The organism is Lactococcus garvieae subsp. garvieae, from assembly GCF_029024465.1.
In the GTDB taxonomy this organism is placed as follows: domain Bacteria; phylum Bacillota; class Bacilli; order Lactobacillales; family Streptococcaceae; genus Lactococcus; species Lactococcus garvieae.
Window position 1 is genome coordinate 1,265,104 of sequence record NZ_CP118950.1, and the last position, 57,671, is coordinate 1,322,774.

Genomic DNA, 57,671 nt, shown 5'->3' on the forward strand with positions numbered 1-57,671 from the left:
GTAATACCTGCCACTGCACCAATTTTAAAGCTGTCTCCATCCATGTAAGCAGCATCCATTTCTAAAATTCCTGCTTCATTTGGTAGTCCGCCATATCCGACAGACTTATAATAAGGATAATCTTCAACCTCTTTTATCGCTTCTTCTAATGCTTCTCCGGCCTCTCCTCCTTTGCTCAAAAGCTCTTGCGCTTTGCAGACCCCATCATGAGCCATTCGCCACGTTGCAATAATTCCCCACATAAATGCTCCTTTTTGTTTTATATACTATCTAGTATATACTATTTGTATACATTGTAAATTAAACGCTTACATTTGTCAAGATATAAATAAAAAAATAGAGAAAGACCAATGCTTCTCTATTTTTATATTATCCTTGATTATAGATATTTAATGCCTCTAGGAACACTTGACCATACTTTTTCAACTTCACTTGACCTACACCGGAAACTTCTAAAAAAGTCTCTTCGTCTAAAGGCATAATCCTTGTCATGTCTTTCAATGAAGCATCGGAAAATATCATAAAGGGAGGAACGCCTTCTGATTTGGCAATGTCAAGACGTAATGCACGTAATTCTTCAAATAGTTCCACATTAAATGTACCACTGGTTGCAGCTTGTTGCTTATTAATACTTAATGCCGCACGTCGCCAGACTTGTTCTCTCCCTTGTAGAACAGCTATCCCACGCTCTGAAACCCCCAGTAAGGGAAACTTGCCTGCGGAGACAGATAAGTATCCTTCTCCCGCTAAAAAGTCAATCAGCTCTCCAACTGCTTTTTGCGAATACCCCATCATTATGCCAAAAGTTGAGAGTTTTTCAAAATTCCACCGCGCCAAGTTTTTATTTTTAGAGCCCACTAAAACTTGTGCGACTGCTGTTTTTCCAAAACGTTGCTCCATTCGAATAATACAGGACATAACTTTTTGAGCATCAAGCGTAACATCGGTACGCTCCCGGTCATCTAAACAATTTGAGCATTTATGACAGTCCTCTCCCGCATCTCCAAAGTACTGCAAAATATAGCCTTGCAGGCAGGTTTCGGAACTGGTGTAGGCCTGCATCTGTCTGAGCTTTTCGTATTCTTGCTCCTTATGCTGCTCACTCCCTTCCCCTTGCTCAATCAAGAAGTTTCTGAGCCGAACATCGTTGGGCGAAAATAATAAGATAGCATCCGAATCAAGCCCATCTCGTCCTGCACGACCTGCCTCTTGATAGTAGGCTTCAATAGTGGCAGGCATCCCATAATGGATCACAAAACGAACATTGCTCTTATTGATTCCCATTCCAAAAGCATTCGTTGCCACCATAATGGGAACTTCATCATAAAGAAAATCTTCCTGATTTTTTTGACGTTCTAACTCTGATAGACCAGCATGATAACGTTTAGCAGGAAAATTATTTCGGTTTAACCATTCCGTAACTTCTTCTACTTCCTTACGTGTGTTGGCGTAGATAATGCCAGATTCGTCTGCATGTTCTTTTAGGTAGGACTTTAAAAAATCGCGTTTATCTTTTCCTTTAACAACTTCAAAGCGTAGGTTTTCGCGTAAAAAACCTGTTTTAACAGTATTCTCTTCAGAGATTTGTAATAAATCTTGAATATCTGCAGATACCCGAGGTGTGGCTGTAGCTGTTAGTGCTAAAAGTGTGGGCGAAGTAGGCAAATCAGCCAAACGTTTCGCAAAAGTAACATAAGAAGGCCTAAAATCGTGTCCCCATTGGGAGATACAGTGCGCTTCATCAATTGCAACCAAGTCAATAGGAAGGTGCTGCAAAAAATAGTTAAAAGATTCTAATTCAAACCGTTCAGGCGCAACAAACAAGATTTTAACCTTGCCATTTTCAATCTGTTGCATTCGGAAATAAGTTTCTTGCTCATCGACTGTCGAATTAATAAAAGTTGCTGGTATATTTGCAATATTTAACTGATCCACCTGATCCTTCATCAGAGAAATTAAAGGCGAGACCACGAGTGTAACGCCTTCTTGTAAAAGGGCAGGTAATTGATAGCAAATGGATTTCCCTGCTCCTGTCGGCAATATCCCCAGCGTATCTTTTCCCTGTAGAACTTGCTCTATTATTTGTTTTTGACCTTGACGGAAACTTTCATAGCCAAATATTTCCTTGAGTTTTGCTTCTAAATTCATCTTTTCCTATTATACGTTTAATACGAAAAAAATTCACGAACAAAAGTGAATTTTTTTCTTTTATTTTTAGCATACCTTAAATTTTTGTCTTCGTCAAAAGTAAGGAATTCAAAATTACAGAAACACTTGATAAACTCATCGCTGCTGCTGCAATCATTGGGTTGAGTAATCCAAAAGCTGCCAATGGAATACCAATAATATTATAGATAAAGGCCCAAAAATAATTTTGTTTGATTTTTCTTAAGGTTTTTTGAGAGATTTTAAATAGATCGAGTAATTTATGGATTTTCCCACCCATAATGGTCACATCCCCTGCTTCCATCGCAATGTCTGAACCTGTTGCCATGGCAACTCCTACAGTACTACTTGCTAATGCAATAGCATCGTTGATTCCATCACCTACCATGATAGAATGTGGTGTTTCTTGGACAATTTTAGCCTTATCTTCAGGTGATAGGTTGCTTTTCACTTCATCCAAATTGACAATTTCTTGGATTTTTTTAGCAGAATCTTCATTGTCTCCTGTCAACATCACCGTTTTAATACCAGCTTTTTTCAGTGCTGCTACAGTTTGCACGCTTTCTTGTTTAATAGAAGATTTAAAGGTTGCAGTAGCTCTATGGCTTACATCATCTGCAAGATAAATAACAGTATCTGTGCTTGATGTGACATCGTACCCCTGCTCTTGCATCAGTTTTGCATTCCCTGCATAATATTGACGCCCATTTATTTCTCCCGAAAGTCCACGACCCGCAATTTCTTTAAGGTTTTCTACCTCATCGATTTCCTCAGCTTTTACGGCTTGAGCTAGCGGATGATGCGAATGACTTTCTAAACTTGCTAAAATTTTAAATGCTTCATCGTTACCCTCAAACTGAGACAACTCAAATTCACCTGTCGTGATCGTACCTGTCTTATCAAAGAAAACTGTTGTAACGCTATTCGTCAGTTCCAAAGCGTTGGCATTTTTCAGCAGCAAACCATTCTTAGCCGCAAGTCCTGTTCCTGAAATAATGGCGGTTGGTGTTGCTAAACCAAGTGCACATGGGCAAGCAATAACTAAAGTTGCCACAGCATGCATAATGGCAGTCAATAATGTTCCAGTAAAGGCCCATGTTGCTACAAAAGTCACAAGTGAAATCACCAAAACGATTGGAACAAAGACATTTGAGATTTTATCCGCAAATTTTTGGATATCTGGTTTTGAAGCTTGCGCTTCTTCCATCATTTCAACCATTCGAGAAATGGTTGAATCGTTAACATCTCGAACTACAACAGCCTTAATGGATCCGTCTAAATTCACGGCCCCTTCAAATAACGTATCATCATCCCCCTTGACGACAGGTAAAGATTCGCCAGTCAAGTGACTTTCGTCAAAAGACGCTTTACCTTTAAGGATCATCGCATCCAAAGGTACTTTTTCTCCTGGATAAATTTGAATGACATCACCGATTTGGACCTCTTCAAGTGGGCGCTCTCCATCTGCTGTGTGAACCTTTTTGACCCTACTGCTCATCAAACTCGTGATTGCCTGACTTGTTTTTTCCTTGGCATTGTGCTCAAGGACTTTTCCTAAAACAACTAAGGTGATAATTACCATAGCTGATTCAAAATTCAAAGCATTCTCTTGTCCCAAAAATACCGCTAAAATTAAACTCGAAAAATAAGCAACGCTGGTTCCAAGTGCTACAAGAACATCCATATTGGCATTCCCATTTTTTAATGCATGATAGGCCCCCACATAAAAGCGCCAACCAATAACAAACTGAACCGGTGTGGCAAGAATGAGTTGTAAAACAGGATGGTGTAAAAACATTAAATAATGTGTGCCCAACATCCCTTCAAACATAGCAAGTACTAAAGGCAGAGTCAAAATTACGGACACGAGCAATGACAATCGTAAATTACGATTCCTTCGACGTGCTTGAGCTGCAATTTTTTCTTGATGCGCTTTATCGTTTACAATAGCACCATAGCCTACCTTTTCAACTATATTGATCACATCTTGATCACTAATGCTATCATCAAAAATAACTTTTGCTTTTTCCGTTGCTAAGTTGACCGTCGCTTCTTGGATTTTATTCGAGTTATTCAATGCTTTGGATACGGTATTCACACAATTTGCGCAGGTCATACCCGTGATGACAAAGTTTTGACTTCTCATTTTCTACTCCTTTATTAAATTTACAAACGTAAACAATACATTCCAGAGAAAACTGCCCCTAAGGACAGCTTTTTTATTTTACTAATTCGTAGCCGGCTTCTTTAACAGCTGCTGCTAAATCTTCTACTGGTGTTGTCGCAGCATCAAATTTCACAAGTGCTTCATTCTTTTTTAAAGAAACTTTTGCGGATTTTACACCAGCAAGTCCTTCGAGTGCTGAAGTCACATGCATGGCACAGTGGTCACAAGTCATACCTTTAATTACGAATTTTTCTTTTTCCATTCTCTCTCCTCCATATTAGCTGACGTGTTGGCAGCTGCAAGAATTAAAATTTTCTAAACAAGTACAAGTTGTTCCTTGAACTGTTTCTTTATTTTTTAACGCTTCTTGTAAACTTGCTACATCTTCTGAAGTTAAGTTTGACAAGGCGATCATATCGGCTAAGAGCTTCACTTGTTTTGTTTCACAAACTTTTTCAAGTAAAGACTGTCCCATCATTTGAATAGCTGTACATTCTGCCATTAAAGGACGATAAACAAACTTACGCCCTTCTTTTTCAGTACTTAGCATTCCCTTTTTCACGAGGCGCCCCAGCAAGGTTTTAACTGTTGCCAGAGACCAATCCAAATCGGGCGAAATTTGACAAGAAATCTCATCAACTCGTGCTTCGCCGAGCGACCATATAACACGCATAACAATCAATTCTGCATTTGATATATTAAATTCTGTTTCGTTCATTGGCGCTCCTTACTTTATTTTTACTACAACTATAGTTTACAACTGTAAACTATAAATGTCAAGTCACAACTCTGTATTATAAATAAAAAAACCCTTTAAGGCAAGTATTGACTTTCAAAAAGGGTCTTTTATCTTCAATATTATTATTTTCCGTCACCAAAGATGCGTTCCATAATTTCGCGGCCTGTTGGTGTTGCAGCAAGGCCCCCTTCACCCGTTTCACGATGCGCAGAGGGTAATGAGCGTCCTACATTGTACATACATGTAATCACTTCATCCACTGGTATAACTGTTTTAACACCAGCTAAAGCCATATCTGCGGAAATCATGGCCTGAGAAGCCCCCATAGCGTTGCGGTGGACACAAGGAATTTCTACTAAGCCTGCAACAGGGTCACAAATCAAGCCCAACATGTTTTGGAGTGTCAAGGCTAAAGCTATTCCGGCTTGCTCGCCCGTACCTCCAGCCATGATGACCAAAGCAGCTGCAGACATGGCCGATGCCGATCCAACTTCTGCTTGACAGCCTCCTTCAGCACCAGCAATTGTTGCATTGTTTGCGATTGCTAAACCAAAAGCACCTGCGGTAAAGATAAACTCTACCTGTTGGTCATGTGTAAGCCCTAACTTCTTCGTTGCTGCGGAGAGTACACCAGGGAGACATCCAGCTGAACCAGCCGTTGGTGTCGCACAAATAAGTCCCATTTGCGCATTGACTTCATTTACAGCTACACCATCACGCGCTGCCCCTAAAATGACATCGCCCGATATCGCTTTTCCTGCTTTAATGTATTCATCCATTTTCTTGGCATCGCCACCTGTAAGTCCTGTTGTTGACTTATTTCCAAGTAGTCCTTCCTCAATTGATGCCATCATTGTCGCTAAGTTATGTTCCATCATCTCAATGATTTGTTCACGACTCGCGCCTGTTTGTTCTATTTCTTCTGCAATCATCAATTCAGCAATTGATGGATATGCTTTTGCATCTTCAAGCAGTTCTTGTACATTTGAAAACATAATTCCCCCTTATTTAAAGAAATTTACAGCAGAAAGTTTCGGAATGTGTTTCATTTCCTCAAAAGCTTCTTCGACATCGAAACTGTCTACTTCCATAATCATGATTGCTTTTTCACCTTTAGCTTCACGTGTCAAATTCATTTGAGCCACGTTAATATCATGCTTTTCAAAAATAGCTCCGAGACGCGCCAAGATACCTGGTGCATCTTGATGGACAATAACAAAGGTTGGCATCCCTGCTGAAATAGAAATGTCGAAACCATTGAGTTCGGTCACTTGAATCAAGCCCCCGCCAATAGAAATCCCTGTGACACTCATGTCACGGTCTCCTTTTTTCAAAATCAGACGCGCTGTATTAGGATGATCTGCCTTGTCTTCTGGATGCGGCACGTATGTCACTTCCATCCCTTCTTCGTGGGCAATGCGTGGTGCATCACGTAAACGAGGATCATCAGGATCCATCCCTAATACACCGGCAACCAAAGCGACATCTGTTCCATGTCCACGATAAGTTTTGGCAAAACTCTCATACAAATGAATCTCAACCTTCTCGGGTAATTCGCCAAAAATTGAACGAATAATCTTTCCTATACGGGCAGCACCGGCAGTGTGGGAACTACTGGGACCAACCATTACAGGGCCAATAATGTCAAATACACTTTTGTAACGTAAATTTTCCATATTTCCTCCGCAACTTTGCTCAGCAAAGCTTTCCGCTGGAACTTTTTTATATTCCACCGAAACAATTTATTCTTAAAATCATTATAACACTAATACGCTTTCATATCTATATAAAACTGGACCTTTAGCAAAAAGATAAGTTTGCTAATTTTCCCATTTTACATGGACTTTTCAGACTATTCTCTAATGATTAAAAAACAAAAAAAGACATTTTTTCCTCAATTCTCACCAAGAGTTTGTGATATAATAAACTTTAGAAAAATAGAAAGAGAGATTTCAATGAAATTCAATCACAAACCTCTGAATCTTTATGTAAATTTCAAAGAATCTGCTGAAAAGTTTCCCAAAAGTCGTTTTATTTTCGATAAAAAGTTAAACGTTTTCCCAGAATTAGAGCTTGAGACAAGTTATCAAAGCGTCCACGAAGCAGTCTTGCAAAAAGCTTATAATTTGGCAGCCTTGGGAATTAAAAAAGAAGACAAAGTCATCATTTTTAAATCAAGTGCTTTTGACACTTACCTTCTTGCTGTTGCTGTGTCTTATCTGGGGGCTGTGCCTGCAATGATTTCCCATCACTTTTCTTCACCCGTAATGGATACTCTTGCTGCACGTCTTGAAACCCCTTGGCTCATTTTTGATGAGGATACAGCTTCTGTCGTTCAGGAATTGAACAATGTAAAGGAAGACCACAAACTCTTCGTTTCTGACTTTGCTTCACTGACTAATAGTCCTGAGGTAAGTAATCAACAATTAGCGACGGATGAGATTGCTTATCTCACACATACCTCAGGTACCACTGGGATTCCGAAACTGATTGCGCACTCTGCTCAATCTATGGGCTGGCGTTGGGTCTTGCAACGTACAGTGATGGACTGGATGCCAGACAAGTCTTCACTGTTAGCCTTCCATATTTCACCTGTTCATTCCCGCTTTAACATTGGTATATCATCAGCCATGACATTTGGCTTTGATCTTATGCCACTTTCTAATTTAGAAAAAAATACTGTGCTGAGCATGTTTGAAAAATATCGTCCTACGGCTTTTGAAACACACCCAAACCATTTTGTTCGTTTGGCAAATGTTGTGAAAGAAACTCCCGAGGCCTTTGCATCTATTCGTTATCTCCACTCAACTTTTGATGCAATCAATAAAGATACGATGCATACTTTCCTCGCTGCTTCTCAAGAGGAAAATCCTGTGTTCCTGCAAATCTATGGTCAGTCTGAGTGCGGCCCAATGATTTGGAAAAAACATCGCCTTAGTACTTTACCCACTACAAACGCACGTGAAATGGGCATCGGTATGCCTGGACTTTCCCAAGCGCGTGTCACAGATGCTGACGGAAATGTGCTGCCTGCTGGTACACCTGGTCATATTCATTTTCTCTCTAAAGGGCGTGCCCTCACTTATTATAAAGAGGACAGTCGTTTCGCTGAAGAAGTTTATGGCGACTGGTGGGATACAGGTGACTGGGGGATTATGGATGAAGATGGTGTGCTCTTCCTTTATGATCGTCAAGTCGACCTCATTGACAAGGTGGAGTCAAACTTAGCCATTGAAGATCTCCTCCTCGATCAACATGACTTCCTTGACGAAGTAATCATTATCCGTGATGCTGCTGGACATCCACAACCTATTTTAGCGCTTGCCGAAGGTAAAGAGATGGACTGGAAAGCGTGGTGGTCTTCCATCATTGACATGCCCTTCCTAAATGAACCGCTTCTTATGGACTATGATGCAATACCTCGTACAGCAACAATGAAAGTTCAAAGATTGGCTCTTGAACGTGAACTTGCGGCATCTAAAAAATAAATATCATATAAAAAAGGTAGTCCCAAAGAGGGAACTACCTTTTTTAAGTTATTTTGTAACTGCTTGCCACAGCAAGGACAAAAGGAGAGAAACAGCATAAGAACTGTTAAATAAAACCATATTTTTTAAAGAATAAACAAAGCTATGAGGCGCAGGAACTTCTGCGGCATGTTGTTTCAAGTTCTTCTGAATTATCGGAAAGGAAAGAAAAGTCAACAGTGTTGGCCATTCAAAAATTCCAATGAAAAACCCTAAAATAATGAAGAAATATGCACTGTACATAAGCAATTGAAAAAGCTGAATACCTTGCTTACGTCCAATATAATAAACTAAAGTATAACGATGGTTTTTAATATCTGTATCCAAATCACGCAAGTTATTAGCCAGCATAATATTTGCAATCGTAAAGACTAAGGGTAAACTCGCAACAACCATTGCTATAGCACCCATTATATCTCCAGAAAGCGCAAATGAGTTTGCCGCAAAGTTGAGATCAAGTTTAAAGATAGGTTTTTCTGCACTATTGATGAGGACCACCATTGCAAAGATTCCAAATCCCATTGTGCCACCGGAAAATATTTCACCCAATGGCATACGAGAAAGAGGAATCGGACCATAAGTATAAAAAACGCCGATAAAGAAGACGATGCCCCCCAACACCAAAAAGAGCCAGCCCGTAAAATAAGCCAACAGGAAACCCAGGCACAGGCTTACAACGACCATGAAAATTATCAAATTTCTGACAAAATGTGGCGACAGATTCGCTTTACCAATAATATTTTCTTGTTTTTGATAAATTTCATCTTTGGCTTTTTTAAAATCTTGATAATTGTTAATCGCTGTTACCGTCATATCAAAAATAAGCATGGCCAGTAAAAAAAGAAACGATAGGCCAAGATTAAATGTTTTAAAATAACTCAGACTGAACAGTAAGCCAATAATATAGGGAAATATACTGGCAATTTTGGTTTTAATTTCGACAAGTTCTAAAAATGTTTTAAATGTCATAAAGCGTTTGGGATTTCCTTCACTATGATTTCTTTGGTTTCCAAGCAATTAAACTTCCTAAATGTTTAATTCTTCTTATACTGCCTATCTTTTCCAGACAGCATGAACACTCTATATTATAGCTGATAAATGTTCAAGAATCAATTTCAGAAGGAATTTAACAGAAATAAAAAATAGCTCTCACGAGCTATTTTTTTATTAACGTCCTTTATAAATTGAACGAGATTTACCATACCATACTTGGGTAAGTATTTTTTGAATCCAAGGTTGAACCCATTTATCTAAACCAAATGCGCGTCCTGAACCGTTCATTAAAGCAATTGCTACTGGAATAAACCAGATGTTTACCCAGAAGAACATACCTGAAAGGGCGAACATCACTGTCAATGCAGCAGTTACAGCTGATGCAATCCAAGTAAAGAGACCAAAGATAATAGCAAGAGCAAGTAAAACTTCAACGATAGACATGAATTTTTGCATGAACAATGCAACGTCACGATTTGGAATCATGAACTTAAAGATAGGTTCCATCCAGTGTGGTACTTTTTCAAGTACTGGCATTGGCTCTGTACCGTAAGCATATGAGAGACCCCATTCTGTCGCTTTGTGAGCCGCATCTGCACCACCACTGGCAGCAGCGCCAGTTGCACCAGCAGCAGCATCTGCTGCTTTAGTTGCAGCTTCACCTGTTGCGCCAGCAGCAGCATCGGCATGTTTAGGCACTTCTTGCAACCAAGCAAACGGGAATTTAAGATCGTCTGTGAACCAAGACCCTTTACCAAACCAAGTTGTAGGGTTAAAGAGTTGACCTTCTCCAACAATTTTCTTCATTGCTTCAGTCAACCAAACAAGACCGTAGAAGATACGAAGTGGCACAGCCCAGAGTACGTTACCTAAGCGTGAAGTATGACCACGCATGAAGTTACGGTCATCTTTTGTACGGAAAACTTCATCCAAAGCATAGCGCCAGAAATAATGAGCAGAACGAATTTGCAATGTGTAGATAAAGTAAACGATGTTTTTCATCAACATTGCCCAGAAGCCTGTCAAACGCATGCTTCCGACTTTAGCAACACCCCAAGTTGATCCGATAGAAACCATTGTTCCTTGGTATTTGCTTTCGTGTTTATGTTTGCTTCCACCGTTAATATCTGCGATGATATTTGAAGCTGCTGTGTGAGCTGTTTGCTCTGCTGCTTCAACGATTTGTGGTGTTGGGCGGCCTGTATCAGGTTCGATATAACCTGAGACGTCTCCAGCTACATAGATACCTTTATCTTCAAAACCAACTGCTTCCATAAATTCGTTGGCTTGGAGGCGGTGTCCACGTTCAGTTTCATTAAGATTAGTCTGCGCTGCTGTATTCCCTTGAACACCTGTTGTCCAGATCAATGTGTGTGTTGGAATTTCTTTTGAAACTTTTTCTTCGTCTCGTCCACCAACATTTACTTTGATGTGGTCTTCTGCAACTTCAACGATACCGTGGTTTGTCAACACATTAACATTTTTCTTTTCAAGATATGCGTGTGCACGGTCTGCTTGTTTGCGGTCCAATGTGTTCAAGATTGTTGGCATCATTTCAACAACGTTGATTGTGATTTCTTCCTCAGGAATTTTCCAATCTGTTGAAACTTTCTTACGCCAGTCAATCAATTCACCAGCCATTTCAATCCCTGTGAAACCTGATCCTGCAACAGAGATTGTCAAAAGTGCACGGCGTTTTTCATCGTCAACTTCTGTTGAACCATATTGAACAACAGTTTCAAGTTGACGTTTGATACGCATAGCATCTTCGAGTGACCAAAGAGTGAAACCGTGTTCTTTAACACCAGGTACTCCAAAGTCATTAGGTTCACCACCAAGAGCAACTACAACATAGTCATAGTCATAGCTTCCTTGTTCAGTGATAACCTTCTTGTTATCTTTATCAAGACTGACAACAGCATCAGTTACAAGGCTCACATTTTTACGTTTTCCCAATAGTTTTTGGAAGTCATATTGAACTGTTGTGAATGGCACACGTCCAGCTGCAACTTCATGAAGTTGCGTCATAGATGTATGATAACTATGTTTGTCAATCAAAGTGATGTCAGCATTCGCTTTAAGCTTTTTCGAAAGCTCACGTGTTGCATGAACCCCAGCAACACCACCACCGATGACTACGATTTTTTTCTTAGTCATTTAAAATCGGTCTCCTACTAGTAATATAATAATGAAAAAAATTTCCATCTAACATTATATCGCTTTCATGCTGCTTTGTAAAGTCCGACCTTACGCTTCTTCTAAGTAAGCGGACAAATAAAAGTGAGTTGACGAATTTCTACATGTCCTTTCCTATTTTTAAAGTCAAAATTAAAAATTTTATGGGAGACATAATTTCTTTTTCAAGCTGAATTGCTGCATATCCCTATAGCTATGTAGTACAATAATTTTATGAAGCTTACATTTGATGATACTATTACTCAGCGCCTACTGGCACTTATCGAAGATGAACCTGCTGACTTTGTCTTAGACTTTGATCATACTTTAAGTGATGAGATACTCTCAAGCAGTTGCTGTGGCATTACACGTTATCGTATTGTTGCCGTTAATAAAGGAGAAGTTCCTAAAGTTTTTGATGGTAAAATCAGCTCACCTTTAGGTGATTTCTACTGCAAAGCTTGGGGGATGATGTATTTCGATGAAAACATGCGTGTCCGTGTTACAGCAAATCATTTGATTGAGATTATGGGCGATGGCGAAAAGATTGCCCCACACATTGAAATTGTTGACTATCGTCACCAATAAATAGTGATCCTATTTTAAGAAAAAAACACAGAATTACTGTGTTTTTTTCTTAAAATAATTGACATCGTTTTCTAATGATATTACAATAAAAGGAACTACTTTATATCAATTTACCCGAAAGGACAACTCGCCCATGGGAAAAATAAAAATCAACTGGAACCTTTGGCTTAACGGACTACTTTTTTTCGTTGTGCTTTTCTTACTTTTTAATGTCATTTCAAACATTAACCCCATTACAAAAAGCATTGGGAATTTTTTACAAATTCTCTCTCCTCTTTTTCTTGGAGCAATTTTTGCATACTTTTTAGATAAACCTATTCAAAAGCTTAGCTTGCTTTTTAAACCTTTAAATGTAAAATTTATCCAACATCATGCGAGAAAAATTAGTATTTTTATCACTTATATGATTTTCTTACTTCTCCTCTTTTTTGTTGTTTATTATCTATTTCCAATTGTTGTTCGTAACTTGCTAGAATTTCTCCGTTTATTACCGACCATTTACCAAAATGTTTATCAATGGCTCAGCAGTAACCAATTTCAAGAGTTAGATAATTTTTTACAAATCGAAGACTCTATTCGCTCTTTTGTGAATGCGTTTAGTGCACAAGATGCTGCGCGTTATATTACTAGCGGCATTGAGTCTCTGAGCACCTTTACTTTCACACTTGCTTCGCAAATTTTCCGGATTGTCGTTGGCATTATTATTTCAATCTATCTTTTGCTCTATAAAGAAAGTATCTTGCAGATTGTCTCTCGATTCGGAAAAATTTCTACTAAACAAGAGCATCTGAAGGCAGTGAAATATTATCTTCGTCAGACAGATGTTATCTTCTATAAATTCATTTCCACACAATTCATTGATACATGTATCATGTGGATTTTATCCACGTTCCTACTCTTTATCCTCCACGTGACGGGCGTCGCTCATAATCCTTTCTCAGTAGCTTTAGGATTGCTTATTGGTGTTTGCAACATGATTCCTTATTTTGGTTCAATTTTTGCCTCGATTGTCGCAATGATTATTGCTTTCTTTACTGGCGGTTGGGAAGCCGGGCTTGTTACAATTATTATGCTCATCATTCTTCAGCAAATTGACGGAAATATTATCGGACCAAAACTCATGAGCGGTGCTTTGAATGTTAACCCAATTATTGTTATTATCTCTATCTCAATTGGCGGCGCTTATTTTGGTATATTAGGCATGTTCGTCGCTGTACCTGTTGCAGCCTTACTTAAAATTATTTTTATGGAATATTTAGAAGCTAAGGAAAATAAACTTTCTCTCGCTCCTCACGAAAAATAAAAAAAGAGTTATTTCTAACTCTTTTTTTATTGGACTTTTTGAATGAAATTAAGGAGTTTTTGGTTAAAAGCCTCAATATTTTCTACATGAAGAATGTGTCCACAATCTGCAAAAATACTCACCTCTGATTGCGCATTATGTTGCAAGTTACGTGCTGCCTGAGCATGCTCTGGCGGAAAAATAGGCGAACACCCACCGGCAAAGAATAAATGTGGAACCGTTTCACGCGTAAGATTCTGACGCCAATCTTGCGTAATCACATTTTGAAGCAGGGCTTGATGCTTTTGAAAATTAAAGGGTAACATCCCTTTACCCAACACACGTTTCACTTGATCTGTCAATTGTCGATGGGTTAATTTTGTGCGTGGAAAATCTTTAATAAAATCAGATAATTCACCAAGTGTTTTACCTGTTTGCCCATCTAACCAATCGGGCGATTTCATAAATGTAGGTGCTTGATCCTCTGTTACGATGGCCGCTAACTTTCCGTCCGTAAAAAGCTCTTCATATGCCATAATAGTCGCTGCTCCCATCGAGTGTCCAACCAATACTGGTCGATAAAGTTTCAGGGCATTCATCAACTCTTCCAAATCCGTCGCCAGACGATGTAAGGTCATCCCATAATCGACTTCTTGGCTTTGTCCATGACTCCGGTGATCATAAGTGACGACGCGATAACCTGCAGCAACAAAATAATCGACTTGAAAAGCCCAAGTAACTTCACTCGCCGAATAGCCGTTAATAAAAACTATTGCTTGATTTTCTGCTGCTCCATAGCTATGGTAATTTATCTGAACTCCATCGTTTGTTGTATAAAAAGGCATTGTTTCTTCTTTCTATTGCTCAATCTTTCACTGTACATTTATGACAGCAAAAACTATTCATATTGTAGCAAAAAACGCGATGAAATCCTGACTTTTTGCTTTGACGCTTGGGATGAACAGAAAAAGAGCGAAATTTTCTCGCTCTTTTAGATTATTTCACAACAATGTTTACCAATTTATTCGGAATTGCGATAACTTTAACGATATTACCTTCTACTTCGACTGCTTCTAAAGCTACTTTTTCAAGTTGATCTTTTGGCAAATCTTTTTCAATCATGACTTTAGCTTTTAACTTACCGTTGATTTGAACAACAATTTCTATTTCATCTTCAACGAGTTTGCTTTCATCAAATGATGGCCAGGCAACATAAGAAATACCTGCTTCGTTACCAAGTTCAACCCAAAGTTCTTCTGCAAGGTGAGGAGCAAACGGAGCTAAAAGTTGAACAAAGCCTTTCGCGTATTCAAGCGGTAATGTTTTGGCTTTATTTGCTGCGTTTACAAAGATCATCAATTGAGAAATCGCTGTGTTGAACAACATATGATCCAAACGCTCGGTAACGTTTTTAACTGTTTCATTATAAACTTTATCTAGGCTACCATCATTTTCTTCAGTGATTGTGCTGTTGCTGAGCAAACGGACCACACGATCCAAGAATTTACGTGCTCCTTCCAGCCCTTCTTCTGACCAAGGAATACTTGCATCTAAAGGTCCCATGAACATTTCATAAACACGTAAAGTGTCGGCGCCGTAACGTTTAACAACATCATCTGGATTAACAACATTTTTCAATGATTTAGACATTTTAGCTGGTGCTTGCTCAAGCTCTTCACCAGTCTCAATATTGTAATAAGAACCCTCACGTTTTTCAACCTTATCTGTAGCAACTAAAGCACCACGACTGTCACGATAAGAAGTACCCAAGATCATTCCTTGGTTGAAAAGTTTTTGGAAAGGTTCATTTGTTGGAACAACACCTAAGTCAAAGAGAACTTTATGCCAGAATCGTGCATAGAGAAGGTGAAGAACTGCATGTTCGGCTCCACCGACATAGATGTCGACAGGAAGCCATTCTTTAATAAGCTCTGGATCAGCAATAGCTTGACTGTTTTTAGGATCAATGTAGCGCAAATAATACCATGACGAACCTGCCCATTGTGGCATTGTGTTTGTTTCACGACGTCCTTTTACACCATCTTCGCGTGTCACAGTCAACCAGTCTGTTAAGTTCGCCAGAGGCGACTCACCAGTACCTGATGGTTTAATATTTGAAGTCTTTGGCAATACTAAGGGCAGCTCTTCTTCTGGAACAGCAGTCGTTGTACCGTCTTCCCAATGAATAATTGGAATTGGTTCACCCCAATAGCGTTGACGACTAAAGAGCCAGTCACGTAGACGATAAGTCACTTTACGAGAGCCAATACCTTTTTCTTCCAGATAAGCAACCATTTTTTCAATCGCTGCTTCTTTTTCCATACCATTCAAGAAATCAGAATTTATAATTTTTCCGCCTTCTACATGGCAGGCTTCTTGAACATTTCCACCATCAAAAACAGGAACGATTTCTAAGTCATAAACCTTAGCAAATTCCCAATCTCGTTCATCATGTCCAGGCACAGCCATAACTGCACCATGTCCGTAGCTTGCAAGAACGTAATCAGCGATCCAGATAGGCATTTTCTTGCCACTTACTGGATTAATTGCGTATGCACCTGTCCAAACACCTGTTTTATCCTTTGCCAAGTCTGTACGAGCCAAATCTGACTTAAGGCTGGCTTGATGTTTATAGTCTTCTACAGCATCAGCTTGTTCAGCAGTAGTAATTTTTTCTACTAATGGATGCTCTGGTGCAAGAACAGCAAATGTTGAGCCAAAAAGTGTTTCAGGACGCGTTGTGAAAACTGTAAATTCTTCATCGCTACCCTCAACTTTAAAGTTGATGTCCGCACCGACAGATTTACCAATCCAGTTACGTTGCATTTCTTTGATTGATTCTGGCCAGTCCAGGTCTTCCAAATCATTAAGCAAACGCTCCGCATAGGCTGTAATCTTCAGCATCCATTGACGCATCGGTTTACGTACAACTGGATAGCCGCCACGCTCTGAAGTCCCATCAGGGAGGACTTCTTCATTGGCGATAGCTGTTCCTAATTCTTCAACCCAGTTAACAGCTACTTCAGCTTCATAGGCCAAACCTTTTTCATACAGCTTCGTAAAAATCCACTGTGTCCATTTATAAAATTCTGGATCAGTTGTATTTACTTCACGTTCCCAGTCATAGCTGAAACCGAGGCTGTTGATTTGACGTTTAAAAGTAGCAATATTTTTCGCTGTAAATTCGACAGGATCATTACCTGTATCGATTGCATACTGCTCGGCAGGTAAGCCAAAAGCATCCCAACCCATTGGATGAAGGACATTATAGCCTTGCGCACGTTTATAGCGGCTCAGAATATCTGTTGCTGTATAACCCTCAGGGTGCCCCACGTGAAGACCTGCTCCTGATGGATAAGGAAACATATCGAGTGCATAAAATTTCGGTTTGTTTTTGTCTGTTCCTGTACGGAAAGTGTTATTGTCGGCCCAGTATTTTTGCCACTTGGCTTCAATGTCAATGTGTTTGTATTCCATATTTCATTCCTTAAAGTTTTTTATAAATTATATTTACAAATCTCAAATTCTATTATATCAAAAAAATCAAAAAAGCAGATTGCTGCTTTTTATCTGGAGCAGAAATTTATTCATGACCAATTAGACCAAATGCTAAAACTAAGTCACTGCCTACAAGTTGTAAGCCATATTTCTGCTCATATTTTTTTACTTTATTGAGTAAGGTGTTCCGATGAACATAGAGCAGCTTTGCTGCAGCTGCTTGGTTGCCGTATGTCGTGTAAAGGGCACGTACTAACGCCTTGTCTTCAGGACTTTGCAGAAGTTCTTGTCTGACGTTATTCAATAATAAACTCTCGACATGATGGAGACCCTGAGCCAGAATAGATTCACTAAAGCTTGCTTTTTGCTGAAAAAACTGTTTTTCTTCTTGATAGACTTGCTCGAGCTCTTCTTTGGAAGAAAAGCTTCCAATGTAATAGTGCAGTTTCTCACCCATATCTTGAGACAAGACTTTTAGACTATCTGCAAGCTCTGATTTACTCAGATTATTGCCGGTATATTCTTCAATAACGAACTGTTTTTCAGTATTTTCTTGTATGACATCAGGCAAGATAAATTTTATATTTTCTACAAGTTCTGAAAAATCCGCCACAGCAAATTGCAAGATACGAAAACGTCCTAGGGGTAAAGACGAAAAGTCAGTATTCTGCTCTGAAAGTAAGGCTATTAAAGTGCGCTCCCGTTGATTAAGCTCTGCTTCTTCCACGTTGCGGTAAAGTTCTTTTATCTTTTCTATTTCCATTTTTCAAAAAAGTGACCTAAAGGTCACTCTGCTCTTAATTTTCAGTAGGAATATGTAATTCGAAAAGTGGTGACAATGGACGTTTCTCATGAATACGGATGATAGCATCAGCAAGTAATGGTGCGATTGAAATCTCAACAATCTTATCACTGCGACGTTCATCTGGTATTTCAATAGTATCCAAAACTACCAACTTATTAATTCCTGAACTTTCGATACGTTCAATAGCTGGACCTGATAAAACAGCATGTGTACATGAAGCATAAACTTCAGTTGCGCCAAGTTCTTTCAAAGCATTTGCAGCCAAAGTAATTGTACCAGCTGTATCAATCATGTCATCAATCAAGATACATTTCTTCCCTTTAACATCACCGATAATATTCATGATTTCAGCAACGTTGGCACGTGGACGACGTTTATCAATGATTGCGATTGGTGCTTTCAAGAAAGCAGCTAACTTACGCGCACGACCTACACCACCGTGGTCAGGAGAAACAATGACTAAATCATCGCCATTAGCAAAGCCGTGACGACGGAAGTAATCAGCAATCAATGGTGAGCCCATAAGGTGATCCACAGGAATATTGAAGAAGCCTTGAATCTGAGCAGCATGTAAATCAAAAGTAATCAAGCGGTCTGCACCAGCAATTTGAAGCATGTTAGCGACCAATTTTGATGTAATTGGTTCGCGTGCACGTGCTTTACGGTCTTGACGGGCATAACCATAGTAAGGCATTACCACATTGATTGAGGCAGCACTGGCACGTTTGAGGGCATCCATCATGATCAACAGTTCCATTAAGTTTTCATTAACAGGAGCACTTGTTGATTGGAGGATAAAGACGTGTTCTCCACGAATACTTTCATCGATTTTAACTTCGACTTCACCATCATTATAAGTGAGCACGCGTGATTTTCCAACTTGGATACCAATTTCTTTTGCGACTTTATGAGCCAACTTTTGGTTAGATGAAAGTGCAAATAACTTCAAATTTGAATACGACATGATAGCCTTTCTATATAAAACAGTTCTCTAATTAGACCTTTCCATTTTATCGTGAATTGTGTTTTTTTTCAAGTCCCGATAAACTACCCTAGCGCGAAGCTTCCCCACTTTATCCTAAAATGGAAAAATGCCTATCTTTTCCAGATAGACATTTTTTACTAGATGAGCTCTTTAAATAAACCACGTACAAAGAATTCTTCATCAAAGTCTGTTAGGTCATTAATCCCTTCGCCCAATCCGACAAGTTTTACCGGAATTTTCAAGCTCTGAACGATAGATAAGACAATCCCCCCTTTTGCGGAACCATCTAACTTGGTCAAAGCAATCCCCGTAATCGGTGTTACTGCGCTAAATTCTTTAGCTTGTTGAATAGCATTTTGACCTGTTGTGGCATCCAAAGCAAGAATCACTTCATGTGGTGCAGCAGGCAGCTCACGCTTGATGATTTTTCCTATCTTTTCTAGTTCTTTCATCAAGTTGTCTTTGTTTTGCAGACGACCCGCTGTATCAATCAAAAGAATATCATAGTTTTCTTCTTTTGCTTTTACGACAGCATCAAACACCACACTGGCTGGATCTGAACCTGCTGGTTTCGTTACGACAGGAACATCCGAGCGTTTGCCCCATTCCACAAGTTGATCAATCGCACCAGCACGGAAAGTATCTGCCGCCGCAAGAAGAACTTTTTTTCCTTCGTTTTTATAACGATGCGCAAGTTTACCAATTGTTGTTGTCTTACCTACACCATTTACACCAACAAAAAGGAAAACTGTAAGATCGTCGTGAAGATTTAACTCAGAAGGTACTTTTTCATCCTCAAACTTATCTACGATTTTTTCAACAATTAATTGACGTAATGCTTCTTGTGATTTTGCATTTGCCAATTTAGCTTCGTTTCGCAACTCTTCTGTAACTTCTAAAGCTAAGTCGACACCCACATCTGACATGATAAGTGTTTCTTCAAGCTCTTCAAAGAACTCTTCATCCACAGAACGGAAGTTAGCCAAAAAAGCATTAAAGCGTTGACCAAAAGTCTTACGAGTTTTTTCTAAAGACTTGTCATATTTTTCTTCAATATTGGTTGTTTCTTGCTCTTGAACGGATGAATCTACTGAAACTTCAGGCTCTTCTAGAACTTCTTCTTTTGGAGCAATTGCTTCAACTTCATCTGCTTCAATCTCTTCAATTTCATCTTCCAAGATTTCAGATTCTTCTTGGAATTCTTCTTTTTCTTCCGTTTCTGCTGCTGAAGGTTCTTTTGCAAATTCAGCTACAACTTCAGGCATCGTTTCTGTTAAAACTTCTTCACCTGGCTCATTTTGAACCTGTTCATCAGTTTCTGCTCCATCATCGACGATTTCCTCTGCTTCAACTTCTGGCTGTTCTTTTACTTCAACAACTTCTTCAGAAACCTCTTCAGTTTCTTTTTTCTTACCAAATAAACGATCAAATAATCCCATATTTCCTCCTACAAAACATACTCTTGAATGACTTCTGCAACTGCGTGTTGATCATTCGTAAAGCTTGAAATGATATTGGCTTCCTTCTTCACTGTCGGTACAGCATTCCCCATTGCAACACCATAACCAGCCCATGAAATCATGCTTAAATCATTTTCTTCATCACCCATGGCCATTACATTTTCCGGTGTGATATCCAATTGCTCAATAAGTTTTGATAAACCAAAGGCCTTATTTATACCTTTAGGCATGAATTCTAACAAAATATCACGTGTTTTAAAAATTTCAAACTGGTCAAATAATGTTTTGGGAAACTTAGGAATCTGTGCATCCAGAAAAGCTGCATCTGTACAAGAAACAATTTTATTATAAATTGCATCTGGAGCAAGCTCTTCAAATTTTACAGGATGAAATTCCAAAAGGCTGTTGATAAAACCGTATTGGGATTGTCTTGCACTCTCAGTGACATAGACAATGTCATCACTCAAAACATCGCAAGGGATTTCCAGAGCCTGTGTTTCCTGCTTGATGAGGCGAACATCATCATAGCTCAACACTTTCTTTGAAAGGATTTCCCCTGTATTACGTTGCACTAAGCCGCCATTAAAAGTAATGCTAAAGTCATCGAAATCCAACATCTTCAGTGTTTTCAAAAAAGGTTGAATTGCTGCTAAAGGGCGTCCTGTCGTCAAAACTACTTCTACACCTTTCTGACGTGCTTCTTGGATTGCTTCAATATTTGGAGCAGAAATCTCCTTTGCACTGTTCAGCAGTGTTCCATCAAGATCTAAAGCGATCAATTTTACATCATTTGTCATGTTTATATTATAACATACTCTGCCCTACGATAATTGCTCCCTAAGATGCATTTTTAAGAACAAAAATTAAAAGAATGAAAGGATTAATTTTGAAGTATAAGAAAAGAGGCCGTCTTTAACAGAAAATTTTTTGAAGTCTTTTACCTGAGAAGTTCTCTCTCAAATCACTTTAGGAGAGAGGAGAAAAAGAGTACCGCAAGAGAAAAGTAATATAAAAATAAGCCCTATTCACTTATGAATATGGCTGTATACTGTCGTGTTAAAATTAAAAATGATAATTTCAGACCCTTGGTCAGTCTTGATGATTGATTTACTCAGAAAAATATATTGATAAATGTGTATTAAAAAGCAAACAACTGCCAAAGCCATTGTCTTTTAATTCATGGAAATGACGAGTAGAGCAGCAAGAAGCAAGACTAATAATAAAAGCAACTCCCAAACCATTAGTGAAAGTAACGGATTCAGACCTTTAATATGTAAACGATCTGCAATCCCATCTAATATATTTTTATTCATACATATAATATATCAAAAAGTTTAATAGTTTGCAATACCATTTCTTTATTTTCTTTAAGGTTACAAAAAGATTAACTAAAAACTTACTTCCCTTCCCCCAAAAAATAAAACAATAACTTAAAAGTTATCGTTTTATTTCACTTTCCATTTTTTTCAAATGCTTTTTCAACAAAATATCCCGAGAGCCAAATAGCAAATAGAATTCCTAGCATTCCTAAAAGCATGGATGCCATATCCGCCATGAGCAATTTTGAGTTTATTATCTCAGCCAAGCTATAATGAAGCCGAACAAACCAAAGAATAAGGCTTAATGATGAGCCTAATAAACCAAAAAAGAGGGTATTCACAGCAGTTCCTAGAATTTGCTGTGAAATTATAAAGCGTTGTTCCTTAAACTGCAGCAATGTCATCTGTTCATCTTGTTCTACAACTTCAGATAAACTGGCAACTAAAGCCATGGCTGCTTCTGCCACTGCACCCAACATTGAAATAACCATGACCACAATTGCAACTTTAGAAAAGTTCAATCCTATTGCAAGGGATAATTCCTCTAACTCCTCTGTATCTTCGATTGCAAAACCTTGTAGGTTACCGATATGCTGTACAAGAATGGCCAAAACGAGAAGTGAAAAGACAACAATGAGACTTGTTTTAAAGGAAATGTTTGTTACCATATTATCATCGGAAGACATATATATGGCGATTGCCAGGATGAGCACTGAAACAACACTTAAGAGAATAAATGTGTTCATTCCCCAAGAAAGCAAGGTTATCATTGCAAAAATCAAAATGAAATTAAGCGCAAGGCCGACGAGATTTCTTATCCCTTCAAGTCCTGAAACTAAAATCAGTAAGACAGTCAAAATAATAAAGAGAACAATTAAACTATTCATTTATTGCTTCCTTTCTTAGTCCAAAACTTGTCACTACAGCCGTAATCGGCACTGCAAGTACGATCCCAATCGCAGAGATAATGGTTTGTAAAAGTCCAAGGTTAAGGGCAGTTCCTGCAATATAATTCCATGTATTCCCATTTCTTAATAAAAGCAAAGTCATAGGAATCGTTTCTGCCATGAAGATCATAAAGAGCACATTTGTCAAGGTCCCAATAATTTCTTTTCCAATTTCCATGCCGGACTTAATATAGTCTTTTTGAGACATATTTATTTCATTAAGCTGGTTTTGACGATAAAGCCCAAATAAACCAGCAACAATGTCCCCTGTACCGTCCATGATTGCACCTAAAACACTGATGATTGCACCTACGAAAAAGAATAAAATCGGATTTTGAGTCACATAACTCATCATTTCAAAATGAATACCTGAATTTCCTGTAAGTCTCAAAACAGAAAAGGTCAGCAGAAATGTCAAAAGACTAGTGAGAACTGTGGTCAGTAGAGTAAATAACATTTGCCGCGTAAAGCCTAAAACAAAACCTAAAGAACTGATTGCAAAGACGAATGCTAAGCAAGAGAAAGTGATAAGCGCATTTACAGAGGTAAAATGAATATCAAAAGCCAGTGCTAGGACAAAGTAAAAGAGGTTAAGCAGCAAGGATAATGTAAGGAAGAGTGTTGCACGCCATCGAATAAAGCTCAAGGTTAGCCCGATAAAAAGAACAGCTAAACTCACAATCAATGCATCTCGCTTCTGCCCCACAATCTGCATCGTACCCGCACTTTCACGCAATAAAATCTTTTGATTTTTACGATAAAGCTGACCCGTAAGTTGCGACTGATTGGAGACATTTTTTAGATTTAAAATCTGATTTTTTTGCGAAGTATTGAGCAGTCTAACTTTAAGAGATTGTTGTACTTCTGTATCCTTATTATTGAAGTTATCACTTAAAGCTGTCTTTTCCACAGTTTTTACTTCTTCAATAATCCCTAAAGGTTCATGATAAAATCGTGCATTGTGATCGACGATAACAAAAGCTGCCACTGCAACCAAGCAGGGCAGAATAATTTTTTTCAGAAAGAATTTAATCATTATTTTTTACCACAGTCAAAATGACAAAATATCCTAAGATATAAATAACGGCAAAGGTGAGAATCAGTCCCAAAGAGAATTTTGTTTTTGGCTCATTTTGTGAAATAGAGAAACCAAAAGAAGCGTACTCACTGTTTGGCAACTCAATCAGATGCGGATAGTCTAGATTTTCCGTATTGGTCATCAAGGCCATCGTCACAGGAACTTTTTGAATATTTTCCACTCGCAGACGATAATGCCCCACTGGCATCTCTGTCTTCAAAACAGTCATCGCATCTTCTGCCAATATTGGGGCTTCACCAACTTTTTTCCATTGCTCTGCTTCTTTTTTCTCAAGAAGCAATTTCATTTCCATATTGGCATAAGAGTTGAAATCAATACGATTGGCTGATGTGGTTAAATCAAAAGGCTGAGAAATACTTTCCCCTGCGCCTAAGTCAATACTGCCCTTGCTATAACCAAAGTGATTGACCGAATGTTGCTGCGCGTTCACCACAATTTCTTGTTTGGGTTGTTTTTGCATTACTGTCAACATCAACCCTAAAGACAACAAAGCCATAACGGGATAAGTTTTTTTCAAGAACTTACTTCGCCCTTTTTCAGGTTTAAAGACAGTTTTTTCCGAAAAGATTTTATCAAAACTGAGTGCAGCCGCAAGAATGATTAAAGCAAAAGTCATGAATTGGTAACGTGGTTTAACTTCCCAAAGCAAAGTATGGAAGAGTGTAATGCCCATCGTTGTTAAAATTGCCAGAGAAAAGACTGATATCTCCTCTTTTTTTGTCTTCCACAGGCGATAAACAATGGCAAAGAGGAATACGGTCATGAGTGCTTTAGCATAGGTGGAGATAAAGATATTAATGGCACCAATATTATCGATGACCCAACCTGGAGCTTTCGTCCAGTTGTAATACCCAGAAAAAAGCTGATAATCTGTAGCCGTTGCAAAAGTCCCGCAAGACCAAAGTTGGCCAAACTTTGCCAATAAGAGTATTGGAATCATCCAGGGATTTTTTCCTAAATGTGCTAAACGCTCTTTAATGCCAGCAATATTTGCTTCTTTAGCCGTTTCAAAGCCAAAGTGGTTGAGTGTATAGTCACGATCAACAGGTGTCCATTCGCCCATTGATTCTGTATTTAGGCCCTCATAAATCCAGTTTACCGTTGGAAAAACATCTGGTCCTTTTAAGTCATATTGCATGGCACTTGCCAAACCACGAGTGACTCCCATCGCTAAAATAATACCCACAAAAGAAGCTAAAATGAGTTTCAGGATTGAAAGCCATAATTTTTTATATTTTTTTCGCTGACTGAAAGCCACTAAGCCTAAAATTGCTAAAGCAATCAGAATGATAATCACATTAGGACGTGCAAGGAAACCAAGAGTAAACAAGAGCGCCGTACTGACAAATTGCCAAATACCAAATGAGCCTGTACTTTGAATCTTGTCAAAACGTAATGCAATAATCAATAAAACTAAAATTGCAAACCCATCTGAATACCCTACCCTCAATAAGAAGTCATAATTCATTGGAAGCATAAGCATCAGAAGGGCCACAAAGGCTGCCAACTCCGCTCTTTTTTTCCACAGGAAGCGAATCAACAAAGCCCAAATACTAGTATTGATAAGGATATTGAACGTATAAAAAACGAAATAATAAGAGATATGAAGTACTTCTGCAAGCTTCATAAAACCAACATTTAAAGCGACCAGAGGGACAAGGTTAGGATATTGCCTAATCCAAACATCCCAGACCATATCCCCTTGCATAATTCGTGTGGCCTGTGCTTGGATATGCCAGGGGTCTCCGAAAACCATGGTATGAATTTGCGTCACAGATAAAATCTGTAAGAGAAGAAAAACTGCAAAAAAGCTGAAAATAAATATTTTCAAGCCTTTTTTATTCATATTATGAAATTTTCTATAGGCAAAACGGAGGACGAAAAAGAGCAAACCAGCAAACAACACAACCGAAATGGGTTCAACAAAACCAGCATCCGTAAAAGGTTGCACAGCCATAATAGCTAAGGCTGCAATAAAGAGCCAAAGCAGAATACGATACATGCTTTTATTCAGAAATTCCATTTTTCCTCCTACTGCGTTGAATAAAGTCTACCAAGCCCATGGTTGCTAAAATAAGCATTATTGGTGCAAAGTTATAAAGGTAACGTGAATTAGCTTCCCAAAGCAATAAGAATCCTGTCAAACCTGCCATTGACAGTCCGACAATAAACCATTCTGTTTTATGCTTCTTGAAAATACCTAGGAAGATTTCGTACCACATCAATGGGACGATGGCTAACCAATAGAGCGTTTGTGCTGCTTTAATCAACAACCAGCCCGTAATATTCCCTTCTTCTGGCGCAAAGCTGGTCCAGTCAAAATAACGGAATATAAAGGGATTAGAATGACGGTATGTATAGAAGAAATTACTCAAATCACCGTTAAACCACGTGTACATGATTTTACGCCACAATTGAACCAGAACACCTGGAACACCCATTTCTTTGAGATTTTCTATAAAACGATGCTTTATTCCTTCTTTCTTTGAGGCTACATCTGTAAAGGATTGCGAATATGCCAAGACATCAGGGTTGAAGCCCCCATACTTATTGATAGGATCAAATGACATCGTCACCCAGTGAATCATTGGCAGATTGTAACGGTCATTAGCTTGTTCTGAGAAAGCTGGTTCATTGGCAATAACTGCTTTAACCCCTTGATGTACACCTACAAAAAGCAGTGCCGCGATAGGGAGCATAATGAGCAATTTTTTCCATTTACGGTTAAGTATAAGGAAACAAAAGACAGCAATCATTGGAATGAAAACAGTAGGTTTAATACTATAGCCAAAGAAGACAACAAGGCATGCTGCTATCCACCAAATAATCATCTTGCTGGTCTTCTCTGATTGAAGGGCATAAATCATAAAGAGTAAGCCAAAAATGACAAAAGGTAAGGTCGCTGTATCTGTGTAGAGCTGCGCTCCATAAAGATAAAAGGGTATAAATCCAAAAGCAACCAAATTGTAAATCAAGGCCATTTTAAGATTAGAAATCTTTTTAATGATCAATGACCCACCAAGAACAGAAAGGCTTGTCAGAATTGCTGCCACTACAGTTGTCGCAATAATTCTCGATAAGTTGGTTGTGAAAGGAGCAAAAAGCGTATTATAGACAATACCGAAAAACTGATTATTGGGATAACGTAAAAAATAGAGAAGTTCATCTTCAGTCATAGGAAGATGTGTAAATGAGCGACCACCAAGCTGCATGGTATCTCTAAAGATTACAAAGAAATCCCAGTCATGTGCTGTGTCGGGCACGTGAATGATAAAGAAAAAAGGCACAAGCAATACTGCAAGCCCTAAAATCCACATTGACATTTTATAGTAATGCTGGATTTTACTTTCTGTAAGTGTGTCGATTTTCTTAACTGAGCGATAAACGAAAACCATGTAAGCTGCTGCGATAAACATGCAGATATTCCCGAGGATAAAAGCTGTGATATACTTTTCATTCCAAACAGGCGTTTCCATGATTACATAGATATTTGTTCCAAGCCAGATGAGGCCAAAGATAAGTGACCAAAAGATCTTACACTTTCGCGGATCTTTTAAGTGTTGATGTAGTGTATTCAACATTATTTTCCTTTAAAACGTTTTGTAGTAGTTGATTGGATTTTCCCAATACAACAAAATGATATTCTTTTCCAATATAGATAAAACGAAGCGTTCTTGGCGTAAGTTTTACTGAGCTCATGTAGTTGAAGTCAATTTCAAGCATTCCCAAGCGAAAGTCACGAGAGAAATGCAGTGCATTTTCTGCTGCAAAAAAGCGACGTTGTCTCACTAAGAAATAGAAAGCGAGAACCAGAAAGACAAGAATGGTTATTTGAAACCAATTCATTCGAAGATTGTTTTCATAGAAAAGTACTTGTTGGAAAGAAAGGAGAATAACCCACCACATCCAGGCGATTTTATAAATATTACTTAAAGGCTGAAAATATCCCGATTTCATCAAATATTACTTTCCTTTCTCATCTTTTTTGCTGGCAGAAGGTGCATTTTTTGCATCTTCTTTTTCTTTGTCTTTTGCTTTTGCCGCTGCTTCAGCTTCTTCTTGAGCTTTTTTAGCTGCCAAGACCGGATCGTTAAAGAGATCGACTGTAGATACTCCTTGGTTTTCGGAAAGAAGTGATGTTGAACGTGCTTTCAAGACATCTTGTTCTTCTTTCAAACGATTCCTTGTTGAAGTGACATTGTAACTATAGTTACCCGGTTGTACCGGCTTAAACCCAGGTGGGGTGTAGAAACGCAGGAGATCTTCCGTATTGAAAGTATCTGACATGTCTAACATTTTATTCACTTTTTCTTGGATGCTGTCCACATACTTCTGTTGACTCTCCGTTAACTTCAGAACTTCTCCGGTTTTTGTGTCATGGTAAACTGAACTTGTCGCACTTGATTTTGTGATTGTTGGTGTAACGAAACCACGATTTCGAAGTGCAACAAATTGTTCACGGTTGGGTGCGAAAACATCTTGTCCAAACTGAATATAATCTTTTGTTGAAATACCAAGCAAGTGCTCCAAGGTTGGCATAACATCGATTTCACCGATAAATTCATCGCTGATGTGTCCGGATGTTTGACCAGGAATATCAATCATGAACGGGGTGCGCTGCATCATTGTATTGTCATACTCTGTCCAGTTGTCTGCACTCTTACCAATGAATGGGGCATAGTATTTTGTATCTGAACCAGAAATTCCGTAGTGATCGCCGTAAAGAACAATAACGGATTTTTCATAAAGTCCAGATTTTTTCAAATAATCAAAGAAATCTTTAACTGCTGAATCCAGATAATTAGCGGTAACAAAATAGTTATCAACGACGGAGTTCCCTGAACCACCTTCTAAAAGTTTCGGATTCATCTCATAATCTTCAAGACCTGTATAAGGCGTATGATTTGTGACCGTCAAATATTTCGCATAGAAAGGTTGCTGTAGCTGCTCAAGATATGGAATTGAGTCGTTAAAGAAGTACTTATCTTTAACCCCCCAAGCAGTGGAGTTCGTTGGCGTCAGATCGTAGAAAGATTGGTCAAAGAAGTTTTGATAACCCATATTACGATAAACGTTATTACGACTGTAAAATGAACCCACATTACCATGGAACACAGCACTTGAATAGCCTTCTTTTTGTTGCAGAATGGCCGGCATCGCTTGGAAAGTTTGTGTACTGCCTAGACTTGAGAAAAGTGAACCAGAGGATAAACCAAATGTTGAAGTTTCAAGCATGGTTTCTGCATCAGAAGTTTTTCCTTGTCCCACTTGGTTAAAGAAATTTGAGAAAGAATAAACAGAAGGATTGTTATTATAAAGTGAATTCAAGAAAGGTGTAACTTCTGCACCGTTTACCTTCATGTTAATGACATCTTGTTGCAATGATTCAAGGTGAATCACAATAACGTTACGGTTTTTAGCAATCCCAAACATCTTGGCATTAGGTGCAAGATAACGATCTTCTTGAATGTATTTTTGCACTTTTGTAAAATCTGTTTTAGAGGCCATAGCCCGAGTTTCGTTGGACACATGAGTATACCAGCTATTGGTCGCTAACCATGGGCCTAAGCCCAAATAACGTACCACATAAGTGGCGTCATATTGTGCTTGTCGTGAAACCAGACGATGCTCAGTCAGGTCAGCCATCCAAAAGTTTAAGCCAAAAATCATGACTGAGACACTGAAAACCTTAAAGGCAAACATATTTGTAGGACGACGTTCATCCATTTTAATCTTCTTGGTAAGAAAAAGTACAAGAACAACGATGATGTCAATCCAGAACACGATATCCACCCAAGAAATAGCGATTGAACCTAAGTCGAAACCTTTTCCGACCATTCCTGCCCCACCTGTTAAGGTATTGAGCGTAAGAAAGTCCGAAAACTCACGATAGTAAAGGATATTCCCATAAACTAACAAGTTCCCAATCAAGTTCATTAATAGCATGCCTAAGTAGAAAAGCTGTTTTCTTTTAACAAACAGGATTAAACTAAAGAAGATTGCTGTAAAGCCTATGGGGTTAACAATAACCAATAGGTAATCTGCAAGATTAGAAGAGTTCAACCCCTTAAAGACAGAAAAATAAGCAATCATGGTTTTGACCCAAATAAAGAAGGTCGACCAGCATACTAAACCTAGTCGTGTATTAAAACTATTAAGTAATTTTTTCAAGGTAAACCTCAATTTATTTTTTATTTGCACAAGAGTAAATTCCTTTTTTTTACATTGGGAATAATTCTAACAAATGAGCCTTGAGCTAAGCTTAAGCTTCATATGGCTGACCTGTTTAAACTTCATCCTCTAATTGTACAGAAATGACCTTAGAAACCCCTGCATCAGCCATTGTCACACCATACATTGTACCTGCTGCTGCCATTGTCCCACGGCGATGTGTGACAACAATAAATTGGTTGGAGTTATCAAAGTGATTCATGTAATCTCCGAAACGTTTAACATTCGCTTCATCTAATGCTGCTTCTACCTCATCCAAGACCACAAATGGGACCGTTCTAACACGTAAAATAGCAAAAATCAAGGCCAGAGCAGTTAAGGCTTTTTCCCCACCAGACATGAGGTTCAAGCTGGCTAATTTTTTACCTGGAGGTTGTACTTTGATTTCGACACCAGCTTCCAATAGATTCGTGCTGGTTAATTCAAGATTCGCTTCTCCTCCTGCAAACATTTGTGAAAAAGTTAATTGGAAACTTTGTCTAATTTGCTCAAATGTTGTCTTAAAGCGGATTTCTACCTCATCATTCATTTCCTGAATCGTTTCGAGCAGCATATTTTTAGCTTCCAAGAGGTCATCTCGTTGGCCACTCAAAAAGGCATGACGCTGATGTACTTCCTCATACTGAGTGATGGCATCCAAGTTAATCGGACCGAGCGCACGGATTTGGCGTTCTAAAAGACTGAGCTCTTGCTCTGATTCAGAAAGATCTTCAAGGGTTTTAGCCTTCATTTTAGCTTCATCAAAACTCATTTCATACTCAGTAAAGAGTGTGTGTTGACGGTTTTTCAAGAGTTTCTCTGATTGTTCAATCCTTACTTCCAAACGCGCTTTTTGATTATTCAGTACTTGGTTTTGTTCCAACAGGTCACGATTTTGCTCTTCAAATTCTTCTGTTTGGGCTTGAAGATCGTCCCTCTCAAAACGTAAGCTCACTAACTTCACATTCGCTTCTTGAAGTTTAGCCTCTGTCTCTTTTAATTGCTGAGCATAAAGATTACGACTTGCTTCATCAATCTGAGCTTCCCCGCTTGCTTGTAACTTAGCTTTTTCAGCACCTAGAGTTTCATATTCTTGCGTTAAACGCTCTTGCTCTGTTTGAGCAAAACGTAATTCATTTTTCAGACTGGACAGAAGCAATTTCGTTTCATGATAAGCACTATTTTTTTGTTCTTTAAGAGCATTGAAACTTTGACTGTTAGATTTAACTTCTTCAAGTTGATCGTCTAAAGACTGTTTGTCCTCAGCAATTTTAGACAACTGTTGTCCCAGCTTTTCATTATTCTCTGATAATTCTTGCAGTGCTTGGTGCGCTTCCGTGTTTTCGGTATCCGCAACTAAAGCTTGAAGATTTGCTTTTTGTTCTGATAATTGCTTAATCTGCAACTGTAAGCTTTGCTCCGCAAGACGTTTTTCTTGAATATTGGAGCGTAAAGCTTCAACTTGTTCACTCAACGCTTGACGTGTGAGTTGTTGCTTTTGTAATTTGTCTTCAACTGCTTTCAGCTTACTTTCTGCTAAAGCGATCACTTCAGTCAGATGCTCAATTTCTGTGCTGGTAAAAGTTGTATTGTTACGTTTTGCTGCACCACCAGAGTAAGAACCACCCGGATTAATCTGCGTGCCATCCAAGGTGACGATACGAATAGTATAATTCATTGCACGCGCTATTTGACTTGCATGTTCAGCTGTATCAACAATGGCGGTAGTTGCCAATAAGCTTGACATTGCTCTTTGCAACCGGGGCTCAAAGCTCACCAAATTTAAAGCAGTATCAATGAAGCCCTCCATGGTCACCAGACGTTCGTAATTACGAAATTCCCGCGGCTTGATGGTTGTGAGCGGGAGAAATGTTGCACGCCCCAATCGTTTTTCTCTTAAATAAGCGATAGCTTTTTTGGCTGAGTTTTCATCTTCAACCACAATATTTTGACTGCCACCACCTAAGGCAATATCGATAGCTGTGGTGTATTTTTTATCAAAAGTTAAAAGATCGGCAACAACGCCAACGATTCCACCAAGTGCAACACTTTGAGTCATGACAGCCCGTACACCTTGATACAGATTGCTGTGACTGTCACGAATATTTTCCATACTGGCAAGGTTGGCCTTGTACTTGCTGAGCTGTTGCATCTGGTCGTACATCACATTTTGACCTTGACGCTCTGCTTCAACATATTTTGCTTCAGCTGCAGTCTTTTCTTGTAATTCTTTTTCAAGTTCTTGAACAGTTTGAGCGAGCGTTTCTAAAGAAGCTTCTGTTTTTGTAAGATCAGCAGAAATGGTTTGAAATTTTTCTGTGTTTTCTTTTGCGTTCTCATCAGATTCCACTAAGCGACGTGAAATATTTTCATATTCAGCCTTATTTTTAGTCAATTGATTAGAGAACTCGGCCTCTTGCTGTACTAATTGCAGATAGTCTTCGCGAAGTCGCTCGGCTAAACTTTCTGGACTTTCAGCAAAACGTGCCAATTCTTTTTCTAACTGCTCCAGCTGTTCTTGTGCTTCATGCTCTTTATCTTTGAGCTCTGCTTTTTTCTTTTCTGACGCTTCTTTCTTTTGCGAAACTTCCAGCAATTTAGCATCAAGTTCTTCAATACGCGCTTGACGTTCCGCAGCTGATTTTTGAGAGGAGAACTTTTGGAGATCAAAAACTTCTATTTTATGCTGTAAATCGGACTTAAGCTCTGTTAAGGACAAGCTGTCTCCTTGGACTTTCTCTTGCTCTTGTTCGACTTTCAGACGCGCTTTTTTAAGATGAGTAAGTTGCGCTTCGTAGCCCTCTTGTTGACTTTTTAAAGCACTTAGCTCAGTCTCTGCTGTATTTAAGTCCTCTTTCGCTTGTTCGTATTTTTTCTTCTCGTCGAGAAGCTGAGCAACCAAAACAGAAAGGGCAAGCTCAGAGCGTTGCGCTTCTAAATCTTGGAAACGCAAAGCAACATCACGTTGGGCCCGCAATGGCGTTAATTGACCATTGAGCTCAAAGATAATATCTTCAAGACGATCGAGATTATCTTGTGTGGTCTGTAGTTTGCTTTCTGTTTCAGTCCGTCGTGTCTTGTATTTCAAAACACCAGCTGCTTCTTCAAAAATTGCGCGACGTTCTTCTGCTTTCGAATTAAAAACTGATTCTATACGTCCTTGGGAAATAATTGAAAGGGAATCACGCCCTAAGCCTGTATCTGTGAAAAGTTCATGAATATCTTTCAAACGGCACTTACGCCCATTAATCAAAAATTCCGAATCACCATTACGATATAAACGACGTGTAATCGTTACTTCCGCGTCTTCTTCATAACCTGTAAGATACTGGTCTGTATTATCAAAAGTTACAATAACTTCAGTATAGTTTAGCGCCTTACGTTTTGCTGTACCTGAGAAAATAACATCCGGCATTTTCCCGCCACGAAGTGACTTGGCCGATTGCTCCCCTAAAGCCCAACGTAATGCTTCAACAATATTTGACTTTCCTGATCCATTGGGACCAACAACGGCTGTAACACCTTGGTCAAATTCAATTTTCGTACGGTCAGCAAAAGACTTGAAGCCGACAATTTCCATTTTTTTAAGATACATGAATCTGACCTTTTATTGCATTTTCCGCTGCTTTTTGTTCTGCAACTTTCTTTGACTTGCCTCGCCCACGTCCAAGTTCTTTTCCATTATTATAAACTGCTGCCACGAATTCACGCGCATGGGCTGGACCTGTTTCTTCCAGAATCTTGTACTCAATGATAGTTTCACCGTCAACTTGCAGAACTTCTTGCAAGTTTGTCTTATAGTCAATGACTTTAAAATAATCATCAGCCTTTACATGGGGGATAACCACGCGATTTATAAATCGACGTACTTCTTCCATACCTGCATCTAAGAAAAGAGCACCTAAAAAAGCTTCAAAGAGGTTTTCAAGGTTTGTATCACGATTACGTCCACCTGTTTTTTCCTCACCATTGCCTAAACGTAGAAAACGTCCAAACTCACACTGACGTGAAAAATTAGCTAAAGATTCTGTGCGGACAATGCTAGAGCGCATCTTCGATAATTCACCTTCAAGTTTATCTGGATAAGTACGATAAAGATATTCTGAGATGATTAAAGACAGAGCGACGTCTCCCAAAAACTCCAAACGTTCATTGTTTGCAACCTTTGGGAGGCGTTCTTCATTCGTGTAGCTCGAGTGAGTAAAAGCTATTTTTAACAATTCTTCATCAGCAAATTTTATACCAAATTCATTTTTAAGCTTATTTTGAAGCTCAAACATAAAAATTCCTCCTAAATTTTATTATTAACTTAGTTATTATACCAAATTTTTGTGCCTTTTTGGTGTAGACTACAAAGAAAAGAGCTTGCACAGGCAAACTCTTTTATACACTATCCATACGCGCTAATATAAAGGCTAGAACGAAACAGAGCCCCAAAGGTAGAGCCACTACCATCACGTATAAATTTAGCATTGAAATTAGAATATAGAAACTTCCAATAACTAACTGATAAAGTTGCCATATTCCACCTGTTGGTCGATCCATACGAATAAAGGCAACCCAATTTACAATCATGATTGACATAACGATGACAAACACTAAAGCAAAAAGTTTCAATAGAAAAAGGCCACTATGCCCTGCAATGGTCAGAGTCATTTCTAGATCTTTTTCTTCCCAGTTAATTATGAATCGAATAAAGGCAAACATCATTAATACAGCAATAAGGGTTGTACAAACACTCCCAATCAAGGCACAAATTTTCGCTCGTTTCATCTTTTCTCCGTTGTTTTGATGACTGTATTTTATAACTATAAGCTTAAATTAACACTAAAGTAGACAGATATTATAAAAGGAAAGTAAAGCGCTCAAAAAAAGATTTCTAGTTTTTCGCCCTTCATTCCAATCTTTGGATAGAATGAGCGCAGCACATTAAAGCAAATCAATGATAATAAAAAACCATAACATTGTGTCATGATTTTTTAAACTCATATATTATTTAAGTGCTTGAGCAGCTGTAATAATAGCAAGTTTATAAACATCTTCTTCGTTACTTCCACGAGAAAGGTCAGAGATTGGTGCGTTCAAGCCTTGTAAGATTGGACCAATTGCTTCAAAGTTTCCTAAACGTTGCGCAATTTTGTAGCCAATATTACCCGATTGGATATCTGGGAAGATAAATACATTTGAACGTCCTGCCACTGAGCTATCTGGTGATTTTTGACGGGCAACTGCTGGAGAGAATGCTGCATCAAATTGAAGTTCTCCATCAATATCAAGTTCTGGGTGTTCTTCTTTGACCAAAGCTGTTGCTTCAACGACTTTAGTCACATCATCTGATTTACCTGAGCCTTTAGTTGAGAAAGATAACATTGCAACTTTTGGATCGATATCAAAGAGTTTTGCTGTTTCCGCTGAAGCCACAGCAATATCTGCCAAGGTATTTGCATCTGGATCAATGTTAATCGCACAATCGGCAAAGATATACTTTTCATTATCGTCACGGCCACGAACCATAATGAATGCACCTGATACTGATTTCACACCTGGTTTAGTTTTAATGATTTGTAAGGCAGGACGGACAGTGTCTGCAGTGGAATGAACTGCACCTGAAACCATACCATCAGCGATACCCATATGTACAAGCATTGTTCCAAAATAGTTTGAATCTTTCAAGATTTCGCGTGCTTGCTCTTCTGTTACTTTACCTTTACGACGTTCAACAAAAATTTCGACCATTTTATCGAAACGTTCACAGTTCAATGGATCATAGATTTGGAAACCATCTGGATTAATCCCACGTGAGATTAAAGTACCTGTTACTTCAGAGATATTACCAATAAATACTGGGGTAATCAATTTATCTGCGTAAAGACGGTTAGCTGCGCCTAATACACGCGCATCTGTTCCTTCAGGAAAGACAATTTGTAGGCCTTTGCCAGAAATTTTTTGTTTGAGCGATTCAAAGAGTTCCATAATACTTCCTTTTACAATTTTTAGAATTTCAATAATGATTATATCACAATGTCACAAAAAATGCCCACTTATGTAAACGTTTTTTTAATATTATGGATAGAAGAGTTTCTTCTGTACATTCTTTTTTCGAACAAAAAAAACAATCTTTCGATTGCTTCTTACTCTCCATGTAAAATACTGGCGATTTTTGTAGTTAAGATATCTACACCAACAGTATTTGAAACTCCTTCTGGAATAATGACATCCGCATATCGTTTCGTTGGCTCAATAAATTGATGATACATTGGTTTTACAGCATCCATATATTGTGTAATAACAGAATCTAAAGTACGCCCGCGTTCTTCAATATCGCGACGGATACGACGTAAAATGCGCACATCATCATCTGTATCCACGAACACTTTAATATCCATTAAATTACGCAGTTTTTCATTTTCTAAAACCAAGATCCCTTCTACAATCAAGACATCTACAGGTTCTTGACGGTAGGTTTTTTCACTGCGTGTATGATTGGCATAATCATAGGTTGGAATATCAACCGCACGACCATTTTGTAACTCTTTTAATTGGGCAATCAGGTAGTCTGTATCGAAAGCCAATGGATGGTCGTAGTTTGTTTTTGTACGTTCTTCAAATGTCAATTGTGATTGATCTTTATAGTAACTGTCATGTTCAATCATAGCAATATTTTCATCTTTAAACATAGATAAAATAGCTTGAGACACGCTGGTTTTCCCACTTGCTGAGCCACCTGTTACACCGATAATCAATGGTTTTTTCAAAATTACTTCTCCATATTTTATGTATCCACTATAACTTCAATTTCTTAGGGATATTATGTTATTCTACCTATTTTATCATAAATCTGAACCAGCTTCAGCTCTAAAAATTATTTCAAACCCATCTTTTTTATCACTAAAAAAATTAGTACCTCCTCTTTTCATAGCTCATGCATGAGTTTTAAATGAGTTTTACCAAAAAATTTGCTATAATGGTTTTAATAAATTTTTGATAAGAAAAGGGGTGTATGATGCTTAAACTTGGAATTATCGGTACTGGGTGGATTAGTGGATCTTTTGTCGAAGCTGCCCATCTCACAAAAAAATATAGCCTTGAGGCTGTTTACTCGCGTAATCTTGAGAGCGCAGTATCTTTCACAGAAGACTTTGACGACATCGAACTTTACGATAATTTAGATGATTTTTTCAAGCATGATTTGGATATCATCTATATTGCAAGCCCAAACGCTATTCATTTTGAACAAGCGAAGGCTGCTATTTTAGCAGGGAACAATATCATCGTCGAAAAGCCAGCATTTTCAAATCCACAAGAATTAGCTGAAATTATCAAGTTAGCAGATGAAAATGATGTTCTCTTTTTCGAGGCTGCCCGAAACATCCATGAGCAAGCTTTTGAAACCATCAATTTATTCTTAGCAGATAAAAAAGTTGTTGGAGCTGATTTTACCTATTCAAAATACTCTTCAAAAATGCCTGCGCTATTGGCTGGAAAACTTCCCAATAAATTCAACAGTAAATTTTCTGGTGGCCTGCTCGCAGATTTAGGTGTTTATCTCCTCTATGCAGCTGTTTATTGGTTTGATAAGCCACAATCTGCTTGCTACGATGCTGTCCTTCTGCCAAGTGGTGTGGACATTTCTGGTATTGGAAGCTTGGATTATGGTGATTTCAAAGTTGCAGTCAAATGTGCTGGGAACCTCACAAGCTATCTTTCAAGTGAAATTTACACAGATCAAGGTACCTTGATTTTAGATGGTGTCAATGCTATAACCTCTGCAAAATTTATTCGTTTTGATGGAAGCAAAGAAGTTATCAAGGTTACGCCACCAAAACATTCACTCTTTGATGAAGCCCTTCACTTTGCTGAAATCATTGAAACTATTTCCACTCCTGCTGCACGCTCACTCTACAAGGACTTGCATCAGTTGGCACAAGATGTTTCCGAAACAAGTTATATGATGCGCCAAAGTGCGGGAATTGTTTTTGAAGCAGATAACAAATAAGACTTAATCACTGACTCCTTATTGGAGTCTTCTGATCCCTTAGTTAAATTGGATATAACCCGGACCTCCTAAGTCTGAATCGCCAGTTCGAACCTGGCAGGGATCATCAAAAAAAGCTTCCTTAAGGAAGCTTTTTCTTTATTCTTATTCAACTAAGGCACAAAACCTATAAAAGGAGAATATGGGATTCGAACCCATGCGCGGTTTTACCCACCTATACACTTTCCAAGCGTACCTCTTCAGCCTCTTGAGTAATTCTCCAAATGTTCATTATCAATTTTCAAAATATATTATACCATATCCTCTACTATAAATGCCAATTTATGTGTAGGTGTTCTAACAAAAATAAAAAAAATCTTCCACATGACGTGGAAGAGTAGGAGTTTTATGAAAAAATTTTATTGGAATAAATGTATTATACTGTTAGATCCTTAAAAGGAGCTCAAGTCAAAATAAACTGAAACCAAAACTCACTTTTTACTTTTTTTAAAGTAACCCTGCATCTTTAAGTATGTCTTCAAGATAGGTACCTTTTATCTTCTTCAAGCCAAACTTCAAAGATTCTTTTTTCAAAAGAGGCAAATCCATTTCCATCAATTTCTTTTTGTCTGAAAGATAATAAACCGAGCGAGCCAGTGTACGCAAGTCATAAGCTGAAGCAAAGACTTCAGGCACACCACGCTCCACATTTAGAAATTGATAAACAGCTTCCATCGCGGTACGTACTGAGTACTCAGTTGTGAATACTGTATCTCTCTCTGTTTCAGCAAAATTACCAATAAAGGCAAGGTTCACTGAATTTTCAGGAAGGACTTGAGGACGATCCCCTGGCTCACGTAACATAAAGTAAGAGGTGATAAATGGCATGTAGACCGGAATTGTATTGGTATTTTCTTTAACAAATTCCTCTATTTCTGATTCTGGCATACCCAGATGATAAAGAAGCTCTTGCGTTATTTCCTCCCCTGTACATTTCTCAATTGGTTTTTTAATGTAGTTCCCTGGTGTATTAGACAAGAGGCCATACACCCATGTTACAGTTTCACCTTCTTTTTGTTCCTTAAAGTGGGGTTGACGATGCGTAGTGAAACTCATCAGCCAGTTTGAATCCTTAATAGTGATAATTCCACCTGTCACAACTTTACCTGAACGTAATTCACGATGCGTTAATTTTTCAAAATAAGGTTGAATTTTGAGGTTCTTCCAAGTGACCGTCGCCGATACAAACCAACTTTCATCAGGCAAGTTGTCATAGAAGACTTCTGGCTTCCCAAATTCTGGAGACTGTGCAGCAAGATTTTTCCAAAGTTTCCAAGAGCCACCTAAATCTTTTGTAATTGGCGCTGCTTCTGTTGGACTTCCTTGTGTTGAACTTTCCGTAATTGAACCATTTGTAACAAAAACAAGGTCATCTTCCGTCAAGTCTTGGACTTTTCCATCTGCAAATATAATCTTTTTGGCAACTTTTTTGTTGTTCGAAAAATCTACTTCAATATTTTCAACTTGTGCTTCATATTGGAAGATTACGCCTTGGTCTTTCAAAAAGGCAAGCAAGGGTTTTACTAAAGATTCGTATTGGTTATATTTTGTAAATTTTAGTGCTGTGAAGTCTGGTAACCCTTTGATGTGATGAATAAATCGCATAATGTAGCGACGCATTTCAATCGCGGAGTGCCATTTTTCAAAAGCAAACATTGAGCACCAGTAAAGCCAAAAGTTTGATTCAAAGAATTCTTCGCTGAAGACATCTTCAATTTTTTTACCGACCAAACTTTCTTCTTGTGCCATGAAAAGCTTCACAATTTCATCTTGGGCTTGTCGACTTAGGGTAAACTGCCCATCATCCGCCACACGTTCTCCACGATTCGCAATAATCCGACAATTAGAAGAGTTAGGGTCATCCTTATCTAAATAGTAAAATTCATCTAAAACTGAAGCATTTTCTACTTCCAGACTTGGAATAGAATGAAAAAGATCCCAAAGACACTCAAAATGGTTTTCCATTTCACGTCCCCCACGAATCACAAAACCATCATGTGGAATAAAAGAACCATCTAAAGAGCCACCTGAAAGAGAAAGTTCTTCTAAAATATGAATACGATTCCCTGGGACTTGGCCGTCTCTGATTAAAAAGACAGCCGCAGCCAGTCCTGCTAGACCTGCACCGACAATATAGGCAGTCTTCTTGTCAGCCTCTTGTGGTTTTCTTGGTCGAACAAAAGCTTCATAATTTCCGTTTGTATAACGCATATTCAATCCCTCTTTTCTAATTGTTCTTATAATTTGATTATATTCTTAAAAGAGAGCGATTTCAAATTTCTTCTGGCTCTTTTGGACAAGTCTATATTTTTTGAATAAAAAAGAAGCTCAACCAAAAACCAGCTTCTTTTCTGGATATCTCTTCCTTCAATTTGCCTTGTGTATTACCCTTTTCCTAAAATCTTTTCTTTATCTTCTTCTTGTTTTTTTGTACGGTATTGTGCTCTGAGTTTTTCTTGCTTCTGGCCATGATATATTCCTAGTACATATATGGGAATGCCTATAACAAAGAGAAAAACTATCTCAAATAATGGTATGGACTTCCTAAAGAGGAGTATTATTAAGATACTGACTGCAAAGGCAAAAACGTAGTAGAGTTGGTCTTTATTTTTTCTCAAGTATTTCATGGAATAGATACTGTTCGAGAAAGTGCGACTCGTGGAAGGTAAACCCCAATGCTTATACGACGCACTCTATTTTGTACTGCCCATCGGACAGCTCCTACAACGCTGCCCGAAATAATAGCAACAACACCTGCCGTATGTGGGGTAGTTGCAAAAACTTTTAGTGCAAATCCAACTTGTCCTCCTGCATATAACCCCGCTGCCCAAGCATTCATCGCTCATATCCTCGGTCCTAAATTGATATGCAAACCAACAAAGCCACGTAATCGCATCGGGATATCTTGTATTTCCTCTGCATCTTCAATCATCAGCTTCGCATCTTTTTCTGGAATTCCGATGTCTGTTAAGTCCTTGACTGTTGCATTAAATTTAACATTTCCCTCCTCATCAAGTGAGTAAAAATCTGTAATAGCATCTGCTATCTTTTGATCTTTATCAGACAACTCAAAGTCAGTTTTCCTATTTTCTGTAATCTCAAGCTGTATGGTATCATTACGAACATCAAACTCTTCTGAAGCTTGTTCTTGCACTACATCCACATTACTCGCTTGAACTACACCAACTGCTGATGGTATAGATGCCGATAATAAAGTCAAACCTGAGACACTCAGGATTATAACTTTTTTCAATTTCTTTTCCATAAGATCTTCCTTTTCTTAATCTAATGCTAAAGCACTTCATCCAGCATATTTTCTTTGCAACTCGCTTTTTAAAGTTTTATTCTCCCTTCATAAAATTGACTTTTATTTGATTAACAAAACCTTAACAAGGTCACCTTAAGCCAAACTGAATTTTATAGACTATTCCATCAATTTAATAAGCCATTTTTGGCTCACTTTATTTGAATATCAAACCAATAAATTTTAAAACAAAAAAACACCCCAAAGAGATGCTTCTTTTATGCTTAATGAGCTACTGGATTGCTCGCAATGATTTCCATATTACCAGAAAGTTGCCATTGGTCAATGCCTGTAGGGAGGATGAAGTGGTCGCCTTTTGATAATGCATATGTTTTATCAGCCACCATAAGTTGTCCTTCACCTTCAAGAATAGACACAAGCATATAGTCTGCTGTAGCTTCAAAGTCTTGTGTACCATGAATTGACCATTTATACACATCAAAGAACTCTGATTTTACTAAAGTTGTTAAGTCTGCATTTTCTTCTTTAACAACTTGGACTTTATTTTCTGGTGTTTGATCTCCCGGAATATGGAGCACATCAATTGATTGTTGTATGTGTAGTTCACGAAGGTTACCTTGGTCATCTTTGCGATCGAAATCATATACACGGTAAGTTGTGTCGCTTGATTGTTGTGTTTCCAAAATAACAATACCCGCACCAATCGCATGCATTGTTCCTGCAGGTACATGGAAGAAATCACCTGCTTTAACTTTAACTTTGCGCAGTAAGTGATCCCAATCTCCAGAATTGATCATTTCTGCGAGTTCTTCACGTGATTTTGCATTATGTCCATAAATAATTTCAGAACCTTCTTCTGCTGAAATGATATACCAACATTCTGTTTTACCAAGCTCGCCTTCATGTTTCATGCCGTATTCATCGTTAGGATGAACTTGCACTGAAAGCCAGTCATTGGCATCCAATATTTTTGTCAAGAGAGGAAAGACTTCTTCTTTCGTGTTGCCGAAAAGCTCACGGTGTTGGTCAAATACCTCGTCTAATTTTTGTCCAGCAAATTCTCCATTTTTAATTGTTGAGACTCCATGTGGATGAGCTGAAATTGCCCAGTACTCCCCGATTTTATCAGATGGTAATTCATAGCCAAAAGATTTAAGATGATCGCCACCCCAGAGTTTTTCTTGCAATACGGAATCTAAAAATAATGGTTCTATTGACATTTTTTCTCCTCATTTGTTTAATAATACTTCGTTCATTATAGCATAAAAGCGGTTTATTTTTCCTATACAAACAATCTTTTTGTATTTTTATAAAATAAAAAAGCTTCCTCTAAGGATTCGCTCTTTTATCGTATATCACTCTTCATTTCAAAAAAACACTTTTTATTGTCAGTATTTAAAATTTATGTGAGACAAAACATTCGGTATTTCAGCAACAAATAATGCAATAATCACAACTAAAATCCCAATCAAGGCAATTTCCCATACCATCAAGGTAACCAAGGGATGTACGCCATCAATATATAATTTATCTGCAATTTTGTCCATCCAGTGTTGTTTCATAAACATAATATATCAGATAAATTATAAAAATGCAATCGTTAGTCTACAATGTGTCGAGAATTATTCACTTTAATGCTGATAATTGTTATCAAATTCATCGACTTCGATATAAATATAAGACTTTTTGTCCGGCAGTGCTTTTCGAATATCTTTTTCGATTGCATTAATAATTTCATAGCTGTGTGCTTCATACTCTGCTGGAATATCAATCTTTGCTGCAATTAGAATTTCAGTTGGTCCAATGTGGATTGTCTTGACATCAATCAACTGCTTAACTGTTTCACGAATAAAGCTCTGTGTTATTTTTTCTAAATCTGAAGCAGTAACACTTTCGCCAACGATTAAACTATAGAACTCTCTTACCAAGAAGACAGCTGCTGCCATAAGCAATACCCCAATCAAGATTCCAGACAGAGCATCATACATGGGGTTTCCTGTAAGGAAAGTGAGAATTGTTCCCCCAAGTGCTAGCATTAAACCAATAATGGCACAGAAATCCTCCGCAAAGATAACTAAAATCTCACTGTGTCGGCTCTCATGCAAAAATCTAAATAACGGCAGTTTTTCGGTATTAAGCGCCTTAATTTCTTTAAAAGCAACGCGGAGTGAACTGCCCTCAATAATCATGCCAAAAAGTAAGATAGCAATCAGAATCAAAGGATTATTGACCTCATGAGCAGGATGAACCAGTTTGTCATAAGCCTCCATTACACCAATAACACCACCGCCAAAGAAGAGAAAAGTCGCGACCAACATGCTAAAAAAGTACTTTGCGCGCGCTTCTCCAAAAGGATGTGCTTGGCTTTGTGCTCTTTTTGCACGTTTGTCTCCAAAAAGCAGTAAAACTTGATTTCCACAGTCAACTAAACTGTGTATACTTTCGTTAAGCATAGCTGCACTACCACTTAAGGCATAGCCTACAAACTTACTTATTGCAACCATTACATTTGCACCAAGAGCCGCAATCACGGAGCCCATACCGCCAGTATGTTCTTTTTCTGCCATAATATTTTTCCTCATTATACTTTTTATTTTGATTTTAACACAATAACCTGCTTTGCATATATACATGTGACTTTTGGTATTTTGCCATGAGTATTATAGCACAGTCCCTGCATTTTTGCAGACTTCTCTAAAAAAATAAGCCTCAATAATGAGTGCTTATTTTTTTTTATTAATATTCTGGTTTATCGAAATTACGGAGAAGTTCATCGATTTTTGAACCATATTCAACAGATTCATCTTTGGCAAACTTCAAATCCGGGATACGATACATGGTCATACGTTGTGCTAACTCACGTTTAACAAGACCTGTAGCTTTTTCCAGACCCTTTTTAGCTTTTTCATTGTCACTGGCAAGGTTAGACAGCAAGCTGTAATAAACTGTTGCTTGACTCAAATCACCTGTCACTTGAACATCTGTAATATTCACATCTTGAACGCGGGGATCTCGAATCTTATGACGTAAAATATCATTGATTTCACGCTGAATTTCGACAGCCACACGGTCACTACGGAAGGAAGTGCCCATAATCATTCTCCTCGTATAATATATTTTATGGGTATTTTTCACCCCAATTTTCTAACAATTGTTATCGTTTTACTTGACTATTGTGACGTTTCCCAGAATAATTATTCTTAGGAATGGACTCAAAAGGAATATGCTAACTCTCCTTGTTGCTTCGTCTTCTTCATAAGTCTGCGACCCGAGCTGTATCAAATCTTCCAACTCACTAGCTGTTTCCACCGTGATTACTCTGCTCTTAGTAGCGAGCAGGCGGTAAGTAATCGCTGTGATGGGTATTCTAATAAGCGAGGATGAAGGGATACAGAGTTCTGGGGAATCTCTCAGTAGTCAAGTATAGTTTCCTAATCAAATGAAAGGAGGTCCTTCCAAATGAAATGTTTTGTCGGTTTAGACGTCAGCTCTACCAAACTCGATGTGTGCATCATGTCAAATGACACGGAACTTGGAGTCTTGTACGCTGCTTCACTTACCAATGATATGATTGGTGCTTCTGAAATCAAAGAACAAGTACTCTCACTTAACGAAAAGTATGAATTTAATAGAGTCGTCATTGGCATGGAAGCCACATCCCTCTACAGTTTTCATCCTGCAATGTTCTTCCACGAAGACTCGGAGTTAAAGCAGCTCGGAGTCGAGGTCATGGTGGAACAACCAGCCAAAATAAAGAAATATCGTGAGGCATTCGAAGAAAACAAGAATGATACCCTTGATGCTTTCTACATCGCGGATTACTTCCGCATTGAACGCTTTACAAGATCTTATCTTAAAGAAGAAAAGTATCTGGCACTACAACATCTCACAAGAACTCGACTTCAGCTCGTGGAACAATTAGTACGTACAAAACAACACTTCATTGAAAACATCTACTACAAGTGCAATACGCTCTCTGCGGAATTAAAGAATGAAGAATTGAGTACCTCTGTTTGGTCTGCCACAATTATGACACTCATGACCGAAGATTACACGCTAGATGAACTCGCAAATACTCCTCTTGAAGATTTCACGGAACTCATCCAGAAACTCGGGCGAGGTCGCTTCAAAGCTCCTGAGAAACTTGCAAAAGCAATAAAAGCTGCCATAAAAGGAAGTTACCGCTTATCACTCGTCCAACAAGATTCTGTCAATATTGTACTCAGTCTCCTTGCTCGCGAAATACGGAGTTTAGAGAAGATGATTAAAGAAATTGATCGAGCCATTGAAGACATGGTAGAAATTATCCCTGAATACCAATGTTTGACCAGTGTACCTGGTATTGGAAAGGTATTCGCTGCAGGAATTATCGCTGAAATAGGACAGATTGAACGCTTTAAAGACCATCCTCAAGTCGCTAAATATGCTGGCTTGAATTGGAAAGAAACACAATCTGGCAATACCTCATCTCAAAATACTTCTCTTGCAAAACGAGGCAATCGTTATCTTCGCTATTACTTAGTTGAAGCCGCCAACTCTGTACGAAGACATAACGTGGAATACGCAGAGTTTTACAAGAAAAAGAAAGATGAAGTCCCCAAACATAAACACAAAAGAGCCGTCGTTTTAACCGCAAGAAAACTTGTGCGTCTGGTGGATGTGCTACTACGCAACCACCAACTCTATACGCCACCAAGGAGGTTTATGGAAGATAATTAGTTTTATCTGCACAATTCCTTGTCTAGCCTAGTAAAATTTGCCAAATTTTACTAGATTCTTTCGTGCTGTCTTTTTTCAAGATTTTTACTCAGAATCTAGCAACTTATCATTTGACTTAATACCACTAGACTTTTTTATTTTTTTCTCAAGCCTTTTAAATTTTAACGCTTGATTTCAACCATTTTGTAAACTTCAAATGTATCGTCAACAAGAATGTCGTTGTAGTTTTCTACCATCAAACCACCTTCTTGTGCATTACCAACTTCTTTCACATCATCTTTGTAATGTTTCAAGCTAGCAATAGCTCCATCATGGATAACTACACCATCACGAATAACCCGAACGCTGGCATCACGTTGAACTTTACCGCGGATAACCATAAATCCGGCAATTGTACCAACTTTAGAAACGTTGAATGTTTCACGGACAATTGCTTCACCGATGATTTCTTCTTTGTATTCTGGATCAAGCATACCACGCATGGCTGTTTCGATTTCTTCGATCACTTTATAGATGATGCTGTGAAGGCGAATATCTACATCTTCATGCTCTGCTTGCTCACGTGCAAGTCCTGTTGGACGAACATTGAAACCAATGATAATCGCATTTGAAGCTGCTGCTAATGAAACATCTGATTCACTAATCGCACCAACTGCCGCGTGAACGATATCAACTTTTACACCTTCAACATCAATTTTTTGTAATGAAGCAGCCATAGCTTCAGCTGTACCTTGTACATCAGCCTTGATGATGATGTTAACTGTTTTCACTTGGCCTTCTTTAAGTGTATCAAAGAGGTTATCAAGACTTACACGGCGTGTGTTTTGACGTTTAATCAATTGAGCACGTTTGGCACGTTCTTCACCAGCTGCACGCGCAGATTTTTCATCTTCAAATACCGCGAAATGATCCCCAGCTTGAGGAACATCAGAGAGACCCGTTAATTCGACTGGCGTTGATGGCAATGCTTCTTTGATACGACGGCCCAAGTCATTTGTCATCGTACGTACACGACCGTATGTGTTACCAACAACGATTGGGTCTTGGACATGAAGTGTACCTTGTTGTACCAAGAGTGTTGCAATCGCACCACGTCCTTGGTCAAGACGTGCTTCAACGACTGTACCAATAGCACGGACAGTTGGATCTGCTTTAAGTTCTTGCATTTCAGCAACAAGCAAGACAGTTTCCAAAAGGGCATCGAGATTTTGATTGAACTTAGCTGAGATTTCAACAAATTCAGATTCACCGCCCCAAGCTTGTGACATAACACCATGTTCAGCTAATTCTTGGATCACACGTTGTGGATTTGCGCCTGGCTTATCGATTTTATTGATAGCAACGATGATTGGCACACCAGCAGCTTTTGAGTGATTGATAGCTTCAATCGTTTGTGGCATAACACCATCATCAGCGGCAACAACCAAGATCGTAATATCAGTTACTGAGGCACCACGTGCACGCATGCTTGTGAATGCTTCGTGTCCTGGTGTGTCCAAGAAAGTGATTTTCTTATCACCAGTTTTGATTTGATAAGCCCCAATATGTTGTGTGATACCACCAGCTTCGCCTTCAGTGACACGAGATTCACGGAAACGGTCAAGCAAGGTTGTTTTACCATGGTCAACGTGACCCATGATTGTCACAACGGCTGGACGTTCTACCATGTTTTCTTCGTTAAGGTAACCTTCTTCAACAAAAAGACGTTCAATATCAGATTGGTCTTCTTCCACTTTTTTAACCGGAGTAATGCCATAATCCATAAGTATTAATTCCAAAGTGTCTTCATCAAGAGATTGGTTTTGATTAACCATTGTTCCCATCATGAAGAGTTTTTTGATGATTTCAGCTGGTTCACGTTTGATTGCTTTTGCAATATCTTGAACGTTCATTCCTTCAGCATACTCTACTGATTCTGGTAATTCATGGAATTTACGTGTCGATACTGGTGCAGCAGATTGTTGGTTTTTACCGCCACGGCGCCCTTTTTGATTCCAGTTTGAGTTACGTGCATTACGTACTTGATTACGGTTATCGTTTACACGCAATGGTCCGCCTGGACGACGACCATCTGAAGTTTTGTCGTGTTCACTTTTCTTGCGGTCACGATCACGGCGGTTATTGTTTTTACCAGAAGTAGCAGGTGCTGAGAATACTTCTGTTGATGGTTTGCTCTCAAATTTATTGCCGCCACGATTTTGGTTATCATTATTGCGACGATTGTCATTTTGATTGCGACCTTGCCCACCACGACGATTGTCGTTGTTACGGCGATCATTTTGACGACGCTCTTGACGAGCAGCATCTTTTTTCGCTGCTTCTTTTTTGATATCTTCTGCGCGTTTTACGACTTTGATTTGAATCCTTGGTTTTTTATCCAATGCTTTTTTAGGTTCTTCTTTCACTGGTTTAGTAGTTTTTTCTTCTTGCTTTTTCGCTGCTGGAGCTGGAGCTTCTGATTTCTTCTCTACTTTTGGCGCTGTTTTTTCTTGTTTTACTGTTTTAACTTCTTCCACTTTTGATTCAGCCTTTACTTCAGCTTCAACCTTTGCGGCTTTTTCTGCTTCTTCTTTAGCTTTGATACGTGCCAAGATAGCAGGGTCTTCAACCACTGCTTTTCCTGCAAAGGTCCGTGGTGCTTCATCTTTTTTCTTTGATGTTTTCGCTTTTGGTTGGGCAGTTTTTGTTGGAGCAGCTGTTTTTTCAGTTGCAGTAGTTCCTGATTTCACACGTGCAATGATTTTTTCTGCTTCAGCATCTGTGACTGAACTCGAGTGAGCTTTAACAGCCAAGCCCAATTCTTGTGCTGCTGACACAAGATCAGCATTTTTCAATCCTGTTTCTTTTGCGATTTGATTAATTCGTTTTTTATCAGACAATGTTGTCCTCCTTATTTTTTAGTTAGTCATAAGGCTCTCCATTTTCTTTGCAAATCCATCATCAGCAATGGCTAACACTTTACGGTTAGCACCAATTGCTACTGAAAGTTCATTTACTGAGAACGTTTGTAAGACGCTTACCTCATAGTAACTCGATTTATCGGTGATTTTTTTGATCAAATTCTCTGACGCATCATGGGCAACAAAAACTAAGCTGGCTTTGCCATTTTGAATGGCTTTGACCACAAGTTCTTCCCCTGTGATGACTTTTCCTGCGCGTTTAGCAAGACCGAGTAAATTCAATACTTTTTTTGTATTATCCATATTAGTCTTAGTCCGGTGCCAAGTCTGCCGAATAAGTAGCTTCTGCTAATTCACGGCGTGCCACTTGGTGTTCAACATAACTGATCAGTTCGTCATAAAATTCGTCTGAGATTTTTGTACTGAAAGTACGATCAAAGACATGTCTCTTCTTGGCGAGCTGTGCTTCTTCATTTGATAAGGCAATATAAGCACCGCGGCCATGTGCCTTACCTGTCGGGTCAATGGAGATTTGTCCCTCTTTGTTAAAAGCAATACGTAAAAGATCACGTTTAGCGATTTGCTCACCAGAAACTACTGACTTTCTCATGGGAGTCTTTTTTTGTTTCATAGGCCTATTCTTCAGTTGTTGCTTCTTCTGAAACAGTTTCAGCAACTTCTTCTACAATTTCATCTACTTCTTCAACAAGTGCATCAAGCTCTGCCATTTCCTTTTGGAAATCTTCTTCGGACTTGATATCGATCTTACAGTTTGTAACGTGTGCAGCAAGACGTACGTTTTGTCCACGTTTACCGATAGCCAAGGACAATTGATCTTGAGCAACAACTGCAATCGCTGAACCGTCTTCACGGATTGCCACTTGCTCGATACGCGCTGGTTTAAGTGCATTGGCAATCAAAGTTGCCTTATCGGCATTGTATTCGATGATATCCATCTTTTCACCCGCAAGTTCACGGATAATTCCTTGGATACGTGCACCTTTTGCACCAACCATTGTACCAATAGCATCTACGTTTTCATCATGACTTTCGACAATGACTTTCGCACGATCACCCGCATCACGCGCAACAGATTTGATTTCTACTGTTCCATCGTAAACTTCAGGAATTTCTTTTTCAAACATACGTTTAAGCATATCTGGTGCTGTACGGCTGATGAAGACACGTGTCCCTTTTGGTGTCAAAAGTACGTCAGTGACATAAACTTTCACTTTGTCGCCAACATGATAATTTTCTTGACTGATACGGTCTTTGGCTGTCAAAAGTGCATCCACACGCCCCAAGTTAACATAAACTGCACGTGCATCTACTTTTTCAACGGTTCCCATGATGATTTCATCTTTGTAACGGCTGTATTCATTGTAAATGATTGTGCGTTCTTCTTCACGCATTTTTTGCATGATAACTTGTTTAGCAGCACCCGCTGCTGTACGTGCAAAATCTTTTGGTTTTTCTTCAAACATGATTTTGTCGCCAATTTCATAATGCGGGTTTAATTCTTGGGCATCTTCTAGTGAGATTTCAAGACGGCTATCAAAGACTTCATCCACAATTTCACGTGTTGAGTAAACATTGAAGTTTCCTTTTTTCTCATCGAAAATAACTTTCACATTTTGTGCTTGACCATATTGGCGCTTGTAAGCAGCTGTGATTGCTTGCTCAATTGCTTCGATAACAATCTCTTGTTTAATGCCTTTTTCTTCTTCTAGCATTGTAAAGGCGTTAAGCATTTCCTTGCTCATTTTGTTTTTTCCTCTTTCTTGAGTTTTTTGGAAAATATTTTCTTTTTATTATTTCGGGTGAGAGACTTACTCTCAGAGCATTTAGAATTTCTTACAACTTCACTAAAGTTGTAGCTTTTGAAATCTTATCTGCTGGAATTTCAACTGTTTTCTTACGGGCTTTATCCATATATTCTACAGTTAAGGTGTTGTCCTCAAACTTCACCAAATCTCCAACAAATTCTTTTTCGCCTTCAATTTTTTGATAAAGTTTTACAAGAATGTATTCACCAATGGCACTTTGAAAATGTTCAGCTTTTTTAAGCGGACGTTCTGCACCTGGGCTTGCAACTTCAAGCATATAACCTTCCGTTGGAAATGGGTCTGGTGAAATCGTGTCCAGCAAAGGTGAAAGAATTTCACTTAAATCGGCTGTGTCTTGAATAGTAATGCCATCTGCCTTATCTACCAAGAGTCGCAAAACCATATCTCCGCCAAGTTTTTCCCACTCAACATCAATCAATTCAAACTCTTCTGGCAGGTGAGGCAAGATGAATTCTTCTACTGTTTTTACAAGTGTTTCTGACATCTCTTCTCCTTTCAGAAAACAACACAGAAGGAGCGTCCTCTCGAACGCTCCTTTCTAGTAGTTTTTATTTAAGACTATTATAGCACATTTTTGAGGTTTGTCAAGGGGCATGATTAGGCAGGATGAGCCGCTTCAAATTCCCAACTCATCCATACAATTTCTTTGAAAATTCTTGAAAATCTAGCATTAAAGGGCTATGATAAAAAGAGTGTAATTTATAGGAGATGTTTATGAAAATTTATTTTCAGTTACTTATTATTTTTGGTTTTTCTTTCGTGGGAGATACGCTGTCGAACAGTTTGCATCTTCCTGTTCCCGGGAGTATTTTAGGAATGATTTTTTTATTCCTTGCGCTACAATTTAAAGTGTTAAAATTCACCGATGTGGATGAGGTTGGGAGCTTCTTAATCAATAACATGACGATTTTATTTTTACCTGCTGGTGTGGGAATCATGGCCAAATGGTCTTTGATTTCCGATTTTTGGTGGCAAATAGCCGTGATTGTTCTTCTTGCCCTTATTGTGAATGTCTTTGTTTTAGGTCATTTGGTTCAATTTATCAAAGTCAAATATGAAGGAGATTCCCTTGATCCTGAATTACTAAAAAATAAAAGAGAGGTACACTGATGGATACCATTACTTCTAGCCCGCTGTTTGGTTTAACTCTGACGCTCTTAATATTTATTGTTGGTGTACGCATCAATGAAAATATACGTAAACCTTGGACAAATCCCTTACTTTTTGCAACTCTAGTTATTATTTTGATTTTGGTGGTAGCTAAAATACCTTATGAGAATTATTACAAAGGAGGTGCAATATTAAACGACTTGATTGGTCCTTCAACTGTTGCCTTAGGTATTCCTTTATATAAAACCTTTCAGCTCATGAAACACCATGCACGCTCTATTTTAATCAGTATCGCTGCTGCGGCTCTCATCAACACGGTTATCACGGCCTTATTGTTAAAATTTTTCGGTTTATCAAAATTAGCTTCCCTGTCCCTTTTTCCAAAGTCTGTCACTACTGCGATGGCTATTGGAATCACGGAAAAAATGCAAGGTGTTACAACGATTACGGTTGTCGTGGTCGTGGCTACCGGAATCTTGACCAGCGTTCTCGGCGTGCCATTGATGAAACTTTTTAAAATTAAAGACCCTGTTGCCCAAGGTGTCGTGCTCGGGGGCACTGGACATGCTGTTGGTACAGGAACTGCCATTGAACTAGGAAAAGTTCAAGGTGCAATGGGAGCTTTAGCTATTGGTGTAACCGGGATTATGTATGTTATATTTGCACCTTTAGTGGCTCATATTATTCTTGGTTATTAAAAAAAAGAATCGAACTTTCGATTCTTTTTTATTTTCCAATAACATAATGAAATGTGCTTGCTTCTGATTTTGTGAATGTACGGTAGCTTAGTTTTCCTAATCCCATGACATTAGATTCTGAAATGAGAATAGATCCATCACTTCGAACTTGCTCTACAAATGCAACATGACCATAAGTTTTATCTGCTCCTGCTTGTCCAGGACTAAAACTTAGCGCAGAACCCGCTGTTGGTTTAGTAGTCACTTTATAGCCATTCGCGTTTTGCCAATCTCCACCATTGCCCATATACGGACTGAAATTTATTCCTACTTGTTTTGCTCGGTAATAAGTATACCATGTACATTGTCCCCAAGGATAGTACCCATTTTGAGGATATGTACTTAAATTTGCATGGGGTTGAATTGCAGTATAACCTGCAGGAACAGTTGCACTTGAATCCGCATTATTTGCAGAACCTCCAGAATTTCCATTACCAGAGCCTGCTCCTCCTGTATTTTCTGCTTGATACCAAGCTATTCCCTCATATTTCCAACCGCTGGAAGCCAAAACATTTTTTTCATAGCCATCTGCTGTCACAAAATGGGCACCTAAACCAGCCGCTGCATTGAATAAACGGTATACTGGTTTTAAACCTGTACGTGGTGCATAGAAGGCAACACCTTCTGATTTCCACCCTTTTTGACTTGTTAATACTTTAACTTCATAATTGTCTTTTGTATAAATATGTTCACCAGACCGCGGATTGTAAACACGATTAATCGCTAAAGATCCATTTTCTGCAGTATTATACTGTTTAAAATTTATACCTTCTCTGATCCAGTCAGAGGATAATGTGGGAAGAGTATTATATTCATACTGACTTGCAGTATAAAGATGCTCTTTTGAAACTTTATTATAAAGACGATAGACATTGACTTCTGCGGCTGAGGCAGCACTAGCCGAAAAAGCCCCTGCTAAACCGAGAGTTACAAGAACAACGATAATAAATTCTCTTTTTTTCATGCTTTTTTCCTTTTTACTCAATCGAATGCCTGACTTCTATTCTCAGATTGTTTTTATTTAATAATAAAAACTGTATTTAGTTCATAATTTATTATTTACGTTTACGTGCAATCAAATGAATTGGTGTACCTTCAAAGACAAAGGCTTTACGGATTTGATTTTCTAAGAAGCGCATATAAGAGAAATGCATCAGTTCTTCTTCATTCACGAAGACCACAAATGTTGGTGGTTTAACAGCAACTTGTGTGGCATAGAAAATCTTCAAACGTTTCCCTTTATCTGTCGGAGTCGGATTAATTGCTACCGCATCCATAATAACATCATTCAAGACAGAACTTGAAATACGAAGATTTTGTGAATGGTGAATTTCCTTAATCATATCTGGAAGTTTATGAAGACGTTGACCTGTTTTAGCTGAAACATAAACAATCGGTGCATAATCAAGGAATTTAAATTTCCAACGGATATCGTCTTCGAATTTTTTCATGGTGTAATTGTCTTTTTCAAGTGTATCCCACTTGTTCACCACGAGAAGAATCCCTTTACCTGCATCATGAGCAAAACCAGCAATCCGCATGTCGTATTCACGAATTCCCTCTTCAGCATTGATGACCATAAGGACAATGTCGCTCCGATCAATGGCACGCATGGCACGCATCACAGAATATTTTTCTGTGTTTTCGTAGATTTTCCCAGATTTACGCATCCCTGCTGTATCAATCATGAGGAATTCTTGCCCTTCAGCATCAGTAAAGCTTGTATCAATCGCATCACGTGTGGTACCTGCAACAGGGCTCGCAATGACACGGTCTTCTCCGAGAATGGCATTAATCAAACTTGATTTACCAACATTTGGACGACCAATCAAACTAAATTTGATGACATCTGGATTTTCTTCTTCTGTTTCTGTGGGTAAGTTTTCAATGATTGCATCAAGTACATCCCCTGTACCCAAGCCGTGCACCGCAGATACAGGATAAGGTTCTCCCAGTCCAAGTGAATAGAAGTCAAAAATTTCCATTCGACGTTCTGGGTTATCTACTTTATTGACCACAAGGATTATTGGTTTATCTGTACGGTAGAGGATTTGTGCTACGTGTTCGTCAGCATCGGTAATTCCTGTTTCTCCATCCACAACGGCTACGATAACATCCGCTTCTTCCATCGCAATCTCTGCTTGGGCACGGATCTGTGTCATGAAAGGCTCATCCGAAAGTTCAATCCCCCCAGTATCAATAAGCGAGAATTTTTTGTTCAACCATTCGCCTGTGGCATAAATACGGTCACGTGTTACTCCAGGAATATCTTCGACAATCGAGATACGTTCTCCAGCAATACGGTTAAAAATCGTCGATTTTCCGACATTTGGTCGGCCGACAATGGCTACTGTAGGTAGTGTCATTTATTTTTTTATCCTTTTCTTATCAGTAATATCAGTAATAAGTTTTTTTCTCTTATTCCTCATCTTCTTCTTTTCATCTCAAAGAGAAAAAGTATGCATTGTAATTATAACATTTTACAGGCTATTTTTATAGCTCTGTCTTTTCAGTTTAAAAGTGAGCCCGAAATTCTTGCTCACTTTTTATTATTTTTTTAGTTTTTTAAAGGGAATTTCCTTCACACCGAGAAGATCTAGAGCAAAGTTAAAGATTGGTATTCCCACGATAAGGCCCCATACACCGAAGAAATGTTCCCCTAAGAAAAGAATCACGAAGGTGTAAAACATGGGCAGTTTTGTCTTATGGGCCATCAGATGCGGGTTGAGTACATAAGACTCAAGCGCATGGATTAAAGCTACCATAAGTAACACAAAGATGACATCCCTAATCCCTCCGATAGAATAACCGATGATGGATAATGGAATACAAGAGACAAGTACACCAGCAACGGGAATAAGGCTCAATAGGAAAATCATTACGCCTAAACTCAATAACTCTGGAAAGCCCATGAAGCTTAACGCAATAAGGGTCAAAACGGTATTGACGAGAGCAATAATAAATTGCGTTTCCAAGACAACACCAAATCCTGTAAAGAATTTGCTTGCCAGATAATAGATATCTTCAAAGAACCATGCAAAGTCACTTTCCAAGAAAAGAGCTGAGAATTTATTGGTTTCTTTACGATCAATCGTGAAAAAGAAACTCATTAAAAAGGCAAAAACAACAATGAGTAACCCTTTCCCAAAACTGGTTACATAATCAACCAAGGTCCCTAAACTGCTTTGCAGCTTATCTGCCAAGTTGTATTCTTTGAAAAGATTATATATCGAATCCATCAGCGCACTCTCGCCGTTGCTATTGTTCTGGTAAAACTTACTTACGGCATTGATGAGGTGCGTAAGCTGATTGACCAGTACAGGAATATATTCCGTAATGCCTAAGTAGATTAAAAAAAGAATGACACCATATAAGATAAAACCACTAATTTTTCCCGGCAGTTTAATTTTTCGCTCGATAAAGCTAACAAAACGATAGGCAAGGTAGCTGAAGACGAAAGTCAAAAGCATCAGCGGGAGAATGCTGCGTACAAAATAGAGTACAGCAATGAGAAACGCCAAAACGACCCATCTTCTAAGTTTTTCATTTTTTATAAAATTTTGGTAGTATTCCATTCATTCACATCCTTCAATTTTTATAGATTAAAAAATTGTTTTTTCACATTTTCAAGCTTCTAAATTATATCATGTTTATCATGCAAAAAGATACATCTTAAGATGTATCTTTTGTATTTTATTTCTTTTTGCCTTTTTTCATTTTTTTCTGCGCCCGTTTCATGGCTTGTTTCATGGCAAATTGTGTGGCTTTTCCTTTGAGGCCACCACCGAACATAGCGCTCATATCAGGTGTTCCGGAAGAGGCTCCTCCTCCCATAAGACCTTGCAAGTCTCCTAGAGAGGACATATCTGGCATGCCTCCAGGCATATTTTTCATGTTTGGCATTTTACCGCCAGCGCCGCCCATCATTTGTTGCATCATTGAATTCATGTCACCGTTCATAATGCCTTGCATCATGTCTTTAGACTGGTTGAATTGCTTGATGAACTTATTCACCTCGATAAAACTATTGCCTGATCCAGCAGCAATCCGTCGACGACGTGCAGGTGAAAGTTCGACTTCCAATTGACGTTCTGCTGGTGTCATAGAAAGTACGATGGCACGTTTACGTGCAATGTCTTTCGGATCAACCTTAACATTTTCAATTCCTGGCATTTGTGACATCCCTGGAATCATCTTCATAATGTCTTCCATTGGACCCATGTTTGTCACTTGGTCAAGCTGTTCTACAAAGTCGCTGTAATCAAAACGATTTTCAGCCATCTTTTCAGCCATCTTCATTGATTGCTCTTCGTCAAACTGCGCTTGAGCCTTTTCAATCAAGGTCAACATATCCCCCATACCGAGGATACGAGAGCTCATCCGATCAGGATAGAAAGTTTCCAAATCGGTCAGTTTCTCACCTGTACCAGTAAATTTGATTGGCTTACCTGTAATTTCACGAATAGATAAAGCCGCACCACCGCGGGTATCACCATCAAGTTTAGTAATGATAACACCACTAATGTCTAATTTTTCGTCAAACGTTTTCGCTACTTGCGCCGCAACTTGACCTGTCATGGCATCAACAACCAACAGAATTTCCGTTGGTTGTGCAAGAGCTTTAATCTCTTGCAACTCGTTCATGAGTTTGTCGTCAATTTCGAGACGCCCTGCCGTATCAATCAAGACATAGTCTTTACGCTCTTCACGTGCTTTAGCAAGACCATTTTTAACAATATTTACCGGACTTTCGGCTGTTCCTTCATCATAAACAGGAATGTCGAGTTGTTCACCTAATGTTTTTAATTGGTCAATGGCTGCTGGACGATAAACGTCAGCCGCAATCATCATTGGGCGTGCATTTTGTTCTTCTTTAAGTTTTTTAGCAAGTTTACCCGCAAAGGTTGTTTTACCTGCCCCTTGCAAACCCACCATCATGATGATAGTTGGAATTTTAGGTGATTTGAGTAACTCAGCTTCCCCGCCCCCTAAAATCGCAGTTAATTCTTCGTTAACAATCGAAATAATTTGTTGCGCAGGATTTAGTGCTTCTGAGACTTCTGTCCCAATTGCACGTTCACGGATCGCTTTGATAAAC

50 protein-coding genes and 2 tRNA genes (2 of these 52 only partly in view) are annotated in these 57,671 nt (G+C 38.6%); 8 read left to right on the top strand and 44 right to left on the bottom strand.

The features are described from left to right. The 7 genes from PYW30_RS06285 to sdaAB all read right to left on the bottom strand — a co-directional run. Positions 1-242, bottom strand: partial view of a glycosylasparaginase gene (locus PYW30_RS06285; protein WP_042219290.1) — the 5' end (the start) only. Its footprint begins 709 nt before the window's first position; the window shows 242 of its 951 coding nt (coding positions 1-242); its start codon is at positions 240-242; its stop codon lies beyond the left edge, outside the window. A 127-nt stretch (positions 243-369) separates the two neighbouring features. Beyond that, positions 370-2,148 (bottom strand): DNA helicase RecQ, encoded by a 1,779-nt coding sequence (gene recQ / locus PYW30_RS06290; RefSeq protein ID WP_042219293.1) that lies wholly within the window; start codon positions 2,146-2,148, stop codon positions 370-372. A 76-nt stretch (positions 2,149-2,224) separates the two neighbouring features. Further along, positions 2,225-4,312, bottom strand: a complete 2,088-nt coding sequence (locus PYW30_RS06295; RefSeq protein WP_042219295.1) for a heavy metal translocating P-type ATPase — start codon at positions 4,310-4,312, stop codon at positions 2,225-2,227. A 73-nt stretch (positions 4,313-4,385) separates the two neighbouring features. Further along, positions 4,386-4,595: a heavy-metal-associated domain-containing protein gene (locus PYW30_RS06300; protein WP_023889256.1), complete on the bottom strand. Its 210-nt coding sequence runs from the start codon at positions 4,593-4,595 to the stop codon at positions 4,386-4,388. Between the two features lie 15 nt (positions 4,596-4,610). Next, the gene (locus tag PYW30_RS06305; RefSeq protein WP_042219298.1) at positions 4,611-5,051 is read right to left on the bottom strand and encodes a CopY/TcrY family copper transport repressor; all 441 of its coding nucleotides are present in this window, start codon (positions 5,049-5,051) and stop codon (positions 4,611-4,613) included. Between the two features lie 143 nt (positions 5,052-5,194). Continuing rightward, positions 5,195-6,067 (bottom strand): L-serine ammonia-lyase, iron-sulfur-dependent, subunit alpha, encoded by an 873-nt coding sequence (sdaAA, locus tag PYW30_RS06310; protein WP_014024565.1) that lies wholly within the window; start codon positions 6,065-6,067, stop codon positions 5,195-5,197. A 9-nt stretch (positions 6,068-6,076) separates the two neighbouring features. After that, on the bottom strand, positions 6,077-6,748 hold the full coding sequence (gene sdaAB, locus PYW30_RS06315; RefSeq protein WP_004256246.1) for an L-serine ammonia-lyase, iron-sulfur-dependent subunit beta: 672 nt from the start codon (positions 6,746-6,748) through the stop codon (positions 6,077-6,079). Positions 6,749-7,027: 279 nt separating this feature from the next. Between sdaAB and PYW30_RS06320 the strand changes: the two genes are divergently transcribed. Further along, positions 7,028-8,560: a class I adenylate-forming enzyme family protein gene (locus tag PYW30_RS06320; protein WP_042219301.1), complete on the top strand. Its 1,533-nt coding sequence runs from the start codon at positions 7,028-7,030 to the stop codon at positions 8,558-8,560. Positions 8,561-8,608: 48 nt separating this feature from the next. Here PYW30_RS06320 and menA read toward each other — a convergent pair whose 3' ends face one another. Beyond that, positions 8,609-9,568: a 1,4-dihydroxy-2-naphthoate polyprenyltransferase gene (gene menA / locus PYW30_RS06325; protein WP_029345178.1), complete on the bottom strand. Its 960-nt coding sequence runs from the start codon at positions 9,566-9,568 to the stop codon at positions 8,609-8,611. A gap of 198 nt (positions 9,569-9,766) precedes the next feature. Next, positions 9,767-11,749, bottom strand: a complete 1,983-nt coding sequence (locus tag PYW30_RS06330) for an FAD-dependent oxidoreductase (protein ID WP_019299461.1) — start codon at positions 11,747-11,749, stop codon at positions 9,767-9,769. A gap of 252 nt (positions 11,750-12,001) precedes the next feature. Here PYW30_RS06330 and PYW30_RS06335 point away from each other — a divergent pair, with 252 nt between their 5' ends. Beyond that, positions 12,002-12,355: an iron-sulfur cluster biosynthesis family protein gene (locus PYW30_RS06335; protein WP_042219303.1), complete on the top strand. Its 354-nt coding sequence runs from the start codon at positions 12,002-12,004 to the stop codon at positions 12,353-12,355. A 133-nt stretch (positions 12,356-12,488) separates the two neighbouring features. Beyond that, a complete protein-coding gene (locus PYW30_RS06340; RefSeq protein WP_042219305.1) occupies positions 12,489-13,658 on the top strand; it encodes an AI-2E family transporter in 1,170 nt (389 codons plus the stop codon). 26 nt (positions 13,659-13,684) lie between these two features. Here the strand turns inward: PYW30_RS06340 and PYW30_RS06345 are convergent, their stop codons facing one another. The 18 genes from PYW30_RS06345 to udk form a co-directional block, all read right to left on the bottom strand. Beyond that, complete coding sequence (locus tag PYW30_RS06345; protein ID WP_042219307.1) at positions 13,685-14,482, bottom strand: alpha/beta fold hydrolase; 798 nt, start codon at positions 14,480-14,482, stop codon at positions 13,685-13,687. A gap of 151 nt (positions 14,483-14,633) precedes the next feature. Beyond that, positions 14,634-17,114 carry a leucine--tRNA ligase gene (gene leuS, locus PYW30_RS06350; protein ID WP_014024558.1) on the bottom strand — a complete coding sequence of 827 codons (2,481 nt, stop codon included), beginning with the start codon at positions 17,112-17,114 and terminating at the stop codon, positions 14,634-14,636. A gap of 106 nt (positions 17,115-17,220) precedes the next feature. Next, positions 17,221-17,898 carry a helix-turn-helix domain-containing protein gene (locus PYW30_RS06355; RefSeq protein ID WP_042219310.1) on the bottom strand — a complete coding sequence of 226 codons (678 nt, stop codon included), beginning with the start codon at positions 17,896-17,898 and terminating at the stop codon, positions 17,221-17,223. Positions 17,899-17,932: 34 nt separating this feature from the next. Beyond that, positions 17,933-18,904, bottom strand: a complete 972-nt coding sequence (locus PYW30_RS06360; RefSeq protein ID WP_004256224.1) for a ribose-phosphate diphosphokinase — start codon at positions 18,902-18,904, stop codon at positions 17,933-17,935. 158 nt (positions 18,905-19,062) lie between these two features. Beyond that, positions 19,063-20,364 carry a signal recognition particle-docking protein FtsY gene (ftsY, locus tag PYW30_RS06365; protein ID WP_042219312.1) on the bottom strand — a complete coding sequence of 434 codons (1,302 nt, stop codon included), beginning with the start codon at positions 20,362-20,364 and terminating at the stop codon, positions 19,063-19,065. An 8-nt stretch (positions 20,365-20,372) separates the two neighbouring features. Next, a complete protein-coding gene (locus PYW30_RS06370) occupies positions 20,373-21,182 on the bottom strand; it encodes a Cof-type HAD-IIB family hydrolase (protein WP_014024555.1) in 810 nt (269 codons plus the stop codon). Between the two features lie 375 nt (positions 21,183-21,557). Further along, complete coding sequence (locus tag PYW30_RS06375; RefSeq protein WP_014024554.1) at positions 21,558-21,698, bottom strand: hypothetical protein; 141 nt, start codon at positions 21,696-21,698, stop codon at positions 21,558-21,560. Between the two features lie 137 nt (positions 21,699-21,835). Continuing rightward, the gene (locus PYW30_RS06380; RefSeq protein WP_042219313.1) at positions 21,836-22,591 is read right to left on the bottom strand and encodes a YibE/F family protein; all 756 of its coding nucleotides are present in this window, start codon (positions 22,589-22,591) and stop codon (positions 21,836-21,838) included. Further along, entirely contained in the window at positions 22,584-23,687 is a 1,104-nt protein-coding gene (locus PYW30_RS06385; RefSeq protein WP_017371200.1) for a YibE/F family protein, read from the bottom strand. The genes PYW30_RS06380 and PYW30_RS06385 overlap by 8 nt, the downstream gene beginning before the upstream one ends. Then, positions 23,680-25,773: a hypothetical protein gene (locus tag PYW30_RS06390; protein ID WP_042219318.1), complete on the bottom strand. Its 2,094-nt coding sequence runs from the start codon at positions 25,771-25,773 to the stop codon at positions 23,680-23,682. The genes PYW30_RS06385 and PYW30_RS06390 overlap by 8 nt, the downstream gene beginning before the upstream one ends. Further along, positions 25,757-27,331 carry an ArnT family glycosyltransferase gene (locus PYW30_RS06395; RefSeq protein WP_042219320.1) on the bottom strand — a complete coding sequence of 525 codons (1,575 nt, stop codon included), beginning with the start codon at positions 27,329-27,331 and terminating at the stop codon, positions 25,757-25,759. The genes PYW30_RS06390 and PYW30_RS06395 overlap by 17 nt, the downstream gene beginning before the upstream one ends. Continuing rightward, positions 27,285-27,707 (bottom strand): EbsA family protein, encoded by a 423-nt coding sequence (locus PYW30_RS06400; protein ID WP_004256207.1) that lies wholly within the window; start codon positions 27,705-27,707, stop codon positions 27,285-27,287. Before PYW30_RS06400 ends, PYW30_RS06395 begins: the two co-directional genes overlap by 47 nt. Positions 27,708-27,713: 6 nt before the next feature. Then, positions 27,714-29,951, bottom strand: a complete 2,238-nt coding sequence (locus PYW30_RS06405; protein WP_014024548.1) for an LTA synthase family protein — start codon at positions 29,949-29,951, stop codon at positions 27,714-27,716. Positions 29,952-30,036: 85 nt separating this feature from the next. Next, positions 30,037-33,555: a chromosome segregation protein SMC gene (smc, locus tag PYW30_RS06410; RefSeq protein ID WP_042219322.1), complete on the bottom strand. Its 3,519-nt coding sequence runs from the start codon at positions 33,553-33,555 to the stop codon at positions 30,037-30,039. After that, complete coding sequence (gene rnc / locus PYW30_RS06415) at positions 33,545-34,240, bottom strand: ribonuclease III (RefSeq protein WP_004256199.1); 696 nt, start codon at positions 34,238-34,240, stop codon at positions 33,545-33,547. The genes smc and rnc overlap by 11 nt, the downstream gene beginning before the upstream one ends. Positions 34,241-34,343: 103 nt before the next feature. Beyond that, entirely contained in the window at positions 34,344-34,733 is a 390-nt protein-coding gene (locus PYW30_RS06420; protein WP_014024546.1) for a hypothetical protein, read from the bottom strand. 219 nt (positions 34,734-34,952) lie between these two features. Beyond that, the gene (gene pta / locus PYW30_RS06425) at positions 34,953-35,933 is read right to left on the bottom strand and encodes a phosphate acetyltransferase (RefSeq protein ID WP_014024545.1); all 981 of its coding nucleotides are present in this window, start codon (positions 35,931-35,933) and stop codon (positions 34,953-34,955) included. 158 nt (positions 35,934-36,091) lie between these two features. Continuing rightward, on the bottom strand, positions 36,092-36,715 hold the full coding sequence (gene udk / locus PYW30_RS06430) for a uridine kinase (RefSeq protein WP_003135541.1): 624 nt from the start codon (positions 36,713-36,715) through the stop codon (positions 36,092-36,094). Between the two features lie 248 nt (positions 36,716-36,963). Here udk and PYW30_RS06435 point away from each other — a divergent pair, with 248 nt between their 5' ends. Both PYW30_RS06435 and PYW30_RS06440 read left to right on the top strand, forming a co-directional pair. Next, positions 36,964-37,956 carry a Gfo/Idh/MocA family protein gene (locus PYW30_RS06435; RefSeq protein ID WP_042219331.1) on the top strand — a complete coding sequence of 331 codons (993 nt, stop codon included), beginning with the start codon at positions 36,964-36,966 and terminating at the stop codon, positions 37,954-37,956. Positions 37,957-37,989: 33 nt separating this feature from the next. Then, positions 37,990-38,062 (top strand) — tRNA-Arg (locus tag PYW30_RS06440). Between the two features lie 67 nt (positions 38,063-38,129). Here the strand turns inward: PYW30_RS06440 and PYW30_RS06445 are convergent. The 8 genes from PYW30_RS06445 to rbfA form a co-directional block, all read right to left on the bottom strand. Continuing rightward, positions 38,130-38,217: transfer RNA gene (locus PYW30_RS06445), tRNA-Ser, on the bottom strand. A 225-nt stretch (positions 38,218-38,442) separates the two neighbouring features. Beyond that, positions 38,443-40,206, bottom strand: coding sequence for an oleate hydratase (locus PYW30_RS06450; RefSeq protein ID WP_042219325.1), 1,764 nt, complete (start codon positions 40,204-40,206; stop codon positions 38,443-38,445). 412 nt (positions 40,207-40,618) lie between these two features. After that, on the bottom strand, positions 40,619-40,834 hold the full coding sequence (locus tag PYW30_RS06455; protein WP_232254476.1) for a hypothetical protein: 216 nt from the start codon (positions 40,832-40,834) through the stop codon (positions 40,619-40,621). 3 nt (positions 40,835-40,837) lie between these two features. Then, positions 40,838-41,260: a hypothetical protein gene (locus tag PYW30_RS06460; RefSeq protein WP_232254475.1), complete on the bottom strand. Its 423-nt coding sequence runs from the start codon at positions 41,258-41,260 to the stop codon at positions 40,838-40,840. A gap of 263 nt (positions 41,261-41,523) precedes the next feature. Continuing rightward, complete coding sequence (manA, locus tag PYW30_RS06465; RefSeq protein WP_042219327.1) at positions 41,524-42,480, bottom strand: mannose-6-phosphate isomerase, class I; 957 nt, start codon at positions 42,478-42,480, stop codon at positions 41,524-41,526. 168 nt (positions 42,481-42,648) lie between these two features. Further along, on the bottom strand, positions 42,649-42,822 hold the full coding sequence (locus PYW30_RS06470; protein ID WP_155241587.1) for a hypothetical protein: 174 nt from the start codon (positions 42,820-42,822) through the stop codon (positions 42,649-42,651). Positions 42,823-42,891: 69 nt separating this feature from the next. Then, complete coding sequence (locus tag PYW30_RS06475) at positions 42,892-43,827, bottom strand: cation diffusion facilitator family transporter (protein ID WP_042219328.1); 936 nt, start codon at positions 43,825-43,827, stop codon at positions 42,892-42,894. 169 nt (positions 43,828-43,996) lie between these two features. Further along, the gene (gene rbfA / locus PYW30_RS06480) at positions 43,997-44,353 is read right to left on the bottom strand and encodes a 30S ribosome-binding factor RbfA (RefSeq protein WP_042219335.1); all 357 of its coding nucleotides are present in this window, start codon (positions 44,351-44,353) and stop codon (positions 43,997-43,999) included. 366 nt (positions 44,354-44,719) lie between these two features. On the opposite strand from rbfA, the gene PYW30_RS06485 reads away from it, so the two are divergent. Then, the gene (locus PYW30_RS06485; RefSeq protein ID WP_042219922.1) at positions 44,720-45,979 is read left to right on the top strand and encodes an IS110 family RNA-guided transposase; all 1,260 of its coding nucleotides are present in this window, start codon (positions 44,720-44,722) and stop codon (positions 45,977-45,979) included. A gap of 161 nt (positions 45,980-46,140) precedes the next feature. On the opposite strand, the gene infB is transcribed toward PYW30_RS06485, so the two are convergent. The 5 genes from infB to rimP all read right to left on the bottom strand — a co-directional run bounded on the left by infB (position 46,141) and on the right by rimP (position 51,210). Then, a complete protein-coding gene (gene infB, locus PYW30_RS06490; RefSeq protein WP_042219270.1) occupies positions 46,141-48,858 on the bottom strand; it encodes a translation initiation factor IF-2 in 2,718 nt (905 codons plus the stop codon). Positions 48,859-48,876: 18 nt separating this feature from the next. Next, positions 48,877-49,182: a YlxQ-related RNA-binding protein gene (locus PYW30_RS06495; RefSeq protein WP_014024536.1), complete on the bottom strand. Its 306-nt coding sequence runs from the start codon at positions 49,180-49,182 to the stop codon at positions 48,877-48,879. A gap of 7 nt (positions 49,183-49,189) precedes the next feature. Continuing rightward, positions 49,190-49,510, bottom strand: a complete 321-nt coding sequence (gene rnpM, locus PYW30_RS06500; RefSeq protein ID WP_004256176.1) for an RNase P modulator RnpM — start codon at positions 49,508-49,510, stop codon at positions 49,190-49,192. Between the two features lie 4 nt (positions 49,511-49,514). Then, on the bottom strand, positions 49,515-50,642 hold the full coding sequence (gene nusA, locus PYW30_RS06505; protein ID WP_004256172.1) for a transcription termination factor NusA: 1,128 nt from the start codon (positions 50,640-50,642) through the stop codon (positions 49,515-49,517). 91 nt (positions 50,643-50,733) lie between these two features. Further along, complete coding sequence (gene rimP, locus PYW30_RS06510) at positions 50,734-51,210, bottom strand: ribosome maturation factor RimP (RefSeq protein WP_014024534.1); 477 nt, start codon at positions 51,208-51,210, stop codon at positions 50,734-50,736. A gap of 230 nt (positions 51,211-51,440) precedes the next feature. On the opposite strand from rimP, the gene PYW30_RS06515 reads away from it, so the two are divergent. After that, positions 51,441-51,836 carry a CidA/LrgA family protein gene (locus PYW30_RS06515; RefSeq protein WP_042219266.1) on the top strand — a complete coding sequence of 132 codons (396 nt, stop codon included), beginning with the start codon at positions 51,441-51,443 and terminating at the stop codon, positions 51,834-51,836. Next, positions 51,836-52,534, top strand: a complete 699-nt coding sequence (locus tag PYW30_RS06520; RefSeq protein ID WP_042219265.1) for an LrgB family protein — start codon at positions 51,836-51,838, stop codon at positions 52,532-52,534. The genes PYW30_RS06515 and PYW30_RS06520 overlap by 1 nt, the downstream gene beginning before the upstream one ends. Positions 52,535-52,562: 28 nt before the next feature. Here PYW30_RS06520 and PYW30_RS06525 read toward each other — a convergent pair whose 3' ends face one another. From PYW30_RS06525 to ffh, 4 genes are all read right to left on the bottom strand, one after another. Further along, entirely contained in the window at positions 52,563-53,537 is a 975-nt protein-coding gene (locus tag PYW30_RS06525) for a CHAP domain-containing protein (protein ID WP_042219263.1), read from the bottom strand. A 91-nt stretch (positions 53,538-53,628) separates the two neighbouring features. Then, positions 53,629-54,939 carry a ribosome biogenesis GTPase Der gene (gene der, locus PYW30_RS06530; RefSeq protein ID WP_014024530.1) on the bottom strand — a complete coding sequence of 437 codons (1,311 nt, stop codon included), beginning with the start codon at positions 54,937-54,939 and terminating at the stop codon, positions 53,629-53,631. A gap of 183 nt (positions 54,940-55,122) precedes the next feature. Next, positions 55,123-56,148 (bottom strand): AI-2E family transporter, encoded by a 1,026-nt coding sequence (locus tag PYW30_RS06535; RefSeq protein WP_014024529.1) that lies wholly within the window; start codon positions 56,146-56,148, stop codon positions 55,123-55,125. 118 nt (positions 56,149-56,266) lie between these two features. Next, positions 56,267-57,671 carry the 3' portion of a signal recognition particle protein gene (gene ffh / locus PYW30_RS06540; protein WP_017370696.1) on the bottom strand. It continues 152 nt past the right edge of the window, so only the last 1,405 of its 1,557 coding nucleotides appear in the window; its start codon lies off the right edge, out of view; it ends in the stop codon at positions 56,267-56,269.

Coding starts and splice junctions, on each gene's coding strand:
- PYW30_RS06390 (WP_042219318.1), bottom strand. CDS start 25,773: ATGGAATTTCTGAATAAAAGCATGTATCGTATTCTGCTTTGGCTCTTT.
- rnc (WP_004256199.1), bottom strand. CDS start 34,240: ATGTTTGAGCTTCAAAATAAGCTTAAAAATGAATTTGGTATAAAATTT.
- PYW30_RS06305 (WP_042219298.1), bottom strand. CDS start 5,051: ATGAACGAAACAGAATTTAATATATCAAATGCAGAATTGATTGTTATG.
- PYW30_RS06520 (WP_042219265.1), top strand. CDS start 51,836: ATGGATACCATTACTTCTAGCCCGCTGTTTGGTTTAACTCTGACGCTC.
- PYW30_RS06320 (WP_042219301.1), top strand. CDS start 7,028: ATGAAATTCAATCACAAACCTCTGAATCTTTATGTAAATTTCAAAGAA.
- pta (WP_014024545.1), bottom strand. CDS start 35,933: ATGGAACTCTTTGAATCGCTCAAACAAAAAATTTCTGGCAAAGGCCTA.
- PYW30_RS06515 (WP_042219266.1), top strand. CDS start 51,441: ATGAAAATTTATTTTCAGTTACTTATTATTTTTGGTTTTTCTTTCGTG.
- smc (WP_042219322.1), bottom strand. CDS start 33,555: ATGTATCTTAAAAAAATGGAAATTGTCGGCTTCAAGTCTTTTGCTGAC.
- rimP (WP_014024534.1), bottom strand. CDS start 51,210: ATGTCAGAAACACTTGTAAAAACAGTAGAAGAATTCATCTTGCCTCAC.
- nusA (WP_004256172.1), bottom strand. CDS start 50,642: ATGAGCAAGGAAATGCTTAACGCCTTTACAATGCTAGAAGAAGAAAAA.
- der (WP_014024530.1), bottom strand. CDS start 54,939: ATGACACTACCTACAGTAGCCATTGTCGGCCGACCAAATGTCGGAAAA.
- PYW30_RS06400 (WP_004256207.1), bottom strand. CDS start 27,707: ATGAAATCGGGATATTTTCAGCCTTTAAGTAATATTTATAAAATCGCC.
- rbfA (WP_042219335.1), bottom strand. CDS start 44,353: ATGGGCACTTCCTTCCGTAGTGACCGTGTGGCTGTCGAAATTCAGCGT.
- PYW30_RS06420 (WP_014024546.1), bottom strand. CDS start 34,733: ATGAAACGAGCGAAAATTTGTGCCTTGATTGGGAGTGTTTGTACAACC.
- PYW30_RS06450 (WP_042219325.1), bottom strand. CDS start 40,206: ATGCGTTATACAAACGGAAATTATGAAGCTTTTGTTCGACCAAGAAAA.
- PYW30_RS06330 (WP_019299461.1), bottom strand. CDS start 11,749: ATGACTAAGAAAAAAATCGTAGTCATCGGTGGTGGTGTTGCTGGGGTT.
- PYW30_RS06395 (WP_042219320.1), bottom strand. CDS start 27,331: ATGTTGAATACACTACATCAACACTTAAAAGATCCGCGAAAGTGTAAG.
- PYW30_RS06455 (WP_232254476.1), bottom strand. CDS start 40,834: ATGAATGCTTGGGCAGCGGGGTTATATGCAGGAGGACAAGTTGGATTT.
- PYW30_RS06470 (WP_155241587.1), bottom strand. CDS start 42,822: ATGAAACAACACTGGATGGACAAAATTGCAGATAAATTATATATTGAT.
- PYW30_RS06345 (WP_042219307.1), bottom strand. CDS start 14,482: ATGCCTTTTTATACAACAAACGATGGAGTTCAGATAAATTACCATAGC.
- leuS (WP_014024558.1), bottom strand. CDS start 17,114: ATGGAATACAAACACATTGACATTGAAGCCAAGTGGCAAAAATACTGG.
- PYW30_RS06355 (WP_042219310.1), bottom strand. CDS start 17,898: ATGGAAATAGAAAAGATAAAAGAACTTTACCGCAACGTGGAAGAAGCA.
- rnpM (WP_004256176.1), bottom strand. CDS start 49,510: ATGAAACAAAAAAAGACTCCCATGAGAAAGTCAGTAGTTTCTGGTGAG.
- PYW30_RS06475 (WP_042219328.1), bottom strand. CDS start 43,827: ATGGCAGAAAAAGAACATACTGGCGGTATGGGCTCCGTGATTGCGGCT.
- manA (WP_042219327.1), bottom strand. CDS start 42,480: ATGTCAATAGAACCATTATTTTTAGATTCCGTATTGCAAGAAAAACTC.
- PYW30_RS06495 (WP_014024536.1), bottom strand. CDS start 49,182: ATGGATAATACAAAAAAAGTATTGAATTTACTCGGTCTTGCTAAACGC.
- PYW30_RS06485 (WP_042219922.1), top strand. CDS start 44,720: ATGAAATGTTTTGTCGGTTTAGACGTCAGCTCTACCAAACTCGATGTG.
- menA (WP_029345178.1), bottom strand. CDS start 9,568: ATGACATTTAAAACATTTTTAGAACTTGTCGAAATTAAAACCAAAATT.
- recQ (WP_042219293.1), bottom strand. CDS start 2,148: ATGAATTTAGAAGCAAAACTCAAGGAAATATTTGGCTATGAAAGTTTC.
- PYW30_RS06370 (WP_014024555.1), bottom strand. CDS start 21,182: ATGACAAATGATGTAAAATTGATCGCTTTAGATCTTGATGGAACACTG.
- PYW30_RS06380 (WP_042219313.1), bottom strand. CDS start 22,591: ATGAATAGTTTAATTGTTCTCTTTATTATTTTGACTGTCTTACTGATT.
- sdaAB (WP_004256246.1), bottom strand. CDS start 6,748: ATGGAAAATTTACGTTACAAAAGTGTATTTGACATTATTGGCCCTGTA.
- PYW30_RS06375 (WP_014024554.1), bottom strand. CDS start 21,698: ATGAATAAAAATATATTAGATGGGATTGCAGATCGTTTACATATTAAA.
- PYW30_RS06535 (WP_014024529.1), bottom strand. CDS start 56,148: ATGGAATACTACCAAAATTTTATAAAAAATGAAAAACTTAGAAGATGG.
- PYW30_RS06525 (WP_042219263.1), bottom strand. CDS start 53,537: ATGAAAAAAAGAGAATTTATTATCGTTGTTCTTGTAACTCTCGGTTTA.
- ftsY (WP_042219312.1), bottom strand. CDS start 20,364: ATGGGATTATTTGATCGTTTATTTGGTAAGAAAAAAGAAACTGAAGAG.
- PYW30_RS06300 (WP_023889256.1), bottom strand. CDS start 4,595: ATGGAAAAAGAAAAATTCGTAATTAAAGGTATGACTTGTGACCACTGT.
- PYW30_RS06435 (WP_042219331.1), top strand. CDS start 36,964: ATGCTTAAACTTGGAATTATCGGTACTGGGTGGATTAGTGGATCTTTT.
- sdaAA (WP_014024565.1), bottom strand. CDS start 6,067: ATGTTTTCAAATGTACAAGAACTGCTTGAAGATGCAAAAGCATATCCA.
- PYW30_RS06335 (WP_042219303.1), top strand. CDS start 12,002: ATGAAGCTTACATTTGATGATACTATTACTCAGCGCCTACTGGCACTT.
- PYW30_RS06460 (WP_232254475.1), bottom strand. CDS start 41,260: ATGGAAAAGAAATTGAAAAAAGTTATAATCCTGAGTGTCTCAGGTTTG.
- PYW30_RS06340 (WP_042219305.1), top strand. CDS start 12,489: ATGGGAAAAATAAAAATCAACTGGAACCTTTGGCTTAACGGACTACTT.
- PYW30_RS06295 (WP_042219295.1), bottom strand. CDS start 4,312: ATGAGAAGTCAAAACTTTGTCATCACGGGTATGACCTGCGCAAATTGT.
- PYW30_RS06360 (WP_004256224.1), bottom strand. CDS start 18,904: ATGTCGTATTCAAATTTGAAGTTATTTGCACTTTCATCTAACCAAAAG.
- PYW30_RS06385 (WP_017371200.1), bottom strand. CDS start 23,687: ATGATTAAATTCTTTCTGAAAAAAATTATTCTGCCCTGCTTGGTTGCA.